A 57,671-nucleotide genomic window follows, 5' to 3' on the forward strand; every position below is an offset into this window, starting at 1 on the left:
CGCGAAATGTGCGCGCCTGCATATAGGAAATGCTTTTGCTCCCCGAAGCTTGGGCGGGCATCACGATGGCGAGATTGAGATCCAGCTTGCCCACATAGGATGCCGCGGCCCAACACCTGAAACCCATTCCTGTGAGAGATCATCCGATGAAAACAGACTTCACCCGTACCGGCGAACTCAAGAACATTGCGAGCTATCCGCAATGGCTCCAAGACGTAGTCAAGGATTGCGAAGAAGCGAAGCGAAAGGTTGTCTATCACCCGTTGTGCAAGGCCATGAAGGACGCGACGCTCGATATTGAAAGCACGCATCGTTTCCTGATTGGTTTCTTTCCTGTCATCGAGCAGTTTCCGCAGTTCATGGCGTCGAACCTCATGAAGGCACGGTTCGGCCATTCGCATGGTGAAGGGATGGCACGGTCCTACCTCATCCAGAATATCCGGGTCGAGAACATGCACGCCAAGCACTGGCTGCAGTGGGCAGGGGCGAGCGGTCTGGGGCTTGATGACTTGTTGTTGCAAGAGGTGCCGAGCGAGATGCATGCGCTCGCGCACTGGTGCGGACATGTCAGCCTCACCGATGAGCTGGCGGTCGCGGTGGCGGCAACGAACTACGCAGTGGAAGGCGCAACGGGTGACTTCTCGTGCTTTGTCTGCTCCGAAGAAACGTATGCGCTGACCTTTCCAGAACCGATTCGCAAGTCGGCAATGCGTTGGCTCAAAGTACACGCCCATTACGATGACGAGCACCCGTGGATGGCGTTGGAAATCGTGGCCACGTTGCTGGGTACCAATCCGCCGGTGGAGTCCATCAACAAGATCCGCACGGCCATTCGCAAGAGCTACGACTATATGCGCATGACGCTCGATTACGCGTACGGAACGCCCTCGGAGCCGTTGGCGGTACGTGCAGTGGAGGAAGAGCCGGTGGCGGCCTGAGCGAGCCTGGTTTGGGTCATTGAATAACGGCGCCTGTTATTGGATAACAGGCGCCGTTATTTTTGTCCGCGCTGAAATTTGTCACGATTTTTATGGGCGACAAACCGGTATGTTTGCCGGCGTCTGCAGGACGTGTGTTGCTCTTGAAGGCGAGCGCCTGCAATGCTTAAGCGCCTTTCCGCTCGCGTGATTCGGTGCCTGACGTTAGCGGCGCCGGTCCCTTGCTGAACAGCGCTGTCAGCAGCCCGGCCAGCGGCACGCAGAAAACGAGTGCTGTTGTCATCAGGCTGTTTGCCGAGCCCTGCGTGAAGAGCGGCATGATGATCGCGACCGCCGGCCCCAAGGGCAGTATGACAAGGAGATACGCACTCCAGCTCAGACCCCTCTTGCCGGCAATCGCGGCGACTATTGCTGCGCAGATGCCGTATAGCACGAAGCCCGTTATGGGTTGCATCTTCTTCCCCGGTTTTACGATTTAGCCAAAGTGTATCGGCGCCGAATACGGGGACCAACGAGAAAACCTCCGGCTGTGTGCGCTACATCACAACCATAAGCAGCTAATGAAACGGGGCGCGTCAGCACACATAAAACGGCACCCCAATGGGGCTTGAAAGGCTGTCACGGTCATGTTTCTTTAACGGAACGCTGTCGGGTTCTTACTTGCCCTCATGGGCGCTTATGCTCTTTCTTACCGATTGCGCGTGGGTGTCGAATTGGCTCAGGAACATGTCCGAGCGCCGGTAGCAACCAGTTGCCACATGACCAGCGTCTTGGGCCCCGCATGCGCCTCGGCCGTACGTTGCGCAACCTGCAAGCCGATGCCTTGGGCGAAGCGGGTCAGCAAGAACGCGTTCGCGTGTGTCGTCAATCCCGCGATCGTGTTTCCAGGCGAACTGGCCAGAGGCATCAAGTGTTCAAACCACAGCATGCCTATGTCGTTTCCTAGCGGCACAATGCGTGCGCCCGTCGTGCGCGATCTAACGGCAAAAGCGCGGCTGTCCGCCAGGTGTTCGTCGAAGACGATGGTGAGCGTGTGGCCAAGCGCCACTTGCTCGCTTGGTAGCATCCGCGACCGCAACATCGCCTGCGTGGGCCATGACACGCGCATGCATGCGGCCGCCATCGAAGCGGTTGCAAGGAACCCGCGCCGGCCAGTTTTCATCAGTCGCGCTCCTTGATCTTCCTGGGCCAGATACCTTGTTTTCCTGGCGATAGAATGCCGTTCGGATCGAGCGCTTCCTTGATGCTCTCGCTCATGCGCATCAATGCATGATTGTTGAAATCATACTGGGATGCGGCAAGATCCATGAAGGCGAGATGGGTCCTGTATTGACCATAACCCGCCGCGCCGAAGTCGTTGATCAACGTCTTCAGCAGCTCACCTGCGGCGCGTGCTTGCATCGGATCGTCACGATTGAAAATGGCGGCAAAGATGTGATGCATGCTGCGCGGGCCAGCTGTAAAACCGCCGTAGTAGTCGAAGCCATAATGCGCCGCCCGGTCCGTGATCATTCGATATTGCCGGACCGCGTCGCGGCCGAGCGGCGCACAGACAGGCGAGAAATCGATGTGCGCGCCGGCGCCGCCGGGCCAGTTCAGCAAGTTGAATGCGTCGAGATTGGGAATGCCGACCTGGCTGCGATCGCCGCCGCCTTTGGGTTCAACGTCGGCATGGGTATAGGGCGACTCGATCAACTCCGCGTCGGCGATGGATGAGAAACGCCGGTGTATCACATCGCGACGCGCCTTCACCAGCGCTTCGGGGCCATACAGGCAGAAGCGAAGATTCCAGCGGCCTATGCCGAGCTTGCGCGCCATGGTCTCTATGGCCGCATCGGGCATGGCGCCCGGACCGTCATACCACTGCTTGCGCGTCGACACGCCGGCGGCCCATCGCACCGCGCTTTCGATGACGGCGTTGCTTTGTATCGTGTCGTCGAGTTTCAACGGGCGCAGCGTCTCGACAATGCTCTCGAGATCGGCGTCGTGCCGGAACGTATAACGGCACAGCATGTAGCCTTCGGGCTTCGGCATCAACCAGATGCCGAGCTTGGTGACAATGCCAAAATTCGACTGCATGAACATGGCATCGTAGGAGGGACCGAAACCCGCCTTGAATACTTGCCAGTCCTGATTATTGTTCATTGCGCCCATGCCGGTGCGTACGATCTCGCCGTTCGCCAGCATCACTTCCATCCCGCATTGCATGGCCGCGTGATCCCCGTATGGGGTCGTGCCGAAGCCGCGCTCCAGTGTATTGCCGACCACGCTGCCCCATCCGGCGGCCGGCGGATCGAGCCATAACCTGACGCTTCGCGCTTGAAGTGCCTGATAAAGATCGTAGTAGCTGACACCCGGTTCGACCAGCGCGTAACCGAGCGTCTCATTGATCTCGATGATGCGGTTCATGCGCTGCAAGTCCAGCACGACGGAGCCTTTAAGCCTGGGTGCCGCGCCGCCATAAGCGAAGTTGCGTCCGGTCGAGACGCTCCACAACGGTACACCGTAGCGGTTCGCCACGCCGAGCACGGCGCGAAGCTGCTCGACATCCGAGACCATCACAACGGCTGACGCTTCATAAACGTGTGCGTCACCCGGCGCGAACGGATCCAGATATGGCTGCGCCTCACCGTCTCCCGCAAGAACGGCGTTCTGACCCGCAATCGCCCTGAATGCAGTCAACGCCTGCTGGAAATCAGACTCCTGCATCCCCGGGGGACGCGGCGGACCCTTCACGGTCCCAGCATCCGGAACACGTTTATCAACGCGATCGTTTTAATCGGTTTCAATCGAGTCAACTCAATACCCGCCGCTGCTGCTCCCGCCCGAGCTCGATCCCGAGGCTGAACCATCGGTTTGGCATCCGGCAAGGGAGACTGCAAGCGAGACGGTCAGGACAGCCAGCAACGTCGATGCAATGCGTTTGAAGTTCATTTGTTTTCCCCATGGATTTTGGACGAGCGCGCAGCAACCGCCAGCGCGATGTGCGGCACTCATGAGCTAAACGAACCGACGCGGCAAATTATTCCCCTGTGTTTGATATTGTGCGTTCGCAGGCCGCTTCAATGAGCGGACCCGTCAGGATGGATTCATCGGGAGATCGAGCGTGCGCTGACCGCCGGGATCGTTGGGCGCGAAGGTTGCCGCGCCACGCTTTTGCCCCGTTAGCAGGCCGCTTAATCGGGCCAGCCGCCGGGTAACCGCCCGCGCGGTTTTTTTGCCGCGAAACGCGAGCACGCCCCAGCGCGAACTGGCAATCTGCGCGCTCCACGCTCCGGTAATGTTATTGCGGCTCCAATAGGCTTTGAAGCGTTCGGCGCCCACGCCGAAATCTACATTCAAGCGTTGATCGAATGCCCATTTGACGACGTGTTCAACGACGATCGAACCGGGACCGAACTTGGCAAACCGGGCGTCGAAACTCGCAATCAGGCCGTCGACGCAGGTCGTGCCCACGCCCACCACCGTGGCCGCGACGGGCGCGCCGTCCAGCGTGACCACGAATAGACGGGCCATGGCGCGTCCGTTCGCCGGGCAGAGAAGGTTGACGAGAAAGTCCCGGTAATGCGACGAATCGAGCCACTCGCCTCTCTTACCGACCCGATCGCCCCATGCGCGTTTGCGCGCCAGGATCCAGTCGACCAGCGCCGCGTTTTCGCTGGCGTTGCCGGGCTCCGTGAGGCGCACTTCAAGCTGACCTTCCTTCGACAAGCGGCGTTCGAGCGCACCGGGTTTTTTCCCGCTCATCGTGCCCAGCGTCTTGCAAAACGTGTCCCATTCAGTTTCGTCGCGGAGCTTCGCAAACGCGGCGACGGTGCGTGCAGCGATCATCACATGGCGTTCGCGCGAGGCGATCGCGTGCAGTTCGGAGCCTTCATCCACGTACGGAAGCTTGATGAAATCGGCGCCGCAACGCTTCAGCGCCGTCCGCCATGCGCCCGCAATCAGAGCCGGGGCAGCGGGGCTATTGGTGACGAGCACTCTTGTGTATTCGCCGGCTTCGGGGCTCAGGGGGCACAGATAAGTCCACAGGAGCCGCCGGTACGTCACGAGTGGCCAGACCATAACAAGTCGCCCGTTCTCGCGATGCACGATGCAGCAGAGGCGTCTGCCACGCGGCTTGGCGACATGTTGCCAGGCCAGCCAGCACACGCTGAACGACTGGCCATATTGACCGTGCGCGCTCGACCAGAGGCCGTCCCATTCGGGCTGTAAAGCGCGAAAGCCGTCTTCGTCGCTCACGATCTCAAACTGACAATCAGCCTGGTTCATAGTGTCTCGAGTAATAAACGCCGCTGTCCGGCGGTCGCCCTGCGGGCTCACGCGCTCGGTCTGGCAAGAACAAGTGATCGGAAGTAAAACGAGGGGCAGAGCATCCACGGATACGCTCCATGGTGCCGGTTGCGGGCATGACGCGATGTTCGGTGGCACACAATCGTATGAGGAAATATACGGACAGGTCGGGCCTGGATTCATCGGAGCCCAGGCGCCAGAGAATATTCCGGTGAGAGGGATAGGCTTTCCCCCCCGCCCTCAGCGCTCCAAATGACCCTTCAACGTATCGCGGAATTTCCGGATCAAAGGTTCCTTTGAACGCCCACGCCTCACGATCAACGCGAACGGCGCCTGATAGCCGAACCCTGCCGGTGCGAGCGCACGCAGTCGGCCTTGGTCGACCCAGGCCTGCGCGTAATGCTCCGGCAGGAAGCCAATAAACGCGCCGGACAAGATCAGGATCAGTTGCCCTTCCATACTGTCCACCGTCGCTTCGCTACGCTTGAATCCATGCCGCGCCAGCTCTGTCTGACTCCAGTACGTCCGCCCGACCATCCGCTGCTGACTGATCGTTTCCTGCGGGATGTGACGCTCATTGAAAAGCGGATGGGTATCGCTGCAATACAACCAGTGCTGCTCGCAATAAAGCGAATGGTAGATCAGCCCGTTCATGCGCAACTGAAACGCGCCGATCGCCAGGTCAAGGCGATTTCCCAGCACGCTAAGCTGCAATTCATAAGGGCTTTGCACATGCAAATGCAAATGTAGCGCCGGGTGCTCGCGCGTAAATGCACCAATGATCTCGGCGAGCGGCAACGCTTTATCGCTGACCGTGGAATCGAGTACGCCAAGCTTGATACTGCCGCGTAACTCTCCGCGCAGTCCGGCGGCGTAACGCTCGAAACCGTCAACCTCGCCAAGCAGCCGCAACGCTTCCTGATGGAACTCCTCGCCCTTCGGTGTCAGACTGAAACCGCCGCGCCCGCGATGACACAACACCACGCCCACCAGCGACTCCAACTGACTCATATAGGTGCTGATCGCCGACGTCGACAGGTTGAGTTCCTGTTGCGCCGCGGCAAAACCCTGGTGCTGGATCACACAGATAAAAATGCGCAGCAGGCGTGCTTCAGGCAAAACAGTGGCCACATCAAACTCCATCGAATACGGTAAATGCGGCAAGCAAACTGTCCGGTGGAAACGCGGCCAAGCAATACCCCCGGGCCGGACGTGCCGATACTTTAGAAATAACTGAACTAAATATTTCGCACCAGCACTTTGTCGGTGCGCCGGTTAGCGCCAGAATTCAATGCAGACAGTTCGACGAATGAATGCGAGGACGCGCCATGGAAAAGATCTTTCACCAACCGCTCGGCGGTAATGAAATGCCGCGCTTTGGCGGCATTGCCACCATGATGCGCTTGCCGCATCTCACCTCGGCTGCGGGCCTGGACGCTGCGTTTATCGGCGTGCCGCTGGACATTGGCGCGTCCTTGCGTGCCGGTACCCGGTTCGGCCCGCGCGGAATTCGCGCCGAGTCCGTCTTGATCCGGCCTTACAACATGGCGACCGGCGCCGCTCCGTTCGACTCGCTTTCGGTAGCCGATATTGGCGACGTGGCCATCAACACCTTCAATCTGCTGGACGCGGTGCGGATCATTGAAGAGTCGTATGACCGGATCCTCGAACACGAAGTGGTGCCGTTGACCCTGGGCGGCGATCACACCATTACCCTGCCGATCCTGCGCGCGTTGCATCGCAAGCATGGCAAGATCGGCCTCGTACATGTCGATGCTCATGCCGACGTCAACGACCACATGTTCGGCGAGAAGATCGCCCACGGCACGACCTTCCGGCGCGCGGTGGAGGAGGGCCTGCTCGATTGCGAGCGTGTGGTACAAATCGGATTGCGTGCCCAGGGTTATACCGCCGACGACTTCAACTGGAGCCGCCGCCAAGGCTTTCGCGTGGTGCAGGCGGAAGAGTGCTGGCACAAGTCGCTCGAACCCCTGATGGCCGAAGTCCGGGCCAAGGTGGCGGGCGGTCCGGTGTACCTGAGCTTCGACATCGACGGTATCGATCCAGCGTGGGCACCGGGCACGGGCACGCCCGAGATTGGCGGGCTGACGACGATCCAAGGCATCGAGATCATCCGGGGTTGTCATGGGCTGGATCTGATCGGATGCGATCTGGTCGAAGTGTCGCCGCCCTACGATACAAGCGGGAACACGTCGCTGCTGGGAGCGAACCTGCTTTATGAAATGCTGTGCGTGCTACCGGGCGTAAAACGTCGCTAAGGCGCCATCAAGCTTCGTTGTTCAAGCCTAAAGCTGCGTCATCAGGAGGAAGGAACACATTATGGAAACGACGACTACGACCATTGTGGCGGCGGAACAAAAGGTCCGCGAGGATCTGGCGGCGTTGTATCGGCTGATGGCGCATTTCCGCATGACGGACATGATCGACACGCACATTACCGCGCGTTTGCCGGGTCCGAAACCCGCGTTCCTGATCAACCGTTACGGCGTGTTGTTCCACGAAATGCGCGCTTCAGACCTTGTAAAGATCGACTACGAGGGCAAGGTGATCGACGAGCGTGCACGCGATATGCCCGAGCTTTTTATCGTCAATGAGGCCGGTTTTACCATCCACTCGGCGGTTCACATGGCGCGGGAGGACATCGCTTTCGTCGTGCATACGCATACGGCAGCGGGGACCGCTGTGTCGGCGCAAGAGCAAGGGCTTTTGCCTATCAGCCAGCACGCGCTGAAGTTCTACGGCAAGCTGGGTTACCACGACTATGAAGGCATTGCGCTTGACCTGGACGAGCGTGAACGCCTGGTTGCCGATCTTGGCCCGCACAAGGCGATGATCCTGCGCAACCACGGCCTGCTTGCCGGCGGTGTGACTGCTGCGCACGCGTTTCACGAGATCTACTTTCTCGAGCGCGCTTGCCAGGCGCAGGTGCAGGCGCTGGCCGGAGGCGTGCAATTGCGGATACCGCCAGAGCATGTTCGCGAACTCACCGCGCGGCAGTTCGACTCGGAAAACGCGGACGCCATCATCGAATTGGCGTGGCAAGCGGCGCTGCGCCTGATAACCGGCAACCTTCCCGACTACCGGTCTTGATCCGTCAGCCGGCTGCATGATTATCACGTCGGGCGCCGGTGTCTCTTGATAACCCCGATCGCTCGGACGATAAAGCGCATGGCTATGGCTGGTTCGTCGGCTGGGCGGTAAAGAGGCCTAAGACCTACGTATTCGCGCGCCTCATTCAGCCGAGAAACCGGAGCCGAGTGCAGCGGGGCTGCGAGCCCGCGCTGCATGCATGAAGGAGTTGCCCTCTCTCCTGAACTCATTCTCTAGCTGATACGTTTCCAGCCGCGAACGCCACCATGCCCCGCGTTGCAACTCACTTCCACAACGCGCAACGCGATATGGCTTTGGACCCGAAAGCCTGCTCGCCGGGTATGGTCGCGGTGATCGTATAGAAATCCCACGGCTCCTTCGACTCCGAGGGTTTCTTCACCTGCATCAGGTACATGTCGTGAATCATGGTGCCGTCGGGCCGGATATAACCCTTGGCGTACATGTCGTCGATCTTCATCTTGTGCAGTTGCTCCATCACCTTCGTGCTGTCGGTCGAACCCGCCGCCTGCACCGCCTTCAGGTAGGTGGTCGCGGCCGAATAGTCGGCGGCCTGGAGGCTTGTCGGCATCTTCTTCATCTTGGCGAAGTAGCGCTGCGCCCATTTGCGGGTCTCGGCATCCTTGTTCCAGTACCAGCTATCGGTCGCGAGAAGACCTTGGGCGGTCTCAAGCCCCAGGCTGTGGATGTCGGTAAGAAAGATCAGCAGGGCGGCAATTTTCATCGACTTGGTCAGGCCGAATTCCTTTGCAGCCTTGATCGAGTTGATGGTGTCGCCGCCCGCGTTCGCAAGGCCCAGGACCTGTGCCTTCGACGCTTGCGCCTGCAACAGGAACGACGAGAAATCCGACGCCGATAACGGATGCCGCACGGCGCCCAGCACCTGCCCGCCATTCGCCTTCACGACCTCCGACGTGTTCTTTTCCAGCGCCTTGCCAAACGCATAGTCGGCGGTCAGGAAGTACCAGGTCTTGCCGCCTTGCTTCGTCACGGCCTGGCCGGTGCCGTTGGCGAGCGCGACGGTATCGTAGGCGTAGTGGACCGTGTAGGGCGTGCATTGCTCGTTGGTCAGGGCATCGACACCCGCGCCCACGTTGATGTACGGAATCTTCTTTTCAGCGGCAATCTGGTTGGTCGCGAGCGCGGTGGCCGAATTCGTGCCGCCGATGATCCCGCTGACGCCGTCGCGGTCGATCCACTCGCGCGCTTTCGATGCCGCAATGTCCGCCTTGTTCTGGTGATCGCCATAGAGCAGTTCGATGGGCTTGCCGTTCACCTTGCCGCCGAAGTCGTCGATCGCCATGCGGATGGCTTCGAGACCTCCCTGGCCATCGGAATCGGAGTAGAGCCCTGAAAGGTCTGTAATGAAGCCGAGCTTGACTGAGTCGGCTGCTGCATGCGCCGCGCTCGCGGTGACGCTCAGGATGGCTGCGGTAATGAGGCCGCACGCAGAGCGTCGGGCGAGGGTGTTGTTCATTCCTGTCTCCATCGGTTTTTATGGGCGGCGCAAAGGCCACTGTGTCTTGCTGCGTATCGTTGTGTATTCTCGATATCTCGAAGGGCGGCTCGTGCGAGCAATCCGTCAGGATCGAAAATAGCCGCTTGGGAGGAATTAAGTCAAGACTTACGAGACGGATGTTGCGATGAAGATTGAACCTGCCGCCTGGAATCGTTGCGCATAACGACCGCTGCCCGCGATGTAACCGCGCCCGTCCATGCTTCCTGGCCTCGCTCCGTGACATCCACGACGCGGACGGGTTCATACGAGGCTGGCAGAAAACGACCCGTGCACCATGACCGGCGACAGGTTCCCGATGCTCGGCATAGGTATCCATTCGCAATTGGTTTGGCAATGGTAAATAATCTGGATTCCTGATTAGATCAATATATCCGATTCCTCATGCCAAAAAATGCGCCTTCCCCGCTGATCAGCCTTTATCGAGCTTCCGGCAGGATCTCCAAAAGCAGCTCGGCCGGTCGGCATAAACGCGTGCCAGCAGGCGTGACCACGAACGGGCGATTGATGAGGACGGGGTGCGCCAGCATGGCGTCAAGCAACTGTTCGTCCGTCAGCGTTGCATCGGCGAGACCAAGTTCCGCGAACAGCTTCTCTTTCTCCCTTATCGCTTGCCGGACGCTTAGTCCTGCATCTTCGATCATCCTGGATAGCGTGCCGCGACTGGGCGGCGTCTTGAGGTACTCGATCACTTCCGGTTCAACGCCCGCATTGCGAATTAGCGCCAGGGTAGTGCGCGACGTACCGCAAGCAGGGTTATGGTAAATCGTGATGGTCATGCCATGAGTCTCCATGAATCGTTAAAGAGGGGCTTGCTGTTTTATCGACGCCGCGCTCGCCGAACACGCGCCGCCTTCGCAGCAGTTTTTGGTAAGGAAGCCGATGAGTCCGCTCTTCGGGTCCCGCTACTACCAGCGCCCGAAAGATTGCCAGCCGCGACTCGTGCGCGAGCGCGCTCAGAGCACGAACTACGGTTTCTGATTTCATGAGGTAAAGCGTACAAGAAACATTTCCTCATTTCAATATTTATTGAAATGTAAGCTGATGCAGCTTACGCATCCGCTCAAGTGACGCCGGTGTTTGCCGTTAAAGGGTATGGGCCGGATGACACAGTCGGCCTCGGTGGCGTTCGCAGGCATCAACGCACGCCACCGCTTGGTATCGATGTGAGATATAAAAAAAGTGAGACAAACATGTTTTCGACGATTAAAGGCCGCCTGGGCATTGCCATGGCGCTTCTGGGTCTGTTGCTGATCGTGATCGGAGGACTGGGGCTTTGGGGAATGAGCCGCGGTAACGACACGACTCGTGGCCTCTTCATGAACCAGATGCCTAGCGCTGTCGCGGCCGGCAACGCGGAAATGTTTACCGCCCGCGAGCGGCTCAGCTTCGATCGTGCGGCCTTGCTCGTTGGCAAGCCCGGCGCGGAAACGGCCATTGGACGTGGGGCGTTGATGCGCACACGGGCCGACAAGGAGTGGGCGACCTACGCCGCATTGCCGCAGGGTCCGGGCGAACACAAACTGGCCGAGGACTTCGAAGCCAAGCGCCTTGAACTCCAGAAGCTGGTGGACGACGGTTACGCCAATATCAGGGCGAACGACGCAGACAAGATTATCGCTTCCGCGGAAGCCATGCAGGTTGCGTTCAACCAGTTGGCCGCGTTTGGCGAAGCGCTTCGCAAGTACCAATTCGACTCTGCCAGGACCGACTACGACAACTCTCAGGAAGCATTCGGCGACTTCCGTCTCGTCAGCATCGCTTCCATTCTGGCCGGCCTTGCGGCGGCTATTTTCTCGTGGGTATCGCTGCGTCGTTCGATCGGGCGTCCGCTCGACGAAGCGCTTGCGCAATTCGATGCTATCGCCGCAGGGGACCTGCGCCGTGAGTTGATCGTCACTTCGCGCGACGAGATGGGGCAACTGTTATCAGGTCTGGCGAAGATGCAGGCCAGCCTCGTCAACACGGTGCGTACGGTGCGCTCGGGCAGTGAATCCATTGCATCGGCGACCAAGCAGATTGCGGCGGGCAATATCGATTTGTCATCGCGTACGGAAGAGCAGGCGTCGGCGTTGCAGGAAACGGCTTCGAGCATGGACGAGTTGACCGGCACCGTGAAGCAGAATGCGGAAAACGCGCGTCAGGCGAGTTCGTTGGCCGCCAATGCGTCGGACATTGCGAACAAGGGCAGCACGGTTGTGGCGCAAGTGGTTGTCACCATGGGCGACATCAACCAGAGTTCGACGAAGATCGCCGACATCATCACGATCATCGAAGGCATTGCGTTCCAGACCAACATTCTCGCTCTGAACGCAGCGGTGGAAGCGGCGCGTGCCGGTGAACAGGGACGGGGTTTCGCGGTCGTGGCGGCAGAAGTTCGCAGCCTTGCGCAACGGTCATCGGCGGCAGCGAAGGAGATCAAGGAGTTGATCAACACGTCGGTCTCGCGCGTCCAGACGGGCACGACGCTGGTGGGCGATGCCGGCCGCACGATGTCGGAAATCATCGGCGCGGTGCAGCGTGTGACGGACATCATGGGCGAGATCGCGGCGGCGTCCGAAGAGCAGAGCAGCGGCATTGAACAAGTGGCGCGCGCGGTCACGCAAATGGATGAAGTGACCCAGCAAAATGCGGCGCTGGTGGAGGAAGCCGCGGCCGCGGCGCAATCGCTGGAGGATCAGGCGGGCGCGTTGAAGGCGGCCGTATCGGTGTTCCAGTTGAATGACAGCGGCCTGGACGGCAAGACGGCGCTTAGCGCGAAACCGGCGCGTGGCGCGGGGCATCGCGCGTTGGCGGTACCGAAGAAACGCGCTGTTGCCGTGAGTTCGAACCCGAGGCCGGCTATTGCAGCGGCTACACGTCTCAAGACACCGGCGCTGATCAAGGAGAAGTCGAGGCCCGTTGCATTGGCCGGCGCTGCTGATTGGGAGGCGTTTTAACTAGCGGTGTGTCTTGGCTAGCGGTCAAAGGGAGGCGGTGAAAGTCAGCGCCTCTCTGCTGCATTGTCTTCCGTAAAGTTGCGACTACATTCGTCAAGCACTCGAACGCCTGGCGAACATATTGCCAGTCTCACTTCGCGGGCAAGGGTGCCGAGTTCATTCGCTTGATGCGCCTTCTCTCAAGGAAGGTCCACAACGTCAATCCTCCGTAGGTCGCGTACTGCAGAAGGGTAGAAACGCTGGCAATCCACGCTGCGTCTTCCCATTCGATATTAAGCAACAGCCGCACGGCATTCTCGATCGTCAGACCCAGTCCCCACACAAGTGTCATCTTTCGAATGACCGCTACGAGGCCCGGATTGTCTTGCCACCATTGCTCGAACTGAGCGGTTCCTCCGTCCTGCTCGCGGGCGATGGTGGACCGCCCGAGATAAAACACGAGCGGCCGTGGAAAAGCGAGTGAAATCAAGAACACGACGCCGATCAAACCGGAGATGACGGGCGCTTCAAAAAGGCGCGTACGCGGGTTGTCGATAAAATATGAAACCGCCATTGAGAATAACGTGCCGGCCAGTACGATTGCGCTTAGTGCATCAAAGTGGCGGAAGCGTAAAAGGTCCCAGGTCATCCAGGCTATCAGCGGCAGCGTGGAGGCGGCCAGTGCTCCAAGGTGGCCCCACTGCGGATACGCAAGGTGATAGGCGAGCCACGGGAACAGCACGTTGATGCAGATCGCGGTTAAATAGCGGGCCCGGTTGTTCATACGAATCGCCTGAGTGCTGAAGTTCAGAGCTACCGAATTGCCGAGTACCGAGTTGCCGGCGCGGGACAAACAAAAATACCACGGCGCGTTTCAGGTGTCTCAGGCGTTTCATGGTTCGGATAGCACGCGCCGCAAACACGACGGCGGTTATCGATGAAACGATAAGAACGCCTGCAAACCCTCGGCGCGTGCCGTTCAAGGTTAAAACAAGGAGTACTGCCGAGGTCCTAGCGCTGCTTGAGCTTTGCAGCATCAAAGCATCGAAACGCGAGGCTGATGCGTGGCCCGTCGACACCGCTCATCTTCGGTATGCCGTGGTTGTGCGTAAATTGCGATGCGTAGCTCATCACGATCACACTGCCCGCATGCAGGTCCACATTGAGCGTGCGGCCCTTGCCCGACTTTGCGCGGATGGTCATGCGACGGGTCGCGCCCAGTGAAAGGATTGCTATTGGCGCTTTCTGCACTAACCCTTGCGTCTTGTCGTTATGGGGCGCAACGCTGTCGTTGCCATCGCGATACAGATTCAAGCCGACGCTGTTGAACTGCGCGCCGGCAATCGCGCGCACTTGTACCGCAGCTTCCATCAGAGGCTCCGGCAAATCCGCTGCGTCCAGCGAGAAATGCGCCATCAGCCTGGGCACATCGACCTCGCGTTCGTACATCAGGCGGCGCTGATTGCCCCAAGTCACTTGACCAAGCGTCTGCTCGAACCACGCGTGCGCAGTGGCTTGCGGGACCACGTCGGGCAGGTAACGAATCCCGCTTTCGGCGTCTTCTACAAGGTCGAGCGGCACGGCATTGAACAGATCGCTTTGAAACACGACGATTCCTTTCCTGGCTTTTCCTGGATTTTGCTAATTAATCCGCCGCGAACGGCAATTCACCCTGAACCGCTTGCGGCTCAGCAACATGCGATCCCACCGGCAGCAACGCCGTTACCCGTACCCCGAGCAAACGCAGCCGCCGATCCAGCGGTACGCGTTTCAGGCACTCTGTTGCGGCGCGACGGATCTCCGTTGCATCGGCTGTTGGAAACGGCACGGTCAGGTCACGCGTGACCGTGCTGAAGTCGTTGTAACGCAGCTTGATGCCGACCGTGCGGCCCTCGTATCCCTTGCGCCGCAGGTCGTCGGCCACGCGCGTACACAGGTCGGTAAACGCCGCCGAGAGTTCCGCGCGATCGTGGCGCACATGCAGGTCGCGCTCGAAGGTGGTTTCGCGGCTCATCGATTTCGGCTCGGAGCTGACCACAACGGGCCGGTCGTCGAACCCCTGCGCCACTTCCAGGAGCCATGCCGAGTAAGTCCGGCCAAAGCGGGCCTGCAGTATCTCGGGGTCCGCGCGCGCCAGATCACCGACGGTCTCAATGCCGATAGCCGCCAGTTTTTCATTCGCCTTCGGCCCGATGCCGTTCACCTTGCGTACGGGCAGCGGCCAGATTCGCAAGGGGATGTCGGCGGGGGTGAGGATGGTCAGGCCGTCGGGTTTATCCAGTTCCGAGCCGATCTTCGCCAGCAGCTTGTTCGGCGCGACGCTGATCGAACACGACAGGGCGGTTGCATCGCGCACGGCCTGCTTGATGCGTGCGGCGGTCTCGGCGGGGTCGCCCGGCAGGTCAGTCAGGTCGATGTAGATTTCATCGATACCGCGGTTCTCGATCTGCGTGGTGAACGTGGCCACGGCCTCCTTGAAGAGGCGAGAGTAGTGCCGGTATGAATCGAAGTCGGTGGGCAGCAGGATGGCGTCGGGTGCGAGCTGCGCGGCTTTCATCATGCCCATGGCGGAAAACACACCGAGCGCGCGTGCTTCATAGGTCGAGGTGGTGACAACGCCACGGCCCGCGTAATCGCGCAGCCGTTTAAAGCTCCGGGTGCCATCAGCCAGTGTTTCGGGCGTGGCGTTCCTGCCGCCGCCGATCACCACTGGCTGGCCGCGCAGTTCCGGATAACGCAGCAGTTCCACGGACGCATAAAAGGCGTCCATGTCCAGATGCGCGATATGCCGCGTGGCTGTCACCGCGGCGCTCCAGCACGCGAGAGGCTCAGCGCGATTGATGCGTAAGAACTGGATGTGCCGACATTGCCATTGGGAACGGACATGACCTGAATAACTGTATGGATGTACAGTATTTTACATCAAAAGTGCTGGGCGCAATACCGTGGGGGATAGGAATTGGTTGGATGGGGGCATTAAAAATCAAAGGCTTGCCAACAAATTTGGTCACGCGCCAGATGACGCGGGACCGAATGAATTGGACTTGCTGAATGTGTGACGCGAATTTGCTGGATTTGCTGGAGTGTGAGAGGAGCCCGCATTGCGCTGGTTGCGAAAGGTTGCCGGCGGCCACAACCGGCCCTTCGACACATAGGTGACGATCCATGGGTTCACCGTGGTGCCTGGTCTCGAAAAATGGGGGGAGAATGGACTATAGAAATCATCGCTCGATGTGCGACTTCACTGCCTGCTGACGGACAGATTCGTGACGGGCTCATCTGTGGCGTACGTGCGGAAAGACTCGATAGAGGTGGCCGTCGCGAGCCGCCTCGGGGACTTTGTAATGACAGTCCGTTTAAGCTCAAGCAATGAGCATTTTCCACTCGTCACTGCCGGACGTATTCAGTCTGTACGTCTGAGTCGCTGACGATGATCGCGACGCTCAACCAGCTCCCGGTCCGTGGTTTTGCTGGCAGGAGATGCCTCCATGCTTTCCAGAAAATACCGTCAGAGACCAGAATGTGCCGCTTATGCGCTGGTCGAAAGCAGGCCCGTTGTCTGACCGCTGGCCAACATCAACTGGGCTAGGGCACCTTGCGCGCTCTGCAACTGAGTCGCGATCTGGCTGACCTCGCTGGTATTCGAACTTTGCGCCGCCGCGCTCAACGCGCTTTGCGCACTTTGCAACTGGGCCATGATCTCGTTGATCTGGCTACTGTTAGCGCCACCGGCCGCGCTGCCGGTGCTAGACGATACCTGCGCGAGCTGGCCTTCGAGGGACGCGACCAGTGCATTCATCTCGTCGAGTTCGGTCGTCGAGGAACTGCTGGAAGAGGCTGATGCACCACCGCCACCGCCACCACCACCGCCTGCGGGGCGCGAACCCGAAGTGGAGGTGGAGGGTGTCGAGCCGGACGAAGCTCCGCCCGTCGCTCCGCTCGACGACGTACCGCCGGTCGCCCCTCCAGTCGAGGAGGGCGTGCCGGTGGACGCTCCACTCGTCGCGGACGACGCGCCGGTGCTGCCGGCCTTCGAAACGGACGACCCGCTGGCACCCAAGGCGGTCTCGGTTGCCGTAGCAGCGGTTGCTGACTGGATCTGCATGGAAGGTCTCGGTTGGCTCGAAACGGTACATTTCGGTTTGGGGGCTCGCAGCCAATCGCCAGGAAGTGCCCCATTACCGCCCTATCTTCTCAATAACGGCAGGCTGAATGGTTTCTTGAGCCGATTTTTCAATGTTTCGGTATCGAGATCCGGCGCGGGACAGCTGTTAATGCCGCGACGCTGCGCCGCCGAGCCGCCCTGGACTGCCTTGCTTGCGAACGCATGGTCGGATTCCACCCACGAAGCAGCCGTTCAATTCGCGGTTGTGAACGTTGCTTGTTCCGCCGAAGTGGCCATGCGCGGAGATTGACCACGAGTCACGGCTGACGTCCGCTCCTAAACCGCTATTATCGGTATTCGCCCTAAAGGAGAATAGCCGATGAGCCGACCGGATTTCATCAAACACTGGACTGAACTAGAAGAATCGAATGTGCATTCGTATCGCGGCGATACCGAGCCAATGGCGCTAGACGCGCCGCTTTCCGCAGCACTCGGCATCACACTATTGGCATTCATCATGTGAGGCTTCTGCCCGGCCGGCGGACGTCATATCCGCACGCCGAAAGTACCGAGCAAGAGTTTGTGTACGTGCTCGAGGGCAGGCCCGATGTCTGGATCGACGGAGTGCTGCATCCCATTGGTGAAGGCGATTCCGTCGCGTTTCCGGCAGGCACCGGAATCTGCCATACCTTCATTAACAATACGAAGGACGAAGTCAGGCTGATGGTGATCGGCGAACGTCCGCGCGACGACAACCGTATTCGTTACCCGCTCAACGAAGCGCACGAACTTACCCGCCCTGACCGCTGGGTGGACTGGCCCGCTAGACCGCTTGGGGAGCATAACGGGATGCCGGACTGAGTAAGTGGATGACCGCAATGGCCGATGACAGCGCGCAAACTTCGCCCGACGAACGTCCGCTTCGATCTGCGAAGAGCCGTTGATGCTTCGACATATCGGAATTCCGCTTGGGGTTGTTAAGCGTCTCTCGCTCTCTCTGAACTAAGCCTCATCGGCAAGTTGCCTGGAGCCGACTGCGGCACGCGGTGGTCCTTCGAATTCCGTGCTGGTCCAACGAACTCCGTTTCCCGACAATACCGTAATCGCTTGCGGTGCCGCGTGGCGGTCCGAAGCCTTAGAGATCAAGGCACGCTCCGCCGGAAAGTAACGCAGTTCACACGTCGCCTTGAGAGGCATTTAACGCTCCGGCATTCACCTCAATCAACCGATGCTTCACGAAGCCGCCGGTATCTTCGCCGCGCGCACGAATTCGATGAAACGCGTAACCACCGCGTTATCGCGGCTCGCCTGCCACGCCAGCCCGACTTGCCAACGGGCGGCCGCGTCACGCAAGGCCAACACCCTGGCATCCCGCAAAAGATACTTCGCCCTGGACGGCAAAAATGCAGCGCCGACGCCAGCGGCGACAGCGGCAAGAACTGACTGAATATCGTCAGTCTGCTGAATCACCCGGGGCACGAAATCGTGCTCACTACACCAATGATCTATTTGTGCTGCCAGCCCGGGGCCACGGCTGCGCGCGAGCGCGATCAAGCCAAGTTCGTTGAGATCATTTAGATCAGACGGAAGGCGCTTCCATTTTGCGTGCTGAGGCACGGCCAGTGCCAATGCCTCGCTGAGCAACGGCAAACACGATAACCCGCTATCAGCCGGCATGCGGAGGAAGCCCACATCAAGCTTCCCTGCGAGAAGCTGGCGGGTTTGCTCGGCTGAAGAAAGATCATTGAGCGACACGCCGACGTTCGGATTCAGTCTTCGAAATTCCGCGATCAATTGCGGCGCCAGGGTCAAGGTCGTGAGCCCAAGCCCTACGCGCAGATATCCGCGCTTTCCACTGCTCGCTTCGCGGGCGCGTGCGACGAGTTCGTCCGCATCGCGTACCAGCGTTTGCGCGCCAGCAAGGAACTCGGCGCCGAATGCAGTCAGTTCGGCGCCATGCCTGCCGCGTTCAAAAAGCCGCGCACCCAAGGAGTCTTCCAAAGCAGCCACCTGTTTGCTAAGGGCGGGTTGAGTGACATTGAGCGCTTCGGCGGCGCGGCCGAAATGGTGGAGTTCCGTCACGGTCAGGAAGGTGCGTAGAAGTTTGAGTTCCATTCCATAAAGTAATTGAATGTGTCGAATGATTCATTTTACTTATTGAATGCCGGGCGGTCCAATGGACTCTTCATGAGCTCTTCAGTCAGGCGGAAAACAAATGTCTCTATCCTCGCCCCCTCCATTCAAGGTTGCGACGGTCCCGCTGATCTCCTTGCGCGGAAATGCATCGCACAACGTTGTGAACGCGTCAGCATGGCTCGCCGATGCCGCGCTTCAAGGAATCTCGCTGGTTGTTTTCCCTGAGGCGAGCCTGGCCGGATACGGCGACACCCTGAACCTTCGTCGCCGCGAGCTTGTAACGCTCGCCGAGCCGCTCGACGGTCGCTCGATCGATGAAGTCGCCAATGCGGTGGAGCGCACCGGCGTGGCGGCGGGTGTGGGATTCATCGAGCGTGCGCCGGATGGGAGATTGTTCAACAGCTTTGTGATTTGTATGCCGGGAGGCGTGCGTTGTTGTCATCGAAAACTGCACGTGGTTGAACACCCCGGTATAGAACGGGGCGAGCAGTACACCGTCCTGGATACAACCTGGGGCGTCCGTATCGGCATACTGATTGGCGCAGATAATTATCTGATCGAGAACGTTCGCATGACGGCGCTGATGGGCGCGACGTTGCTCGTTGCGCCGCATCGGACATATGCTTCTGACGGACATGGAGAGGCCGCGTTACAGCGGCTTTCTTCAGCGCAGCGAGCTCGGCCGCATGTCGCGCATCGCACGGTCGCAGCAGAAAGCGCCGGTGCCTCGGACTGGTTGCGGCGGTCGTTGATCGCGCGAGCATCCGATAATGGAATGTTCGTTATCTTTAGCAATGGGTCGGAGAAAGGCGGCAATCAAGGCGGCATGATCATCGACCCTTTGGGGCGAATGCTGGCCGAACACGGATCGTCATCCAGCCCGATGATTTCCGCAGAAGTGAACCCCGACCTGATAGCGGGGAGCGTCGGCCAGCAATGTCTGACAGCCGGTCGCTCTGACAGTGACGGGCCGCTCGTCCGTTCGATGCCACCACGCGATAACGTGTTTGCGCAGCGCAGCGGAGCCACATCAAGAGGCGCAATTGCGCTGAGCTTCGCTCAGGTCAGCCGCATTCGCCAGACCTAGCGTTTCACGCATTCAGTGTTCCCCATTGGCTGCGCCGATCGCATCCAGTTCAGCGAGCACCGCGTCCGATAAACTCAACTGTGCCGCCTGCAAGTTTTCCCGCAGATGCGCGAGCGACGACGTGCCCGGAATCAGCAGAATGTTGGGCGCGCGATGCAGGAGCCAGGCGAGCGCCACCTGCATGGGTGTTGCGCTTATCGTTTCGGCGACCGTGGACAGCACGGACGATTGGATCGGCGTGAACCCGCCAAGCGGGAAGAACGGCACGTACGCAATGCCCTTGCTCGCCAGTTCGTCGATCAGCGTGTCGTCTTCCCGCTGAACCAGGTTGTAATGGTTCTGAACGCAGACAATCTCCGCAATGCCCTGCGCCTCGGCGATCTGGGTCGCGGTCACATTGCTCAGTCCAATATGGCGCACAAGGCCCTCGCGCTGGAGTTCGGCAAGCGCTGTGACCTGCTTTTCGATCGACCCTTCCGCCGGGGAGTGGATGTTCCCCATGATCCGCACGTTGACCACGTCGAGCACGTCCAGACCGAGATTGCGCAGGTTGTCGTGGGCGCCGCGCCTGAGGTCTTCCGGTTCCAGCGCCGGCAGCCACGAGCCGCCTTCACCGCGGACGGCGCCAAGCTTGGTGACGATCACGAGATCATCCCGGTAAGGATGAAGCGCTTCGCGAATGAGCTGGTTGGTGATATGCGGCCCATAGAAGTCGCTCGTATCGATGTGATTGACGCCCGACGCCACCGCTTCGCGCAAAACGGCTATGGCCGCGTCGTGATCCTTCGGCGGCCCGAACACGCCGGGTCCGGCCAGCTGCATCGCGCCATAGCCCAGACGATGCACCGGACGTCGGCCAAGCTCAAAAGTGCTAACGGGCGTGAAATTCGGCATGACGTGCTCCTTGATGAATGTGGAGCCAGTATGGAGGCGATTGCGCTGTTCGATAATCCGGTCTAAATTGCACGGGTTGTTTAAAAATGTGAACAGTGACCATGGAATTGAATGATCTTGCCGCGTTCGTTTCAGTCGCTCGCGCCGGCGGTTTTCGCGATGCAGCCCGGATCAGCGGCGTCTCCGCCTCGAGCCTGAGCATTGCCGTGCGCCGGCTTGAAGCGAAGCTCGGCCTGCGGTTGCTCAACCGGACCACTCGCAGCGTGGCTCCGACCGAACCGGGGTTGCGCCTTATCGAAAAGCTGGCGCCGTTGTTCAGCGAGATGGAAGCCGCGCTGGATGTCCTGAACGGGTTCAGGGACAAGCCAAGCGGTACGCTGAAACTCAACGTGCCGTCGAGCACCGCGCGGATCGTGTTGCCAACCGTCCTCGCGTCGTTCCTGAAGGCTTATCCCGACATCCGCGTGGAAGTCGTGGTCGAGGATGGTTTCGTCGATGTGCTGTCGATCGGCTGCGACGCGGGCATTCGTTACGACGAGCGGCTTGAGCAGGACATGATCGCCATTCCGATCGGACCACGCGTGCAGCGCTTCGCGACCGCTGCGGCACCGGAATATCTCGATACGCACGGCAGACCCGAGCACCCCCGCGAGTTGCTTTCGCATGCGTGCCTGCGCGGCCAATTTGCCGGCGGTGCGAAGCCTACGTGGGATTTCGAGCGGGACGGGGAGGTGGTGCGGCTGGACCCTACGGGGCCGCTCCTGGTCAGGCCCGGCGCCGCAATGGATCTTGCAATCAGTATGGCCGTGGCAGGCGTGGGCGTGATTCACCTGTTCGAGGGAATGCTGCGCCCGTACCTCGATAGCGGCGCGTTGGAGCCGATTCTTGAACCGTGGTGGCCGAGCTTTTCCGGGCCATTTCTCTACTATCCGGGGCGTCGTCACTTGCCTGCGCCGTTGCGGGTTTTTATCGATTTCGTGAAGGCGGGTAATTCGTCATTGGATCCGCTGGCCCTTTGATCTACTGATCTACGCCTCTTCTTGCGTTTGCGGCACGATCGAACTCAACCAGTCCGAGAGCGCGACAAACGGTTCGTCGTGGGCAATTTCATCGGGTGCGACGAGGTAATAACCTGACTTGCCGGACATCGGTTTATTCAGCGGCACGACCAGCCGGCCGGACGACAATTCATCCGCGAGCAAGATCTCCGGCAGCAACGCGACGCCCAAGCCCGCCTGAGCGGCACTGGTGAGCATCGTGAACAATTCATAGCGGGCGCCGCGTACCGCTCGCACATCGTGCTCAAGCCCGTTCAGACGAAACCAGGTGCGCCAGGCGTCAGGCCGTGTCGATAAATGCAGCAGCGGCAAATCAGCAAGCTGTTCGAGCGATATCGGCTCACCGGGCGCAGTCCCGGCGAGCAAGGACGGGCTGCACACCGGCACGACCTTGCCCTCTCGAAACAACAGCTTTCCTTGCGTGCCGGGCCAGACCGAATCGCCGAAATAAAGCGCGGCGTCGAACGGCGAATCGCTGAACAGGAAAGGCTCGGTGCGTATCGACAGATTCACGGTGATATCCGGCCGCAGCGCGCGGAATTGCGGCAGGCGCGGGATCAGCCACTGGCTCGCGAGCGTTGGAACGACCGCTATCTCCAGAATCCGCCCGACACCGCGCTGCGCCATCAATTCGAGCGTATCGCGCTCAATCCGGTCGAGATTCTTGCGCACGAGGGCCGCGTAATCACGGCCGTGCGTGGTCAGCACAATGCGCTTCTTGATGCGCAGGAACAAAGCCACGCCCAACCGGCTTTCCAGTCCCGCCACCTGGCGGCATACCGCGCTTTGCGTGAGCGAAAGCTCATTGGCGGCGCGGGTGAAGCTCTCGTGGCGTGCGGCGGCCTCGAAGATCTGCAACGCGACCAGATTGGGAATACCTTTTCTCATGTTTTACCGGTACTGTTTGACGAGTCGTGTGTCGAGGGATTAGGTGACTTGGTTCTGTTTAAGAATGAACTCATGAGTTTATATCAATTGCGCGGCTTTTTGCCGCCCTCCAGAATCGACTTCCAGTGAATCGCCGAACCGGGCCCGGGCTCGCGCCACGCTAGATCAGCCGGAACAGGACAAATGAACTCAAATCTCGCCGCATTGCTTGCTGTTGCCCTTCCGGAAGCTGATGTAACCGGGTTAGTGCGATTGATGAACTTGCCATCCGTGCTTGCCAATACCTCGCCGGGCACGGTCAGCCGTGCGGAACTGGCCCAGGCGATGAACATGGTGCTGTTCGCCGGCCTGCTCGAGCGCGTCCCAACGGGCCGCGCTTACACCGACGACCTCCAGCACACGCAAACGCGCGTTCAGTTCGACCACGGCGCGCTGCGCACCGTGCGCTGGGCTGAATCCGGCGCGTTGCCGCCGGGCGAAGCCGCGTTCACGCGCATTCTGAAGCCGCTGGGTTTTGTGCTGAACGGTACGTACCCGCTCGATCGCATCAAGATGACGGGGCGCTCGTACATGCACGCCGATGCCCCCGATGAAATCGCGCAGTATTTCGTGAGCGAACTGCATCCCGAGCGTTTCAGTCCCGAATTCCAGCAAGCCGTAACGAACGTGATTGGCGAGAGTGTCGATTCGCTGACGCCGCAAGCGGTTGCGTCGCTGGCCGAGCTGGAGCGCGACCGCTCGCTGCCGCTCACTATTGCCCTCGATTTGCTGCCGGTGCTTGTGCGCTGTTTCGAGCGTCAGCACCCGGTACCGCGCCTGACGGACTATGAAACGCTGCGTGCCGAATCGGCGGAAATGGCGTGGATCGCGACCGAAGGCAATGCGTTCAATCACGCGACCGATCGAGTGGATGACGTTTTCGCCGTCGCCGATGCCCAGCGCGCGCTCGGTCGTCCGATCAAGGACAGTGTTGAAATTTCGAAGTCGGGCCGGGTGCGCCAGACCGCGTTTCGCGCCGACCCCGTGCGCCGGGTTTTCATCGGCGCCGATGGTGCGAGGATCGAACGCGATGTGCCGGGTTCGTTCTACGAATTCATCAGCCGCGACGCCGTCATGGACGAGACCACTGGGCGAGCCAAGCTCGATCTCGGTTTCGATGCCGGCAACGCCACGGGCATCTTCAAGATGACGGCGGCCGCGTGAACTCCGCCGCCGAATCTGCCAATCCTGCCGCCAACCCCGCCGCCAACCTGTACGATTTCACGGAACCGTTCAAGGCGCCGCAAGGCTCGGCGATCCGCGAGCTTTTCAAGTACCTCGGCCGGCCGGGCATGATTTCGTTCGCGGGCGGCTATCCGTCGAAGGATCTCTTTGACCGGGCGGGTATCGGCCAGGCGCTGGAAGATGCCTATTCGTCCGATCCGATTGCGTGCCTGCAATACGGCGACACAGCCGGCTCGCCCGCTCTGCGCCGCGCGATCTTGCGTTTGATGAATGATCGCGGCGTGACGCGCGATGTGGACGACGTGATCGTGACCACGGGCTCGCAACAAGGTCTCGACTTGCTGATCAAGATCCTGGTCGCGCCGGGCGACGCTGTGCTGATCGAGGAGCCGGCATATCCTGCTGCGATCCAGGCGTTGCGGCTCGCGGGCGCGCATCTGATTCCGGTACGCACCGACGCGCAGGGTATCGACGTGGACGCGCTCACCGTTCAACTCGAAGCGCTCGATCCATCCACGCGGCCCAAGCTGCTCTACACGGTGCCGACCTTCGCGAACCCGACCGGCGCAACCTTGCCGGCGGCGCGTCGCGAAGCGCTCGCGCGGCTTGCAATGCGGTTTCGTTTCGTGCTGGTCGAGGACGATCCTTATGGCGAGCTGCGTTTCTCCGGCGAACCGGTCAAACCGATAATCACATTCGCCGATGCCATCCCGGGCGCGAGCGACTGGGTCGTGTATTTCGGCAGCCTATCGAAGATCGTGGCGCCGGGCTTGCGCATCGGCTGGTCGATTGCGCCGCCTGCCATCACTCGACGCATGCTTGTGGCAAAACAGACGAGCGATCTCTGCACTTCGCCGCTCGCGCAGGAAACGGCGCGTCACTATCTGGAGCGTGGGCGTCTGGCCGAACATGTGCAGACCATTGCGCAGGCTTATCGCAAGCGTTGCGAGGCGTTGGCGAGTGCGCTGCGCCAGTTTGTGCCCGATGAGATTGAATACGTGATGCCGGAAGGCGGCATGTTTATCTGGGCGCGATTGAAGGGCGGCCGTCAGTCGGCTGCGTTGCTCAAGCGCGCGATCGAGCAGAACGTGATGTATGTGCCAGGGCCAGCGTTTTACGCACGCGATCCGGATGAATCGAGCATGCGGTTTTCGTTCGCCGCCGCGCCGGGCGAGGCTGAAGTATTCGAGGGCGTGAGGCGGCTCAAGCTCGCACTGGCGAGCCGGTAGGAGTGCGCAAACCAGGACCAGGTTGCCGTATGGCTCTCCCAAGGCTCGCCAGATACGGTGAAACGCGTTCTAATCGCGTAACCTGAACGCAGATGGACGCTCGGCTGGCGTGTGGTTGGTTCCGGTTGGTTCCTCCAGCGCACCAAGTCGTGCCGATTAATCAATTGCAGCGGTTTTTTTAAGCCCTGAAACTCTGTTCCGACGAATGCATGCATTTACTCGCCGGAGCCGGTTCCAGAGCGGTGCTGACGGATCGTGGCCTCGGGCCGCGCCGCAGTGCCCGGCAGCCACCCGACATAGAGAGGAAGTGATGAAACTGAACGATATTCTTGGTGCACTCGGTGTAGACCTCGACCAGTGGAAGGGCGATGCCCTCACGGCGCGTTCGCCGCTCGACGGCGCGACGCTGGCTGGATTGGCCGTTGATACCCCCGCCGATGCCGCTCGCAAGATCGACGCTGCCCACGCCGCTTTCCTCAAATGGCGCACCGTGCCCGCGCCGCAACGCGGCGAACTCGTGCGCGTTTTCGGTAATGTGCTGCGCGAACACAAAGCCGCGCTCGGCAGCCTTGTCACGCTGGAAGCCGGCAAGGTCACGTCCGAAGGCCTGGGCGAAGTGCAGGAAATGATCGACATCTGCGACTTCGCTGTCGGCCTGTCGCGCCAGCTCTACGGCCTGACGATCGCCTCGGAGCGTCCGGGTCATCGAATGATGGAAACGTGGCATCCGCTGGGTGTGGTGGGTGTGATCTCCGCGTTCAACTTCCCCGTCGCGGTGTGGTCGTGGAATGCGGCGCTGGCGTTTGTCTGCGGTGACGCAGTGGTCTGGAAGCCATCGGAGAAAACGCCGTTGACGGCTATCGCCTGTCACGCATTGTTCGAAAAGGCGCTGCGCGAATTCGACAAGACCCATCCGGGTCTCGCGCCCGAAGGCCTGAGCCAGTTGCTGCTGGGCGCACGCGATGTCGGCCAGGTGCTGACCGAGTCGCCGAAGGTGCCGCTGGTCAGCGCGACCGGCAGCGTGCGCATGGGTATTGAAGTGGCGCAAGTGCTGGCGAAGCGGCTGGGCCGCAGCATCCTCGAACTGGGCGGCAACAACGCAATGATCGTTGCGCCCAGCGCCGACCTCGATCTGGTAGTGCGCGGCGTGACGTTCTCGGCAGTCGGGACGGCCGGTCAGCGTTGCACGACGCTGCGTCGCCTGATCGTGCATACCAGCGTGGTCGACCAGTTGCTGCCGCGTCTGGAAAAAGCGTTTGGATCGGTGAAAGTGGGCAGTCCGATCGAGTCGGATACGCTTGTCGGTCCGCTGATCGACCGTGCTGCGTTCGACGGCATGCAGAAGGCATTAGGCGATGCCCGCGAGCAAGGCGGCAATGTCAAGGGCGGCGAGCGCGTGGAAGTAGGCGGTCACGCCGATGCTTACTACGTGCGTCCGGCATTCGTACGTATGCCTGCACAAACGGCTGTGGTCGAACGCGAGACCTTCGCGCCGATCCTCTACGTGATGACCTACGACGACTTCGCTGAAGCGTTGCAACTGCAAAACGGCGTGCCGCAGGGTTTGTCGTCGGCGATCTTCACGAACGACATTCGCGAAGCCGAGCAGTTCATGTCGGCGGCAGGCAGCGATTGCGGCATTGTGAACGTGAACATCGGCACGAGCGGCGCAGAGATTGGCGGCGCGTTCGGCGGTGAAAAAGAAACCGGCGGCGGCCGTGAATCGGGTTCCGATGCGTGGAAGGGTTATATGCGCCGCGCGACCAACACGATCAACTACAGCCGTGAATTGCCGCTTGCGCAAGGCGTGAAGTTCGACGTTTGATCCAGACTTGAAGAAGAATCAAAAAGAGATTTAAACCAGGCGTCCCACCCCGACGCCGACTCCTTTCATCCGCTTGCGCGCGCCAACCGCGGCGCGCCTGAGCGGACGTCAGGCTTCCGTGGTCATCCCCGGTTGTTTCGCTCGAATCCGTCCTATGGCGCGCCTCTGCATGGAGGCACGTTCCGCCTGTCTACGCGTTGCTATTGCGTAAATACCCGCGTCTGTTCAACTGTTTTTCGCTAGACCCTGGAGGCCACCGTGTCGTTTCTCGTGCTGGACAAACTGACCAAAGCCTACGGCGACCTGAACGCCGTGAGCGACGTGAGCCTCTCGGTTGAAAAAGGCGAATTCGTCTCGCTGCTGGGGCCTTCGGGCTGCGGCAAGACGACGACGCTGCAAATGATCGCTGGTTTTATCGATGTAACGCGTGGGCGGATTTCGCTCGATGGCAAGGACATTACGAACGTACGGCCGAACAAGCGCGGCCTGGGCGTGGTGTTCCAGAGCTATGCGCTGTTTCCGCATATGACGGTTGCGCAGAATGTTGGCTTCGGACTCGAAATGCGCGGCGTCGGCAAGGCCGAATGCGCGGAGCGGATTCGCGAGACGTTGGCGCTCGTGCGGCTCGATGCCCTCGCGGCGCGGTATCCGCGTGAACTGTCGGGCGGTCAGCGGCAACGGGTTGCCATTGCGCGTGCGCTGGTGATCAAGCCGCCGGTACTGCTGCTCGATGAACCCATGTCCAATCTCGACGCCAAGCTGCGCGAAGAGATGCAATTCGAGTTGCGCGGCATTCAGCGCAAGGTCGGCACCACCACGGTGATGGTCACGCACGACCAGTCCGAAGCGCTGTCCATCAGTGACCGCGTGGTCGTGATGGAAGCGGGGCGCGTGACGCAGGTCGACTCGCCGTATCGCGCGTATGAGCGGCCGGAGAATCGCTTTGTCTCGCAGTTCATCGGCAAGGCGAACATGCTGGAGGGGACCGTGACCGAGGCGTACCACGACGAAGTCCACGTGGATCTCGGACATCAATTGACCGGTATTGCCTGCATTGAGGCTGGCACGGTGTGGCGCGAAGGCGATACGGTGACCCTTTGCATCCGTCCGGAAAAACTGCACTTGTGCGAGGTCGGAACGGGGCGCTTGTCGGCGACCGTTACCAGCCGCTTTTTCCTCGGCAGCCAATGGCTTTATCGCGTCGATACCGCCATTGGGGAAGTGCTCGTCTGCAGCCAGAACGAAGGCACCGAGCCAGTAGCCGAAGGCGCGATGGTCGGCATCGACTGGCATCGTGACGCCGTGCGCGTGATTCAGGAAGCCAGTCATGGCTAGTACCATCGACTCGACGAATTCGAAAGATCACGGTGCGCTGAAGAATGACCGCGCGCCGTGGCACGCCTTCGTGCCGCCCTGGCTGATGAGCTTGCCTGCGTTCATCCTCTTCGCGGTGCTCGTGCTGACGCCGCTCGCGATGACCGTTGTGCTGACGTTTTATCGCTTCGATCCGGCCAGTGGTCCGATCGCTGCGTTCCAGTTCGGCAACTATGTTGAAGTGCTGACGGACAGCTACTACCAGACCATTTTTGCGCGGACCTTCGGCATCGCGATCCTGACGACTTTGCTGTGCGTTGCGATTGGTGCGCCTGAAGCTTATGTGCTGTACCGCATGCGTGACCCGTGGCGCTCGATGTTCCTGCTCGTGATCCTCGCGCCGTTGCTCGTGTCAGTGGTGGTGCGCGCGTTTGGCTGGAGCATGTTGCTCAACACTGGCGGTATCGTTAATCAGTTCTTCGGCCTCTTCGGGCTGGGTCCGTACAAGCTGGAGTACACCACCTTCGCGATAGTGATTGCGCTCGTTCACGTCATGCTGCCGTTCATGGTGATCCCCGTCTGGACCTCGCTGCAGAAGCTTGATCCGCAGGTTGAAAACGCGGCGCTCTCGCTTATGGCGTCGCCGTTAACCACGTTGCGGCGCATCGTGTTGCCGCAGATCGCGCCGGGCATTTTGTCGGGCAGCTTGATGGTGTTTGGTTTGTCGGCGAGCGCGTTTGCGATTCCCGGCCTGCTCGGCGGGCGTCGTCTGAAAGTAGCGGCCACCGCCGTCTACGATGAATTCCTCGGTTCGCTCAACTGGCCGCTCGGCGCGACCATCGCGATCCTGTTGCTGATCGCGAACCTCGTGATCATGATCACGTACTACCGGGTTCTGGAGCGTCGTTACTCCAGAAGCCTCGGTTAAGGAGAGCGCTGCGATGCGAAAGAACGGCCTCGTTGCCCTGAGTTTCCACACCCTCGTGATCCTGTTCGTGCTGGCGCCGCTCGTGATCATCGTGCTGGTTGCGTTCACGCCGGACCAGACGCTGACGCTGCCCACGCACGGCTTTTCGTTGCGCTGGTTCCGCGCGATTCTCGATTACCCGGATTTCATCTCGGCGTTTTTCAACAGCATCAAGCTGGCGTTTGCATCGGCTACGCTGTCGCTCGCGCTGGCCTTGCCGGCGGCGCTTGCTATCGGACGTGAACGGTTTCCGGGGCGCGAATTCCTCAATGGTTTGTTCCTCTCGCCGCTGGTGATTCCCAGTCTCGTGCTTGGCATTGCGTTCCTGCGTTTCTTCGCGATGATCGGCGCAACCGGCACGTTCACGTGGCTCGTCGCGGCGCACATGATCATCATCACGCCGTTCGTGATGCGGCTGGTGCTGGCCTCGGTGAGCGGCATGGATCGCAGTATCGAGCATGCGGCGCAGTCTTTGGGAGCGGATCGATGGACGTCGTTTCGACGCATCACGCTGCCGATGATCCTGCCCGGCATCACGGGTGGCTGGCTGCTTGCGTTCATCAACAGCTTCGATGAACTAACCATGTCGATCTTCGTAACTTCGCCGCAGACCATTACGTTGCCGGTGCGCATGTACATGTACGCGACCGAATCGATCGACCCGATGATGGCGTCTGTGTCCGCGCTTGTGATCTTCATTACGGCCGGTGCGATGATCGTGCTCGACCGCGCGTATGGACTGAACCGGATCCTGATCGGTTCGCATTGATTCGCACAGGCCCCACGACTTCTATCTACGCGATGACAAATCTCCCCAGCGCAACATCCGCCGGCCAGCCGCACACCGCGGTCGGCGATGCGCCGCAATTCGTGCGTCTGACGGAAGCGCATCGCAAGCAGGTGACGTTGACGCTGGACGGTGTCGCCATCACTGCCCTGACCGGCGATACCGTATTGACCGCCATCTTGCTGCACGTGCGGCGGGTGCGTGACACCGAGTTCAGCGGTGAACCACGCGCAGGATTCTGCCTGATGGGCGCATGTCAGGACTGCTGGGTACAACTGGAAGAGGGCACAAGGATTCGAGCATGCTCGACCTTCGTCAAGGATGGCATGCGTATCGTGACCCGGCCTGCGGGAGTGGTAAGAACGTGAGCGCGGCTATCGATAAAAACAGCATGCGCCGGGTCGTCATTGTCGGTGCGGGACCGGCTGGCGTGCGCGCGGCTGAGACACTGGTGGCAGCGGGCATTGTGCCGGTCGTGATCGACGAAGCGCCGCGCGCCGGCGGGCAGATCTATCGGCAGCCGCCAGCGGATGCGGGTTTTGCCCGCAGCAAACGGTCGCTGTATGGCCTGGAAGCAGGCAAGGCCGACGCGGTGCACTCAACCATGGCTGCCCTGCTTTCAAAGCTCGACTATCGGCCTGACACGCTGGTGTGGGGATGCGGCGCTGCGCAACTCGATACGCTGCATGACGGATGCCAGCGCACGGTGCCTTATTCGCACTTGCTGATTGCGACCGGCGCGACAGATCGCGTGCTGCCGTTTCCGGGCTGGACGCTGCCGGGCGTCTACACACTCGGCGCGGCGCAGATTGCGCTGAAATCGCAGGGCTGCGCGATCGGACGACGCGTGGTGTTCGCGGGAACCGGGCCGCTGCTTTACCTCGTGGCGTATCAATACGCGAAGGCGGGCGCGCAGGTGGAGGCGGTGCTCGACACCAATCCGTTCTCGCGCCAGTTCGCCGCGACGCCGCGTTTGTTGCGGCAGCCGTCCACCTTTGCGAAGGGGCTCTATTACGTCGGCTGGCTGGCGGCGCATGGGGTTCGTATCGAACGGGGCGTGACGCTTGTGCGCGCGACGGGCGATAAAGCGGTGCAGGCCATGACCTATCGCGATGGTGATGGCGAGCAAGAGTTGACCATTCCCTGCGATGCGGTCGGGTTTGGTTATGGCCTGCGATCCGAAACGCAGCTTGCGGACCTGGCAGGTTGCCGCTTCCGCTTCGATCCGCTCAATCGCGCGTGGCTGCCGGAGCGCGATGCGGCCGGTCGCAGTTCGGTGCCGGGCGTTTATCTCGCCGGCGATGGCGCGGGTATTGCGGGCGCGGATGCTGCGGAACTGGCTGGACGTCGTGCGGCGCTGGCGATGCTCGAAGACCTTGGGCATCGGGCTGTGAACGCGAACGTTCAGGCTCAGGTCGCGAAGCTGGACCGGCAACTGGCGAACATCGCCGAATTTCGTATTGGGCTGGAGCAGGCGTTTGCGCCGCCCTCCGATTGCGCGTCGCACTGGCCGGACGACATGACCGTGTGTCGTTGCGAGGAGATCGATGCCGGCACGCTGCGCCGCTGCATTCGTGCGGGCGAAGCGAGCGAGATCAATCGGCTGAAGGCGTTGACGCGCGTGGGCATGGGTCGTTGCCAGGGGCGCATGTGCGGCGCGGCGGCGGCAGAATTGCTGAGCGCGGAGACGGGCAGACCTATCGCTGATGCCGGACGTTTGCGCGGACAGGCGCCGATCAAACCCGTGCCTTTATCAATAGCGATGATGGACGAAGCCCCCGAAGCGAATCATCTGGCCGCCATTGCGGAGCACGCACGCGATGAATGAGACTTTGCGGTTCGACGTGCTGGTGGTGGGCGGGGGTTTGGTGGGGTCATCGACGGCCTTGATGCTTGCAAAGCGCGGGCTGAAGGTGGGGCTGTTCGAACGCCGTTATTGCGGCGCGCAGGCGAGCGGTGTGAACTACGGCGGCGTGCGCCGCCAAGGGCGGCCGGCCGAACAATTGCCGCTGGCGGTGCGTGCGCGCTCGATCTGGGACCGGTTGCCGGAACTTGTGGGCACGGATGGAGAGTTCGTTGTTTCGGGGCATTTGCGGTTGGCTCGCAGCGAAGCGGATCTTGCGGCGCTTGAAGCGTACGCGCAGCTTGCCAACCCGTTTGGTCTCGATTTGCAGTTGATGAGCGGACCTGCGTTCAGGCGTCGTTACCCGTGGCTTGGGGCCGCCGCGGTGGGTGGTTCATTGTGTCCCGGTGACGGTCACGCGAATCCACGCGTGGTGTCGCCCGCATTCGCGCGCGCGGCGCGTGCAGCCGGTGCGGATGTCCGTGAGCAGACTGCGGTGACTAACATCGTGCGTGACGGGGAACGGTTTGTTGTCGAGGCGCGGCATGACTCGGGTGCTGTGATCGAGGTTCAGAGTGACTGGCTGGTCAATGCGGCTGGCGCTTGGGGCAACACGGTGGCTGGGTACTTTGGCGAGACCATTCCGATGGAGCCGATCTATCCGAACATGTGGGTGACTGAGCCGCTGCCGTATTTCATCGATCACAATCTTGGGGTGTATGGCGGCGGCATTTATGCTCGTCAGGTGGCGCGCGGCAATGTGGTGATTGGCGGGGGGCGTGGGTTGGGGGATGGCGAGTACGCGCAGCCGCTCACGGAGACTACGCGGACGGTGATGAGGGCTGCGTGCGCGCTTTTGCCGGCGTTGAAAGATGCGTTGCTGTTGCGGACCTGGACAGGGGTTGAAGGCCGTACGCCGGATGACAATCCGGTGATTGGATTTAGCCGGACTACGCCAAGATTGCTGCATGCGTTTGGATTCTCGGGTGGGGGGTTTTTGCTTGCGCCGGGGGTTGGGGAGGTGCTTTCCGATCTCATTGTTGAGGGGGGATCGGGGACGCCGATTGAGGCGTTTTCTATTGGGCGGTTTGGTCGGGGATAGGTTTTTGGGGGGAGTGGTCAGGGGTTAATGCCGGGTTGGTCGGTTTTGGGGTTAGCGGTCAGGGTTAATGCTGGGTTGGTGGTTTCGGTGTTAGTGGTCAGGGGTCTATGCCGGGGTGGTGCTTTCGGCCGTGGTGGTCTGCGAGAGTCGGATTTTCTCTTTATCACTATTAGCCACTGTGCGTGGCGGCACGTCATTTCTTTGTCCAAAGCGACAAAGAAACGAAGCAAAGAAAGCGCTTTAACCGCTCTACCCTAAGTGTCCACAGCGTGCAGTTTTGATTCATAGGTGCCCCAAAAGCACGGTGCTCGCCAGAGCTACCGATGTTTGAACCCCTCCTTCTCGCGAATCCTGACACGAACACGCTTCGCCCCGTACGCTCTCGGGCAAGCACCATTGCCAAGGGACCACCACGGCCTCACGCGTCTTTTCGGTTTCGTTTTTTGGTGCGTTGGCTACGTGGTCTGAACAGTTGCTTCCGCCGGCAACGGCATCTCGCGTATTGGTACTTCCGTGTTGGTACTTCATCTCTTGGCGGGTTGACTGCGTGGACCATACGCTTATTTTCGCCGACTACGGGCTCACGCATTTTCGCGACCTCGTTTCCAGCAGGGTTGGCGACGTGGTTCGAGGCGCGCACATATTTGGAGGGTGGTCGTCCGCGGATAGCGCGGGGTGCTCTTTGGGCAGGTTCAGTCACTGGTGGCGAAGCGTGTGGGTATCGGTGTTCGGAGAAGGAGGGGTTCACACATCCTCCGCTCTGGCGAGCACCGTGCTTTTGGGGCACCTATGAATGAAAACTGCACGCTGTGGACACTTAGGGTAGCGTGGTTGAAAGCGTTTTCTTTGCTTCGTTTCTTTGTCGCTTTGGACAAAGAAATGACGTGCCGCCACGCACAGTGGCTAATAGTGATAAAGAGAAAATCCGACTCACGCAGACCGCTAACACTGAAAGCAGCAACCCGGCACCAACCCCGACCGCTAACCCCGGAACCGACCACCCCAGCACCAACCCCGACCGCTAACCCCAGAACCGACCACCCCGGCACTGACCCCGAGCACCCCGGCATAGCCCCCGAGCCCCCTAGAATCCAACCCCGTCCCTTGAACAGAATATTTTCAAGAAGTGCGAACGAAATCACCCTCGAAACCACCTTCTAACCACCCTGTCTAAAGGAGATCAATAAATGAAAGCGTTTCATACAGTAGCCAGCGTGAGCATTACCGCCTTGTGCGCAGCAGCCCTCTCCACGTCAGCGCAAGCGGATACGAAAACCATCTACATTGGCATGAACGGCGGCCCGATGGAAAAGGCCTACACGAGCGAAGTCCTACCCGAATTCGAAAAGGCCAACAACGTAAAAGTGGTAGTCGTACCCGGCACGTCCTCCGACATTCTCGCCAAGCTACTGGCGAACAAAGCCAAACCCCAAATCCACGTAGTGTTCCTCGACGATGGCGTGATGGCTCGCGCAGTCAGCATGGGCGTCTGCCAAAAACTCGACGATAGCCCCGAACTCAAGCAACTCTACCCATTCGCGCGCATGAAGGACGACATCGGCGCGGGCGTACAACTCGGCATGACCGGCATCGCCTACAACACGAAACTCTTCACGGCAAACGGCTGGGCGCCCCCCACATCATGGCTCGATTTCGCCGACCCGAAATACAAGGACAAAGTGGTGTTCCAGTCCGCGTCGAGCAGCACGTTCGGCCTGCACGGTTTCCTGATGATCAACCGCCTCGAAGGCGGTTCGGAGAAGAACGTCGAACCCGGCTTCACGAAATGGCAAAGCACCGTGGGCAGGAACGTGATCGAGTACATCCCGAACTCGGCGAAAATCTCGGAGATGGTCCAGACCGGTCAAGCCGGCCTGTTCCCGCTCACGCCGACCGCGGTGGGTGACCTGCAGGCGAAGGGCATTCCCGTTGCCTATGTGAACCCGAAGGAAGGGCCGGTGCTGTTGCTCGTCGATGAATGTGTCGTTGCAAACAACCCCGATCCGGTACTCGCGCAAAAGCTTGCGGCATTCATGATCTCGGCGTCGGCACAAAGCAAGGCAGCAAGCGCCGGCCGCCAGATCCCGACGAACCGCCAGGCGAAGATGCCCGATTCGATGCAGCAGCAACTGGGTAACCTCGACGACCTGGTGAAGAAGGTCAACGTGGTGGACTGGGATGTGATCAACGCAAATCGCCCGCAATGGGACGCGCGCTGGAATCGTCAGGTCGAACGGTAATCTGAAGCGGAATTAGAACGGGCGTTGTCAGGGAGTGCCCTGACAACGCCCGTTTCCGTATACGCGTTCATCAAACGTATAACGGGCGCCTTCTTACCTCTGCGAATTGATGATGACCTTCGACACCGCATGCTCCTGCAAGCCCCATTTCTTCAGGATCTTTGCGTAGGTGCCGTCAGCGATCAGCTTGCCGAATGCCTGGCTCAGTGCATCGTTTAAAGCCGGACTGTTCTTCGCCATGCCAATAGCCGTGTATTGCGACAGGAACGGCTGGCCGATCGGCGCGTACGCATCTTTCTCCAGGGTGTTCTGATACGGCAGCGTTTCACCGCCTTGCACGGCAGCATCAATCCGTCCCTGACGCAACTGCAGGCGGGCATCGGCTGAACCATCCGTACCCACCACCAGTACAGCCGGCTTCCCCGCCTTGACGCAGTGCTCGTCGCTCCACGTCTTGATGTCGTCGGGCCACGACGTGCGGCGGCTCGCGCCCACGTGCTTGCCGCACACTGATTCGATCGATGTGAAGTCGCCACCGCGCGCCCTCAGCGTGTAAAACTGCGGCCCGGACTTGATGTAGTCAAGAAAGTTGATGGCCTCGCGGCGCGTCGGCAAGTCGGTCATGCCCGACAGGATCACGTCCACGCGATGCGTGGTCAGCGCGCTCATCATCTGGTCGAAGTTGGTCTCTTCCCACTTCAGTTTCACCCCCATCTTCGCGGCCAGCGCGACACCGAGATCGACGTCGAAGCCGGTCAGTTCATCGGTTGCCGGGTCCTTGTATTCGAACGGCGGATAGTTCGGCACGATAGCGGCCGTGAGCGTGCCGTTGCCCGCCACGGGCGTCTGGGCGTGAGCCAGCGATGCAACAAGTGAAACCGCGCCAAACGCGAGACTGACAAGGGTTCGCCGGAACAAGGAATCGATCATGAAAAGTGCCTGAACAAAGGTTGACGGAAAATTGAAAAACAGCTTTAAAGGCCGTGACCACGCACGCCGTAACGCTAGGAAAGCACGGCCGAAATGAACTCTTGAGTACGCGGTTGTTGCGGTCGCGACAGCACCTGTTCGGGCGTGCCGCTTTCGACCACCTTTCCCTGGTCCATGAAGACCACGCGGTTCGCCACTTCGCGCGCGAAGCCGAGTTCGTGCGTGACGACGATCATCGTCATGCCGCTCTTGGCCAGGTCGCGCATCACGCTCAGTACTTCGCCAACCAGTTCGGGGTCGAGGGCGGAGGTGGGTTCGTCGAAGAGCATGAGTTGAGGATGCATGGCAAGCGCCCGTGCAATGGCGACACGTTGCTGCTGGCCACCCGACAATTCGACCGGAAACGCATCGCACTTGTGACCAAGCCCGACCCGCGTAAGCAACGCGCGTGCTTCTTCAATGGCCTCGGACTTTTTCTTCTTCAACACCTGTACCGGCCCTTCGATCACATTTTCCAGTGCGGTCATGTGTGGAAAAAGATTGAAGCGCTGGAACACCATGCCGGTCGCAAGACGTTGCCGCGCCATCTGCTTTTCAGACAACGGATAAAGCTTGTTTTCGACGCGCCGGTATCCGACCAGTTCGCCGTTCACCCACAGCGCGCCGCCGGTAATGGTTTCGAGTTGGTTGATACAGCGCAGGAAGGTGCTTTTACCCGAGCCGGATGGCCCGATGATGCACAGCACTTCGCCCTTCGCGACGTCGAGATGGATGCCGTGCAGCGCCTGGAACTCGCCATAGGACTTGCGCAGGTCGACCGCTTTGACTAGTGGGTTCATGGTTGCCTGAGTTCGCGTTCAAGTGGATTTACTGTTTCGCGGAAGGGCGGCCCGCCCCTCGCGCAAAGCGCAGTTCGACCCGCGACTGCAGCAAGGAAAGAACCGTGACGATGACGAGATACCAGACGCCGGCGACCATCAGCAATTCGATCACGCGAGCATTCGCATAGTAGATGTTCTCGGCGTTATGCAGCATTTCCGCGTACTGGATCACGCTTGCCAATGAGGTCAGCTTCACCATGCCGATCAGTTCGTTGCCAATAGGCGGCACGATCACGCGCATGGCCTGCGGCAGGATCACGCGGCGCAGCGCCTGGAGTCTCGGCATGCCGATCGACTTCGCGGCTTCGTACTGGCCGGTGTCCACCGAGAGCAACCCCGCACGCACGACTTCCGATGTGTAGGCGCCCTGATTAATTCCGAGTCCGAGCAGGGCGGCGAGGAATGGCGTCATGATGTCGACCGTGCGAAATTCGAACAGGCCGGGAATGCCCATGACCGGAAACACCAGCGCGAGGTTGAACCATAGCAACAATTGCAGGATCACCGGTGTGCCGCGAAACAGCCACACGTAGCCATGTGCGACCGCGCGCATGACCGGATTGGTCGAGAGCCGCATGATAGCCACGATCACCCCAAGCACGATGCCCAGCGCCATCGCGAGGATCGTCATGACGATGGTATTGCCGAGGCCCTTGAGGATCGACTTGGCCGTGAGGAAACGTCCGACGACGGTCCAGTCGATCTGCCCGCGCGCAAACGCCACGACGATATAGACCACGATCGCGAGGATCACCACCGAGGCGAGATAGCGCCCGTAATAGCGCCGCGGTACGTGCTTGAAGTGCGAGATATCGGTGAAGGTGTCGGCGTTGCCGGACGCCGATGCACGGTCGTTCGATGCGCTCAGCATGAAGGTCCTTTGTAGTAAGCCGCCCATGCGACCTGTTCTTCAATAGCGCTGCGCAGGCGCGCGATCTGTTCGGCCACGCGTGCCGGCGCCGTGCCGCCATAACCGCTGCGCGCCGCGACGGCGGCGTCCAGCGTGACGTGATCGAGGACGCCGGGTTCAAGTCTCGCATCCACAGCTGCGAGCATTGCCACCGACACGTCGCCCAGTTCGATGCCCTGCTGTTCGCAGGCCCGCACCAGCGCGCCGGTGATCTCGTGCGCTTCGCTGAACGGCACGCCGCGCAGCGCGAGCCAGTCGGCGACTTCGGTGGCGAGCGTAAACCCGAGCGGCGCCTGACGCCGCATTTCATCCACGTTCACATGCATGGTGCGGATCATACCGGCCATTGCAGGCAGTACAAGTTCGAGCGTGTCGATACTATCGAACGCGGCGATCTTGTCTTCCGCGAGATCACGGTTATAGGCAAGCGGCAGCGACTTGAGCGTGGCGAGCAAACCGCTCAGGTTGCCGATCAATCGGCCCGCCTTGCCACGTGTCAGCTCCGCTATATCCGAGTTTTTCTTCTGCGGCATGATCGAGCTGCCGGTTGCATAAGCATCGTCGAGTTCGACCCAGCGAAACTGCCGCGAGGTCCACAGGATCACTTCTTCCGAAAGCCGCGACAGGTTGACCGCCAGCATGCTCGTGATGAACGTGAACTCTGCAACGTGGTCGCGGGAAGCGACGGCGTCGATGGAGTTCTCGCACGGGCCGTCGTAGCCGAGTTCCTGCGCGGACAGATCGGCCCGCAAGCAGATCGCGGAACCCGCCAGCGCCGCCGCGCCCAGCGGTGAACGTGCGCTGCGCCGGTCCCAGTCCACGAGCCTGTCGACATCGCGATAAATCGACTGCGCGTGCGCAAGCAACTGATGCGCGAACACGATCGGCTGTGCCGGTTGCAAATGCGTGAAGCCGGCGGTGACGGTTTGTACGTGCGCCTCGGCCTGTTCAACCAGCGCGTGCTGCAATTCGATCACGGCCAGCGCCAGCTTGCGAGCCTTGTCACGCAGATATAAACGCAAGTCGTTCGCCGCCTGATCGTTGCGCGAGCGGCCCGCGCGGAGCTTCCCACCGATCGCTTTGAGCCGCTGCGTCAGTTCGCGTTCGAGGAAGGTGTGGACGTCTTCGTCGGCAAGGATAGGGGCGAGGTCGCCCGCAACGAACGCGGTCTCTATTTGCTGCATCGCGTCGAGCAGTTGTTGAAGCTCGTCGGCGCTCAGGATTCCGGCTCGCTTCAGTTCGTTTGCATGGGCGCGCGAACCGGCGAGATCGTAGGGCGCAAGACGGAAGAAGCTGGGGTCCGAACGGGACAGATTTTCCAGCGCCAGCGAGGGCCCTGATTTGAAGCGGCCGCCCCAGAGGCGTTCGGTTGTGTCGGTAGTGTTCATGCGTTTGCCCGGAAGTGTTTCAGAACGAACCTTAGCTTACGCAAAGAAATTTTTTGCTTGTAGAGAGAATTAAATTCGCCTTAAATCAAATTTTTCTCAGCATCTTTCGTTTTTCCACGTTCATAAGACTTGCCCATGCGCCATCGACTGCCCCCACTCAATCCCCTGCGTGCGTTCGAAGCCACCGCGCGCCATGGGACGGTTGCAAGCGCGGCCGAGGAACTCAACGTCACGGCAAGCGCGGTCAGCCATCAGGTGCGTGTGCTGGAGAGCACCCTTGGCGTGGCGTTGTTTATTCGCTCGAAGGCACGGGTGAAACTGACGCCTGCCGGCGAAGCGCTGCTGCAGCCGGTCAAGAACGCGTTCGACATGATCGCGACAGCAGTCGTCAGGCTGGATTCGCCCGTCATTGCGGGAGACCTGGTGGTATCGGCGCCGATGTTGTTCACTTCGCGGTGGCTCGCACGGCACATTGGCGACTTCCTCGGGCAATTCCCCGCAGTCAACTTAAAACTGATCCCGTCCAACGACGACAAGGAAATCTATTCATCCGACGTCGATCTCTGTGTTCGATACGGCGAGGGCCGCTGGCGTGATCGCGATGTCAAGCTGATCATGCATCCGGTGTTGTTCCCCGTCGTGAGTCCAGCGCTCATGAACGGGCCACGTGCCCTTCGCACCGTGCAGGACCTGGCCAACCGGACCTTGTTCTGCGAGCACGCCGGGTCGTGGATGCGATGGCTGGCAGAGGCGTCGGCGGACAAGCTTGAAGGTTTGCGCATTCTAGAAATTGGCATTGCGCATGTGGGTATCGAAGCCGCGGTGCGGGGACAAGGCGTAGCATTGGGCGATAGCTTTTCCGTGCGCGACGATCTCGCCGATGGCACGCTCGTTCGTCCCTTTCGTATCACCGTGCCGGGCAAGCATGCGTATTACTGGGTGCGTCGGCACGAGTTGAAGGAGGCGCCGCTGGTGGCGGCGTTTGTGTCATGGGTGGACTCGAAATTAGCGTGAAGCGTTCTATTTTTATCGGGTATGAAAAGCAGCCCGATTGCGCGAAAACGTTTGCCGCTGGAAAATCTGCGACAGCTTCCGCTTCCTGACATTTCTGCCATTTTGGCGCCATGTAGGCGTTGGTACCCTCCCGTTAAGATCGGGGCGTGAGTTGCCTATCAGCTATTAGTTGTCTGAAAGGCTGCACGGCTTCGGGCCGCAATCAATCCGGCTCGCTGTGTGCAAACAAACCTATGCTGAACGGCGTCGTTGCATTCCAGCGGTTCATTTTTCTTTCCTGCTTTTTTCGAGCGCGTCTCAATGTGGATTGTCAACGTTGCGCTGAAGCGGCCCTACACGTTTATCGTGATGGCCATCCTGATCCTGTTGGCGACGCCGTTTGCGCTCCTGACAACCCCGGTCGACGTCCTGCCGGAAATCAACATTCCTGTCGTCAGCATTATCTGGACGTACACGGGCCTGTCAGCCGAGGACGTGGCCGACCGAATAACGCAGGTCAATGAGCGCAGCCTGACCACCACTGTCAACGACATCGAACACATCGAGTCGCAGTCGCTGCCGGGCATCGCCATCCTGAAGGTGTTCCTGCAACCTACCGCGAACATCCAGACCGCCATTGCTCAAACGGTGGCCGTGGAACAGGCGCAGTTGAAGCAGATGCCGCCGGGCGCCACGCCGCCGCTCGTGATCAGTTATTCGGCCTCCAGTATCCCGGTGATCCAGTTGGGCTTGTCCAGCCCCACGCTCTCCGAGCAGGACCTGAACGACACCGCCCTGAACTTCCTGCGGCCGCAACTGGTGACCATTCCCGGTGCGGCCGTGCCGTATCCGTATGGCGGTAAAAGCCGCCTGGTGTCGGTCGACCTGGATACCCGCGCGCTGCTGGCGAAAGGCCTGACGCCGTCGGACGTGGTGAACGCCTTCAATACGCAGAACCTGATCTTGCCCACCGGCACGGCCAAGATCGGGATGAAGGAGTACACGATCAACATGAATGGTTCGCCGGCCACTATCGCCGCGCTGAACGACATTCCGGTACGCACGCTCAATGGTGCAACCACTTACCTGAGAGAGGTCGCCCATGTGCGTGACGGCTTCTCTCCGCAAACGAATATCGTGCGCCAGGACGGACACCGCGGTGTGCTGATCTCGGTGCTCAAGAACGGTAGTGCGTCGACGCTGTCCATTGTCAATTCCCTCTATGCGCTGTTACCGGACGCCCGGGCTTCGCTGCCGCAGGATCTGAAAATCACGCCGCTTTTCGATCAATCGGTGTTCGTCAAGGCGGCCGTGCAGGGCGTGATTCGCGAAGCGCTGATCGCCGCCGCACTGACCGCCGCGATGATCCTGCTGTTCCTCGGCAACTGGCGCAGCACCTGCATCATCGCGGTCTCCATTCCGCTGTCGATCCTCTCGTCCTTGCTGGTGCTGCACGCGCTCGGCCAGACCATCAACATCATGACGCTGGGCGGGCTCGCACTCGCAGTGGGTATCCTGGTTGACGATGCAACGGTGACCATCGAGAACATCGAGCGGCACTTGCACATGGGCACGGACCTGCACGAGGCAATCCTGGAAGGGGCGGGCGAAATCGCGGTTCCCGCACTGGTTTCCACGCTGTGTATTTGTATCGTTTTCGTGCCGATGTTCTTCCTGACGGGCGTGGCGAAATTCCTGTTCGTGCCGCTCGCCGAAGCCGTGGTGTTCGCGATGCTCGCGTCGTACATCTTGTCGCGTACGCTCGTGCCAACACTCGCGATGCTGCTGATGGGCCACGCGCACAAGCCGAAGAGCGGATCGAAGCCGAATGTGTTCATGCGGCTGTATCACCGTTTCGACGCCGGGTTCGAGCGCATGCGCGCCACTTACATCGTGATCCTGAGTACGTTGCTTGTGCGGCGCCGGGTGTTCGCTGCGGCGTTCCTGGGCTTTTGCGTGCTGTCGGTAGGATTGGTATTCGCGCTGGGAGAGGACTTCTTCCCCACCGTCGACTCCGGCGACATTCGCCTGCATATGCGTGCGCCGACCGGCACGCGGATCGAGGAAACCGCGCGGCTCGCGGACGATGTGGAAAGAGTGGTGCGGGAGATCGTGCCGGCCGATCAGCTCGTCACGGTCCTCGATAACCTCGGCTTGCCGTATAGCGGCATCAACTTGTCATACAGCAACGCGGGCACGATCGGCACCCTCGACGGTGAGATTCAGGTTGCGCTGACGGCGGATCACGACCCCACGCAGAAATTCGTGGACAAGTTGCGCGCCGAGCTGCCGAAGCGTTTTCCGGGCGTCGAATTTTTCTTCCAGCCCGCGGACATCGTTACGCAGATTCTTAACTTTGGTTTGCCGGCCGCGGTCGACGTACAGATTTCCGGTGCGGATCAGCAAGGTAACTTCCAGGTCGCGGCGAAGCTGATGAAGGCGATCCGCCAGATCCCGGGCACGGTCGACACCCACATCCAGCAGAAGCTGGACGAACCCGCGCTCAACCTGCAAATGGATCGTACCCGGCTTCAGCAGCTCAACCTGACGGCGAACAACGTCGCGCAGAACGTGCTGGTCTCGCTGTCGGGCAGCTCGCAAACCGCCCCGGGTTTCTGGTTCAATAACAAGAATGGCGTGGAGTATTCGGTCGCGGTGCAGACGCCTCAGTATCAGGTTTCATCAATCGACGAACTCTTGCGCACGCCCGTTTCCGGCAGCGCCACGGGACCCACGCAACTGCTCGGCAACCTCGTGCAGGTCACGCCGCAAAACCAGTTCGCGGTGGTGTCGCGCTATAACATCCGCCCGGTCATCGACGTGTTCGTGAGCGTGGAAGGACGCGACCTCGGCAGTATCGCGAGGCAGGTCGACAAGCTCGTGAATCAGGCCCGTGCCACCTTGCCGCGCGGCAGCCAGATCGTCGTGCGCGGCCAGGTCGCGACCATGCGCTCGTCGTTCTTTGGCCTGGGTATCGGCGTGGCGATGGCGATCGTGCTGGTGTACCTGCTGATCGTGGTGAATTTCCAGTCGTGGATCGACCCGCTGATCATTGTCAGCGCGTTGCCGGCGGCGCTGGCCGGCATCGTCTGGATGCTGTTCCTTACCGGCACGCACCTGAGCGTTCCGGCGCTCACCGGCGCCATCATGACAATGGGCGTCGCGACCGCGAACAGTATTTTGATGGTGTCCTTCGCGCGCCAGCGGCTGCAGGCCGGCGCACCGCCGCTGACCGCTGCGCTGGAAGCCGGCGCGAGCCGTATCCGGCCGGTGCTGATGACGGCCTTCGCCATGATCATCGGTATGATTCCGATGGCGCTCGGTCTCGGCGAAGGCGCCGAACAAAACGCGCCACTCGGCCGCGCGGTGATCGGCGGATTGCTCTTCGCTACTGTTTCCACACTCTTTTTCGTGCCGCTCGTGTTTGCGGGTATTCACAGCCGGCTGGCCCGGCGGCATGATCGTTCGGCGGGTGACCAGGACGATCATGGCGGCGGTTCAGGCGGCAACCCAGGCCACGGCGGCCCTGACCATGGCGCCGGCGAGCATGCTCCAAGTTAAATATGGCTGACTGATATGACAGAAAAAACTCATGCTTCGCTAGCGATTCCCGCCAGGGAGACCGAGGACGGGCACGCGTTGCCGCCTCGAGGCCGTGAATGGAAACGGGCGAAGATTGCCATCATCGTGGTGCTGGTCCTGCTCGTGCTGGGCGCCGGCCGCACGGTGGTGTCGGACGTGATGCAAAGCCGCTCGGTGGCCGCGACCTCGCAGCAAAACGCAAAGGTCTACGTGAACGTCGTCTTGCCCAAGCAGGCGGCGGGCGGCGGCAACACCTTGCTGCCGGGCACGTTACGCGGCTACGTGGAGTCGCCTATCTACGCACGCGCCACGGGTTATCTGCTGCACTGGTATGCGGATATTGGCACGCGGGTGAAGCAAGGCCAGTTGCTCGCCGATCTCGATACGCCTGAGATTGACCAGGAACTGAAGCAGGCCGTTGCGCAACGCGACCAGAGCTCGTCCAGTCTCGTGCTCGCTAAAAGTTCGTTCGAGCGCTGGCAGCAACTGCGCCAGCGCGATGCGGTCTCTCAACAGGAACTCGACGAGCGTCAGAGCACATATGACCAGGACGTCGCGAATCTCGCGGCCGCCAATGCGAACGTGCAGCGCCTGATGCAGCTCGAATCGTTCAAGCGCATCGTGGCTCCGTTCACAGGCGTGGTGACGCAGCGCAATGTGGACGTGGGTGACCTGATCGATGCGGGCAGCGGCGCCCCCCGCGCACTCTTCGCGATGGCGCAGTCGGACCCGCTGCGGGTCTATGTGCAGCTTCCGCAGGCTTATGCTCAAAACGTGACGCAAGGGCAGGATGTCATCGTCACGCAGGCGGAGTTGCCGGGCCAGCAGTTCCACGGATCAATTGCCCATATCTCCGGCGCAATCGATGTCCCCACCCGTTCGCTGCAGATCGAAGTGCGCCTGCCTAATCCCGATAACAAGCTGCGCCCGGGTGCGTACGTCCAGGTGGCGCTGCCGGCTACGGTGCGGGCGCCCTTGCTGGTGCCGGGCAATGCGCTGCTGTTCCGCTCCGAAGGGCCGCGGGTTGCGGTGGTCGACCAGAACGGCAATGTCGATCTGCACAAGATCGTGATTGCGCAGGACCTGGGGCAGTCGCTGGAAATTGAAAGCGGCATTGAAGCGACCGACAAGATCATCATCAATCCGAGCGATTCCATTGCGGACGGCGATCATGTCCTGATCGCCCCGCAGCAGCCCGCCAAGAAGAAGGGGACGTCGTGAAGCGCGCGCGCCAGTGGCCGGCTCAGTGGCCGATTCTGCCGGCACGGCTCAAGGCCCTCAAGATCCTGACCCTGATGACCAGCACGACCGTGATGGCATCCGGAGCGGTTCTGCTGTCCGCCTGCACGGTCGGGCCGGACTACAAACAGCCTCACGCCGACACCCCGCCTGCGTGGCACACCGACTCGTACTGGCGTCTCGCCGAGCCGTCGCACGCGCCGCTGGTGCCGGAATGGTGGGCCAGTTTCGGCGATGAATCGCTGAATGGATTCGAGCAGCAAGCGCTCGCGCAGAACCAGACACTCGCCGCCGCGAGCGCGCATTACGCGCAGGCGCGTGCGACTCTCGCGAACAACAAGGCGCAGCTGGTGCCTGAGGTGGACCTTGGCGCCACCGGGTCGCGTGCCCGGATATCGCAGAACCGGCCGCTGACGAACTACGCCACGCCGACCCAGTCGACGGTGCAGAACAACATCAGTGTCGGTCCGACCATTGACTACGACACCGACCTGTTTGGCCGGATTCGCCGCGAAGTCGAGGGCGCGCGGGCGTCCGCCGAACAATCGCGCGACGATCTCGCCAACGCGCGGCTCGTGCTGACCACGGACCTGGCCAGCGATTATTTTTCGATGCGCGAACTCGATGCCGAGATCGACGTGCTGAACCGCTCCGTCATCCTGCAGCAGAAGGCGCTGGATTACGTGACCACCGAGCATGACCTGGGTTCGGTGTCGGGGCTTGACGTGTTGCAGCAGAAATCCGAACTCGACTCCACGCGCGTCCAGGCTCGCCTGCTGCTCAACCAGCGCGCCCAGTTCGAGCATGCAATCGCTGCGCTGATTGGCATTCCCGCACCGCAATTCGCGATTGCGCCGAAGGTGATCAATACGTCCGTCCCCGCGATACCGCTCGGACTGCCAAGTGATTTGCTGCAGCGGCGTCCCGACATTGCGTCGGCGGAACGCGCGATGGCCGCGGCGAATGCGCAGATCGGCGTGGCGAAAGCCGCGTTTTTCCCGAGCCTTTCGCTGATGCCGGGTATCGGCTGGGAAAGCACGCAGTTCGCCAGCCTGCTGAGCGCACCGACGCTGATGTGGACGCTTGGCGCCACACTCGGACAAGTTGTCTTCGATGGCGGTCGACGCGCCGCCAATGTTGATTTTGCGAGCGCCGGTTATCAGGCGGCGGAGGCGAACTATCGCCAGACGGTGCTCAATGCGTTCCAGCAGGTGCAGGACGGCGTGACCGGGTTGTCGGTACTCGATGCGGCATCGAAGGAGTCGCAGGAGGCCGTCACTGACGCGCAGCGTTTGCTTTCGCTCGCCAACGATCGTTATTCGGGCGGCCTGGTCGCCTTCCTCGATGTGATCACCGCGCAGCAGTCACTGCTCACAAGTGAGCGTCAGGATGTGCAGATTCATGGCCAGCAATGGACGACGTCGGTGTCGCTGGTGAAGGCGCTGGGGGGCGGCTGGGACGTCAACGCGGCAGCTCCGGAGAAAACGGCGGCAGCCAGCCCGCCAAACTGACGAATGCGGATTAATGCGCGAGTGACGTGAACGCGCCCGGGCGCTGCCGGCCCGGGTCGTGCAGACCCGGGTTTCGCCACTTGTCGCAGGGGGAGACACAACGGTTTCCTATAATGGGAATACGTACATAAGAAGGCGCGCATGAAACTGCTCATCGTGGAAGACGAACACAAGGTGGTTGACTATCTGCGCTCAGGCTTGACAGAGCAGGGATGGATAGTCGACGTGGCCCTTGACGGCGAGGAAGGTACGCATCTCGCGATCGAATTCGACTACGACGTGATCGTGCTCGACGTGATGCTGCCCAAACGCGATGGCTTCAGCGTGCTGAAGGCGCTGCGCGCGCATAAGGCGACCCCCGTCATCATGCTGACCGCGCGCGACCAGATCAACGACCGCGTGCGGGGCCTGCGCGAAGGCGCCGACGATTACCTGACCAAGCCGTTCTCCTTTCTGGAGCTGGTTGAGCGGCTGCACGCACTGGCGCGGCGCACCCGCGTGCAGGAGTCGACGCTGATCTCGCTGGGCGACCTGTATGTCGATCTGATCGGCCGGCGCGCCACGCGCGATGGCATACGGCTGGACCTGACCGCCAAGGAATTTCAGTTACTGAGCGTGCTGGCGCGCCGGCAAGGCGATATTCTGTCGAAGACAGCGATCACCGAACTGGTCTGGGACGTGAATTTCGACAGCCATACCAATGTGGTGGAAACCGCGATCAAGCGCCTGCGGGCCAAGCTGGACGGCCCATTCCCAACCAAGCTGCTGCACACGGTGCGCGGCATGGGCTATGTGCTGGAGGTCCGCGAAGAAGCGGGAACATCATGAATCGATCTATCGCCCGGCGTCTGGCCTTCATGTTCGCGGCCGTCGCGCTGTTTGTCTTCACGCTGGTCGGAACCGGGCTGTTCCTGGTGTTGCGCACGCAACTCGAAGTGCATCTGCGCGAGTCGCTCGATGACCGCACGCAGATCGCGCGGATCATCGTTTATCACGCCGTCACGCCTGAAAAATGGAAAATGGCGCGTGAAAAGCTCACCGACATGACGCCGCGCGACGGCGTCACGCTGTATTCGGTGCGGAGCGCAGATTCGTCGTACCAGTTCGGCCAGCCGGTCACCGGACAGGTCATGAAAACCTGGGCGGGTGGTTATGCACGGGTGCGAACCGGCTCCGGCAGCGAAAACGACATGCTGACCAGCACGGTCGAACTCCCCGCTTATGCCCAGCGGCCGGCCGTGATGCTGCAGGTCGCGGCCGGTTATTCGGCGAACGCGCGGACCATGCGCGCATTCGGCTTTGCGCTCGCCGCGTTGTCCGCCCTGGGCAGTCTCGGGGTGCTGCTGCTGAGCTATTCGGTTACCCGGATCGGGCTTGCGCCGCTCACCCGGCTGACCCGGGACGCGTCGGCGGTGAGCCCGAACAATCGCTCGCAGCGGCTGAATACGCGCTCGCTGCCGCTGGAACTCAACGATCTCGCCAATTCATTCAACGGGGCGCTTGAGCGTCTTGACGGCGCTTACGGGCGGCTCGAATCGTTCAATGCCGATGTCGCGCACGAGTTGCGCACGCCCGTCACCATCCTGATCGGGCAGACCGAAGTGGCGCTGACCCGTAACCGTTCCGTCGACGACCTGCGTCACACGCTGCAGTCGAATCTGGAAGAGTTCGAGCGCATGCGGGCGATCATCAACGACATGCTGTTCCTCGCGCGAGCCGATCAGGGCGAACGCGCGACGGGGCTGGTCGATACATCGCTTGCCGCTGAAGTTGCCCATACGCTGGAGTTTTTGGAGATTCCGCTGGAGGAAGCGCAGGTGCGGGCGGTCTACACGGGTGATGCGCTCGTGCGCGTGAACAAGTCGCTATTCGGCCGCGCGTGCATCAATCTCCTGATGAACGCGATCCAGCATTGCGCACAAGGATCGACCATCAAGGTTTCGATCACGCGTGAAGGCGACCAGGTCCGCGTGGCCGTCGCCAATCCGGGGGAGCCTATTGAGCCCGCCGTGCTCGATCATTTGTTCGACCGGTTTTATCGCGCCGAGGTCTCGCGAACGAACAGCCGCGAGAACCACGGGCTGGGCCTGGCGATCGTCAAGGCAACGGCGGAAATGCATGGCGGCAAGGTTTCTGTTACCAGCGCCGGGGGCATTAATACCTTTGCGTTCTCGGTCGCCGCGTCGCGCAGCGAGCAGGAGAGTGCGCCTGGAACGCTGGTAGCCAATGCGCCCGCCGATGCGTCGTCCGGTGTCCCGATGCAGCCCGCCTCGGCAAGTCACTGAGACTGGGGCAGGTATCAAAAGCTTGCCCGGCGCCCAGCGCGCCGGGGAGCGGCCCTTTCGGGCAATCATCCCTTCATTCGTTTTTCTGCCTGACCAGACGCGGTGTCTCCTCGCGTATTCAAAAGATAGGTTGTCGTACAACAAGGTCGATGATATTTACCGCCCCTATCCGCTACCACGCTGCTTTCAAATCGATCTGATCCCGCTGCGGTTCAAATCGTGGGAATGATTATCTGTAAGGGTTAGGGCGCTATCCGTTCGACCGTTGCCGGGAGGCCGAAGGCATCGTGATTAGGGGTTTACGGTGATAGAAAGCGCGCCCCGTCACAGTTATGTTCTCATACGACAACATACATCGATAAATGCGCCGCGACGCTGACCTTTGGCTGCGGTCCATTTGTGTCGCGTGGCGGCATCGGCTTTGATCGATCCGCAATAAAATCCATACAAAGAGCGAGGAGACGAAATGACTATGTCCGGCCGTTTGTCGGCGAAGCTGGGGGTGCTGCGCATGGCGTTGAGCGCCGTGGCCGCGGTCACCACAGTCACCGCGGTGTCAATTGTCACCGCACCTGCCGCGCACGCGGCGGACCCGGTGTCGATCAACATCGTGGACGTGGCGGGCAATCTGCAACTGACGCAGAAGGCGTTCGAGGCCTTCAAGGCGAAGTACCCGCAACTCGTCTCCAACATCACGTTCACCAATGCACCCGCGCCGCAGTTGCCCGGCAAGATCAAGGCGATGCAGGCAGCCGGCCGCTCGGACATCGACCTCGTGCTGACCGGCACGGACGCGCTTGCCGCGGGTATCGAACAAAAGCTCTGGATGAAACTGCTGCCGGATCAGGCCACGGCGTTCCCCGGCGTACTCGATAAATACGCGCCCGGTCCGCGCAAGATGCAGGACCTCGCGCAAGGCTACGGGATTGAAGTGACGTACATGCCTGCGGGTCCGCTGATCGAATACAACCCCGCCAAGGTGACCGATCCGCCGAAAACGCCTGCCCAATTGCTCGCATGGTGCAAGGCGCATCCGGACAAGCTGATCTATGCACGCCCGGCCAATTCCGGTCCCGGCCGTACCTTCCTGATGGGCTTGCCGTATGTGCTCGGCGACAAGAACCCGCAAGACCCGATCAACGGCTGGGACAAGACCTGGGCCTTTCTCAAGCAACTGAACGATTGCATTCCTTACTACCCGGGCGGTACGTCGGCGGTAATGAAGGAACTCGGCGAAGGCTCGCGCGACATGACGGTGACGGTAACCGGCTGGGACATCAACCCGCGCGCGCTTGGCCTCGTGCCGGCTGAATACAAGGTCCAGGCCTTCGACAACATGACATGGGTCGACGACGCCCATTACATGGTGATCCCGAACGGCGTGCCGAAGGAAAAGCTCGACGTGCTCTACAAGATGATGAACTTCATGCTTGAACCCGCACAGCAGGCAATGACCTTCGACGACGGTTATTTCTATCCGGGTCCGGCAGTGAAGGGCGTGACGATCGATCAAGCCCCGGCGAAGAGCCAGGACGTGATCAAGAAGTACGGCCGGCCGGAATACGCGAAGCTGCTCGCCGATCGTCCGCATGTGGTGCCGCTGAGCGCCACCGCGATGGTCGCCGCGTTCCAGAAGTGGGACCGCGAGATCGGGTCGCAGAAGTCGAAGTAACGGAGTAGTTTTTACGGCCGTGCGGCGGCTTGATGATTGCTTTAGGCGATTAAGTCAAGTTCGTCGCACGGTGTCGTTCTTAGCCTCAGGAACCTGCCATGAAGCATCAGTTTGATGAGTTGCGTCTTGATTCGGTCAGCCGCAGTTTCATGAACGCCGAAGGTCAGGCGGTCGCGGCGCTCCGTGGTCTTGCCTTGAACATCCAGCGCGGTGAATTCATCGCGTTGCTCGGGCCGTCGGGATGCGGCAAGTCCACCGCGCTCAATTGCATCGCCGGCTTGCAACCGCTGACCGGCGGACGGATCTGGCTCGATGACCAGCGTATCGACGTCCTGCCGCCGGAAAAACGCGGCTTCGGCATGGTGTTCCAGAACTACGCGCTGTTCCCGCATATGTCCGTGCTCGATAACGTCGGTTTCGGCCTCAAGATGCGCGGCGTCGCGAAGAGCGAAGCCGCCCGTCGCGCGTATGAAGCGCTGCAGATGGTGCAGCTTGTCGGCCAGGAGAAGAAGTTGCCGGGGCAGTTGTCCGGCGGCCAGCAGCAGCGTGTTGCCATCGCTCGCGCGATCGTGATCGAACCGGCGCTCGTGCTGATGGACGAACCGCTGTCGAATCTCGATACCAAGTTGCGCATTGAAATGCGTGCGGAGATCCGGCGCATTCACAGCCAGCTCGGCCGCGCAACGATCTACGTGACGCACGATCAGGACGAAGCGCTATCGATGGCCGACCGCATTGTCGTGATGCGGGAAGGCACTGTGCAGCAGGTCGCGTCGCCAAAGGAAATCTACGAACGGCCCGGCAACCTGCATGTCGCGCGCTTCATGGGGTATCGGAACGTGGCGCAATTTACGCTCGAAGGCATGCAGGGTGAAGGCGTGGCCGTAAGCTCGGACGGCGTGCGGCTGATCGGCATGCCGATGGCCGGTTTCGACAGCAAGCGCGTGAGTGTCGCGATGCGTCCCGAAGACCTGCAGCGCGCCGCGCCCGGTGCCGAGAATGCGTTCAATGCAGAGGTGCTGACGGTGGAATACGGCGGCCACGATTCGCTGATTCGCGTGAAGGCCGCGTTCGGCAGTCTGTGGGCGCGCGTGACGGGTGACGTGGCGGTAGGTGAACCCATTTGCCTGCGCGTTCCACCAGCACGCACACTGGTGTACGACGGGGAAACGCCATGAGCTCGCCAACCGTTCCGCTCCCTTCAGCAGTCCCACGCGACGCGAAGGCGTGGCTGGTTTCTCCCGCGCTGATCTTCATCCTCGCGCTGTTCGTTTATCCGTTCGTGTACGGCCTCGTGCTGTCGTTCCAGCCGATGAACGGCGGCTCCGCGTTCGCCAACTACATCGCCTTTTTCACCGATACCGCGATGTGGCCCACCATCATCGTGACCTTGAAGCTCGCGGTACCGGCGACGATCATCAACGTGGGTCTTTCGGTTCCAGTCGCCTTCGCTTTGCGCCGGAATTCGCCGTATCAGAAGTTCGTGACCACCTTGCTGGTGATTCCGGTGACATTGGGCACGGTGCTGATCGCCGACGGCATGCTGACCTACTTCGGTCCGAACGGCTGGTTCTCGCAGGCGGTGCATGGACTGCATTTATATAGCGATGAAGTGCGTCTCACGCATAACTATTGGGGCGTGTTGATATCGCTGATCGTGTCGGGCTTTCCGTTTGCCTTTCTGCTGACGCTCTCATATGTGACCGGCATCGACCCGACGCTTGCGCGCGCTGCGGCAACCCTGGGGGCAAGTCCCTGGGAGCAGTTTCGACAGATCTACCTGCCGCTGCTGATGCCCGGGCTGACCATGGCTGCGTGTTTGTCGTTCGTGCAGGCGTTCTCGGTGTTTCCATCGGCAGTGCTGCTCGGTGCTCCGGCCGGACCCACGCGGGTGATCTCGATCGCCGCCGCCGAAGCCGCATTCGAAAGCTACGATTATTCCCTCGCTTCCGCGATAGCGATGGTGATGGGCTTTGTGCAGTTGCTGGTGGTGGCAGGCATGCTGAGCGCGCGCCGCTTCTTCTACACGGGACCGGTGACCGGAGGTAAAGGCTGATGGCAACCGATAATCATGCACCTGCCTGGACCGCTTCCACTCATGCCTCGGCGCCTCGCGACAGCCGCAACGACGGTGCACAACCGGCCAAGCCGATGAAACCGCGCTTAAGCCTTGGGGACCGGCTCTGGAAGATGTTCGTCTGGGGCGCGATGGCGTTCTTCCTGTTCAACGTCCTGTTGCTGATTGCAACCGTTGCCGTCAACTCCGTCGCGACGCGCTGGTTCGGCACGTTGTTGCCGCCGGGATTCACGCTGCACTGGTACGCGCAGGCATGGAGCGACTTCCAGCTTGCGAGCGTATTGTGGGTGACGATCGAGGTGGTTGGCGCAGTGGTGATCCTGTCGATCGCACTGGGCGTGCCGGCCGCCTATGCGCTCGCCCGTGTGCAATTTCGAGGCAAGCGTTTCGCGATGCTGGTGTTCCTGCTGCCGCTGATGGTTCCGCCCGTCACCTACGGCATTCCGATGGCAACCGTCATGTACAAGGTCGGTCTTGCCGGAACATTGAGCGGCGTGATCCTGGCGAACATGGTGCCCGCGCTGCCGTTCGTCATTCTCGTGATGACGCCGTTCATCGAACAGATCGATCCGAATCTCGAAGCAGCCGCACGTATCTTTGGTGCGAACACGGCGAAGTATTTCCGCTATGTACTGCTGCCGTTACTGATGCCGGGCATGTTGGCTGCGGGCTTGCTGGTGCTCGTTCGCACTATCGGCATGTTCGAACTGACGTTCTTTACCGCCGGGCCGACCACGCAGACGCTGGTGGTCGCGCTGTACTACGCGGTCTTTTCGACGGGTGTGCGTGCGCCTCAATCCATCGATGCAATGGCGATGATCTACATGGCGATCACCCTGGTATGGGTACTGATCGCGCTGCAGTTCGTGAGCCCGACGCAACTCGTTTCACGCGTCAAGGAACAGCGGCAGTGATGGGCGAGTAGTCGCGAGTAGTCACCTTAAGGTTCGATTGAAATGGAACAGTCTCCTCTCTACATTCGGGTTCATCGTCAGGACAATGTGGCGATCGTCGTCAACGACGGCGGCCTGCCTGAAGGCGCCATGTTCGCCGATGGTCTCGTGTTGCGCGAGCGTGTACCGCAAGGCCATAAAGTGGCGCTCGCCGATCTGGCCGAGAACGAAGCCGTGGTGCGCTATAACGTGGTGATCGGCTACGCATTGAAGGACTTGCCCAAAGGAAGCTGGATCAACGAACACGTGATCCGGATGCCGGAGCCGCCGGGTCTGGAGGACCTTCCGATCGCCACGCGCGCGGCGCCCGAGATGCCGGCGCTGGAAGGGTTCACGTTCGAGGGGTATCGAAACACCGACGGGTCGGTGGGGTCGCGCAACATCCTCGCGATCACCACGACCGTGCAATGTGTGTCGGGCGTGGTCGAGCATGCGGTCGCGCGGATCAAGGCTGAGTTGCTGCCGCGATATCCGAACGTCGATGATGTTGTCGGGCTCGAACATACCTACGGTTGCGGTGTTGCTATCGATGCCCCCGATGCCATGGTTCCTATTCGCACCGTGCGCAACATCAGCCTGAATCCGAACTTTGGCGGCGAAGTGATGATCGTGAGCCTCGGGTGCGAAAAGCTGCAGCCCGAGCGCTTGATGCCCGTCGGCACAATTCCTATTGCGACGGCAGGGGACGATTCGAATGGCGATGTTGTCGTGCTGCAGGACAACGCGCACGTTGGTTTCCAGTCGATGATCGACTCCATCATGCGTACTGCTACGCGTCATCTCGAACGGCTGAACCAGCGGCGGCGCGAAACGTGTCCTGCCTCTGACCTCGTGATCGGCGTGCAGTGCGGCGGCAGCGATGCGTTCTCCGGACTCACGGCGAATCCCGCGGTAGGCTTCGCCACCGATCTGCTGGTGCGTGCGGGCGCAACGGTGATGTTTTCTGAAGTGACCGAAGTCCGCGATGGCGTTGACCAATTGACGAGCCGTGCCGCCAACGCCGAGGTTGCGCAGGCGATCATCCGCGAGATGCAGTGGTACGACACATATCTGAAGCGCGGCGGTGCGGACCGCAGCGCGAACACGACGCCCGGAAACAAGAAAGGCGGGTTGTCGAATATTGTCGAGAAGGCGATGGGTTCGATCATCAAGTCCGGCAACTCGGCTATCTCGGGTGTGCTATCGCCCGGCGAGAAGGTGAAGCAGAAGGGCCTGATCTTTGCGGCAACGCCCGCGAGCGATTTCATCTGCGGTACGCTGCAGGTCGCCGCCGGTATCAATCTGCATGTGTTCACCACGGGGCGAGGCACGCCGTATAGCCTGGCGGAGGTACCTGTCATCAAGGTCGCGACACGCTCCGATCTGGCACGCCGCTGGCATGACTTGATGGATGTCGATGCGGGTCGCATTGCAACCGGCGACGCGACGATTGAAGACGTAGGTTGGGAGCTGTTCCGCTTGATGCTGGACGTGGCGAGCGGACGCAAGGAGACATGTGCCGAGCATTTGAAACTGCATAACGCGCTTACTTTGTTTAATCCGGCGCCGGTGACGTGATCGGCTGGTTGTTGAAGATACTTGTGCAGTCGATTACATGACTGCTGTCCAGCCGATGAATATATCGGCTGGCAGCGGTGGTCTCTTTCCCCCTTGCTTTACCCATTCTTCGTTTCATTTCCTCAGAAGCAATCACACTGGTGTTTCGATACCCGTTGCATCGGCCTTTGAACTACAACTGTTTCGTATAACTGATAAATTCACGTACAGCAGGCGCACGCTCATGCTGGCGAAATGCCATAGCGACTTCCGATACGATCGGTTTTCCAGTAATCGCCTTATAAACCACGCCTGGAAGTGAAACACAATCGCTGAGCGTGCGCGGCACTACCGCGACATTTCCCCCTAGCGAGACACAAGCCAGTACTGCGGCCAACGGTCCTGGCCTCTGGCCCAACTGCGGTTGAAAACGCCCCCTGCGCCCGACCTCAAACGTCCCGAAGTCCTGCTCAGGCAACGCAAAAACACAGTCACGCAATTGGGCGGGAGAAACGCTTGCCGATTCCGCCAGCAGCGAGTCCTCAGGAATGGCCAGAATAAAATGATCGCGATACAGCGTGATCGCCTGGATTCCCTCTGGATAATGCATGGGCGGCCTGACATACGCGACGTCGATAAGACCTTCAGCAAGCATGGCCGGCACCCGGTCCATCGCAAGTTCGCTAAGGACTATCTCTATGCGGGGGTTGTCACGGCGAAATCCCCTAATGGTGTTTTGAAGCACACCCGCAAATGCCGCCGACGCGACGTATCCCACCTCGATCCGGCCCAGCTCTCCGCGCTCGGCTAGTGCGGCAAGTTCCTGCCCGCGTGACAAGTGGGTAAGGGCGGCCAGCGCTTCGGGCAAGTAAGCTTCGCCTGCCGCGGTCAACGCAACGCTGCGTTTGGTCCGATGAAACAGACGCACGTTCAATAGCCGCTCGGTTTCCTGAATCTGCTTGGTGAGCGAGGGCGGTGCAATGTCCAGTTCCTCAGCCGCGCGGGCGAAGCGGAGGTGCCTGGCAACACAAACAAAGCATCGGATATGACGAAGTTCGAGTTTCACTGTATTAACATTTTCGTGAATAATTCTGTGATCTTACGTTAGTGACGGTTAATACGGTTATAGATAGTATGACCACCATCAATTTCCTCCCGATGGTGGTTTCCATGTTTCGAAGAAGTCCGCTCATAAATCATGAGCAGCCGCCAGATGGTCCTTCGCCTGCGGACAACGAGCGCTCGCAGGACAAGGATTCCAACCCGGCGTCGAGCAGGCGGGCAGCGCGATTCGTTTTGGGCACCGCCTCGGCAACCTGCGCGCTGATCGTTCTCGATACCAACGTGGTCGCCGTTTCCCTGCCCTCGATCGCGCGATCGTTCCACGTGGGTTTTGCTGACGTCGAATGGGTCGTGAGTGCATACATGGTCGCCTTTGCATCGTGCTTGCTGGCCGCCGGCGGTATAGCCGATCGGTTCGGGCGAAAAAAATTGATGATGATCGGCCTGGGTGTCTTCTGTCTGGCATCGCTCGGATGCGGGCTTGCACCTACCGCGCTTTTCCTGAATCTCGCTCGTGCGGTAAAAGGCGTGGGCGCGTCGATGTTGCTGACCGCCGCGCTCGCCGTGATAGCCAATACCTTCCAGGACGGACCCGATCGCGCGCGCGCCTGGGCCGTATGGGGCATGTGCATGGGGCTGGCGACCACGGTCGCGCCGTTAGTCGGCGGCGTGATTACGCAGTGGTTCGGGTGGCGGTGGATCTTCCTCCTGAACTTGCCTGTCTGCTCGGTGCTCGCCTGGTGCGTGCACCGCTCTATCCGCGAGTCACGCAACCCCCAAGCCGGGGCAATCGACGTAATGGGGAGCCTGTTGTTCGGCGCCTCTTTGGCACTTGGCATCTGGGCGCTGATCGGAACACAAACAGACGGTTGGCAAAGTCTGCCCACAATAGCCCGGTTCTCAGGATGCGCAGGATTACTTATCGCATTTCTGAAGCTGGAAAAGAACCGCCCTCACGCGATGATCGACTTGTCGCTGTTTCGTCAGGCGCGTTTTGTTGCCGCTGTGCTTAGCATGTTCGGCTATGCAGCCTGCGCTCAGGTCATGATGACGTTCCTGCCGCTGTATCTGCAGAACGCATTCGGATGGCCGGCCGTTAGCGCGGGCATCGGCATGCTTCCATTTGCCACTGCCATGATCGCGGGTCCCTACATAGGGG

48 protein-coding genes and 2 pseudogenes (1 of these 50 running past the window's edge) are annotated in these 57,671 nt (G+C 60.6%); 29 read left to right on the forward strand and 21 right to left on the reverse strand.

What is annotated here, in order from left to right; all coding sequences use genetic code 11:
- Positions 1-146 precede the first annotated feature (146 nt).
- A complete protein-coding gene (locus ACSQ8V_RS21745; protein WP_213762012.1) occupies positions 147-938 on the forward strand; it encodes a TenA family transcriptional regulator in 792 nt (263 codons plus the stop codon).
- Positions 939-1,104: 166 nt separating this feature from the next.
- On the opposite strand, the gene ACSQ8V_RS21750 is transcribed toward ACSQ8V_RS21745, so the two are convergent.
- The 6 genes from ACSQ8V_RS21750 to ACSQ8V_RS21775 form a co-directional block, all read right to left on the reverse strand.
- Complete coding sequence (locus ACSQ8V_RS21750) at positions 1,105-1,392, reverse strand: hypothetical protein (RefSeq protein ID WP_436207114.1); 288 nt, start codon at positions 1,390-1,392, stop codon at positions 1,105-1,107.
- Positions 1,393-1,656: 264 nt separating this feature from the next.
- On the reverse strand, positions 1,657-2,100 hold the full coding sequence (locus ACSQ8V_RS21755; RefSeq protein WP_436207115.1) for a hypothetical protein: 444 nt from the start codon (positions 2,098-2,100) through the stop codon (positions 1,657-1,659).
- Positions 2,100-3,647, reverse strand: a complete 1,548-nt coding sequence (locus ACSQ8V_RS21760; protein ID WP_436207982.1) for an FAD-binding oxidoreductase — start codon at positions 3,645-3,647, stop codon at positions 2,100-2,102. The genes ACSQ8V_RS21755 and ACSQ8V_RS21760 overlap by 1 nt, the downstream gene beginning before the upstream one ends.
- Before the next feature lie 90 nt (positions 3,648-3,737).
- Positions 3,738-3,872, reverse strand: a complete 135-nt coding sequence (locus ACSQ8V_RS21765; protein ID WP_436207116.1) for a hypothetical protein — start codon at positions 3,870-3,872, stop codon at positions 3,738-3,740.
- A gap of 144 nt (positions 3,873-4,016) precedes the next feature.
- A complete protein-coding gene (locus tag ACSQ8V_RS21770) occupies positions 4,017-5,210 on the reverse strand; it encodes a GNAT family N-acetyltransferase (RefSeq protein ID WP_436207117.1) in 1,194 nt (397 codons plus the stop codon).
- 261 nt (positions 5,211-5,471) lie between these two features.
- The gene (locus tag ACSQ8V_RS21775; protein ID WP_436207118.1) at positions 5,472-6,362 is read right to left on the reverse strand and encodes a LysR family transcriptional regulator; all 891 of its coding nucleotides are present in this window, start codon (positions 6,360-6,362) and stop codon (positions 5,472-5,474) included.
- A 197-nt stretch (positions 6,363-6,559) separates the two neighbouring features.
- Between ACSQ8V_RS21775 and speB the strand changes: the two genes are divergently transcribed.
- Together speB and ACSQ8V_RS21785 are read left to right on the forward strand one after the other, a co-directional pair.
- The gene (gene speB, locus ACSQ8V_RS21780; RefSeq protein WP_436207119.1) at positions 6,560-7,510 is read left to right on the forward strand and encodes an agmatinase; all 951 of its coding nucleotides are present in this window, start codon (positions 6,560-6,562) and stop codon (positions 7,508-7,510) included.
- A 61-nt stretch (positions 7,511-7,571) separates the two neighbouring features.
- Positions 7,572-8,342, forward strand: a complete 771-nt coding sequence (locus tag ACSQ8V_RS21785; protein WP_436207120.1) for a class II aldolase/adducin family protein — start codon at positions 7,572-7,574, stop codon at positions 8,340-8,342.
- A gap of 283 nt (positions 8,343-8,625) precedes the next feature.
- Here the strand turns inward: ACSQ8V_RS21785 and ACSQ8V_RS21790 are convergent, their stop codons facing one another.
- The 3 genes and pseudogenes from ACSQ8V_RS21790 to ACSQ8V_RS21800 form a co-directional block, all read right to left on the reverse strand.
- The gene (locus tag ACSQ8V_RS21790) at positions 8,626-9,837 is read right to left on the reverse strand and encodes an ABC transporter substrate-binding protein (protein WP_213762018.1); all 1,212 of its coding nucleotides are present in this window, start codon (positions 9,835-9,837) and stop codon (positions 8,626-8,628) included.
- Positions 9,838-10,295: 458 nt separating this feature from the next.
- The gene (gene arsC / locus ACSQ8V_RS21795; RefSeq protein ID WP_436207121.1) at positions 10,296-10,655 is read right to left on the reverse strand and encodes an arsenate reductase (glutaredoxin); all 360 of its coding nucleotides are present in this window, start codon (positions 10,653-10,655) and stop codon (positions 10,296-10,298) included.
- Between the two features lie 21 nt (positions 10,656-10,676).
- A pseudogene (locus ACSQ8V_RS21800) lies at positions 10,677-10,863 on the reverse strand (hypothetical protein).
- Between the two features lie 206 nt (positions 10,864-11,069).
- Here ACSQ8V_RS21800 and ACSQ8V_RS21805 point away from each other — a divergent pair.
- Positions 11,070-12,815, forward strand: coding sequence for a methyl-accepting chemotaxis protein (locus ACSQ8V_RS21805; protein WP_436207122.1), 1,746 nt, complete (start codon positions 11,070-11,072; stop codon positions 12,813-12,815).
- Positions 12,816-12,945: 130 nt separating this feature from the next.
- Here ACSQ8V_RS21805 and ACSQ8V_RS21810 read toward each other — a convergent pair whose 3' ends face one another.
- The 4 genes from ACSQ8V_RS21810 to ACSQ8V_RS21825 all read right to left on the reverse strand — a co-directional run bounded on the left by ACSQ8V_RS21810 (position 12,946) and on the right by ACSQ8V_RS21825 (position 16,899).
- Positions 12,946-13,578 carry a VC0807 family protein gene (locus ACSQ8V_RS21810; protein WP_436207123.1) on the reverse strand — a complete coding sequence of 211 codons (633 nt, stop codon included), beginning with the start codon at positions 13,576-13,578 and terminating at the stop codon, positions 12,946-12,948.
- A gap of 227 nt (positions 13,579-13,805) precedes the next feature.
- A complete protein-coding gene (locus ACSQ8V_RS21815; RefSeq protein WP_213762021.1) occupies positions 13,806-14,402 on the reverse strand; it encodes an alpha-ketoglutarate-dependent dioxygenase AlkB family protein in 597 nt (198 codons plus the stop codon).
- Positions 14,403-14,439: 37 nt separating this feature from the next.
- Positions 14,440-15,597: a DNA polymerase IV gene (gene dinB, locus ACSQ8V_RS21820; protein ID WP_436207124.1), complete on the reverse strand. Its 1,158-nt coding sequence runs from the start codon at positions 15,595-15,597 to the stop codon at positions 14,440-14,442.
- A 726-nt stretch (positions 15,598-16,323) separates the two neighbouring features.
- Entirely contained in the window at positions 16,324-16,899 is a 576-nt protein-coding gene (locus ACSQ8V_RS21825; RefSeq protein ID WP_436207125.1) for a hypothetical protein, read from the reverse strand.
- A 379-nt stretch (positions 16,900-17,278) separates the two neighbouring features.
- Between ACSQ8V_RS21825 and ACSQ8V_RS21830 the strand changes: the two are divergent.
- Positions 17,279-17,760: pseudogene (locus ACSQ8V_RS21830) on the forward strand (cupin domain-containing protein).
- Positions 17,761-18,132: 372 nt separating this feature from the next.
- Here the strand turns inward: ACSQ8V_RS21830 and ACSQ8V_RS21835 are convergent.
- Positions 18,133-19,014 (reverse strand): LysR family transcriptional regulator, encoded by an 882-nt coding sequence (locus ACSQ8V_RS21835; protein WP_436207126.1) that lies wholly within the window; start codon positions 19,012-19,014, stop codon positions 18,133-18,135.
- A 100-nt stretch (positions 19,015-19,114) separates the two neighbouring features.
- On the opposite strand from ACSQ8V_RS21835, the gene ACSQ8V_RS21840 reads away from it, so the two are divergent.
- Positions 19,115-20,122 (forward strand): nitrilase-related carbon-nitrogen hydrolase, encoded by a 1,008-nt coding sequence (locus ACSQ8V_RS21840; RefSeq protein ID WP_436207127.1) that lies wholly within the window; start codon positions 19,115-19,117, stop codon positions 20,120-20,122.
- A gap of 12 nt (positions 20,123-20,134) precedes the next feature.
- On the opposite strand, the gene ACSQ8V_RS21845 is transcribed toward ACSQ8V_RS21840, so the two are convergent.
- Complete coding sequence (locus ACSQ8V_RS21845) at positions 20,135-21,016, reverse strand: aldo/keto reductase family oxidoreductase (RefSeq protein ID WP_436207128.1); 882 nt, start codon at positions 21,014-21,016, stop codon at positions 20,135-20,137.
- Positions 21,017-21,117: 101 nt separating this feature from the next.
- Here ACSQ8V_RS21845 and ACSQ8V_RS21850 point away from each other — a divergent pair, with 101 nt between their 5' ends.
- Entirely contained in the window at positions 21,118-22,035 is a 918-nt protein-coding gene (locus ACSQ8V_RS21850; protein ID WP_436207129.1) for a LysR family transcriptional regulator, read from the forward strand.
- A gap of 9 nt (positions 22,036-22,044) precedes the next feature.
- Here the strand turns inward: ACSQ8V_RS21850 and ACSQ8V_RS21855 are convergent, their stop codons facing one another.
- Positions 22,045-22,962 (reverse strand): LysR substrate-binding domain-containing protein, encoded by a 918-nt coding sequence (locus ACSQ8V_RS21855; RefSeq protein ID WP_436207130.1) that lies wholly within the window; start codon positions 22,960-22,962, stop codon positions 22,045-22,047.
- Positions 22,963-23,217: 255 nt separating this feature from the next.
- Between ACSQ8V_RS21855 and ACSQ8V_RS21860 the strand changes: the two genes are divergently transcribed.
- The 10 genes from ACSQ8V_RS21860 (at position 23,218) to ACSQ8V_RS21905 (ending at position 35,493) form a co-directional block, all read left to right on the forward strand.
- Complete coding sequence (locus ACSQ8V_RS21860; protein WP_436207983.1) at positions 23,218-24,165, forward strand: DUF1338 domain-containing protein; 948 nt, start codon at positions 23,218-23,220, stop codon at positions 24,163-24,165.
- Positions 24,162-25,415 (forward strand): PLP-dependent aminotransferase family protein, encoded by a 1,254-nt coding sequence (locus ACSQ8V_RS21865; protein ID WP_436207131.1) that lies wholly within the window; start codon positions 24,162-24,164, stop codon positions 25,413-25,415. The genes ACSQ8V_RS21860 and ACSQ8V_RS21865 overlap by 4 nt, the downstream gene beginning before the upstream one ends.
- Positions 25,416-25,725: 310 nt before the next feature.
- Entirely contained in the window at positions 25,726-27,240 is a 1,515-nt protein-coding gene (gene amaB, locus ACSQ8V_RS21870) for an L-piperidine-6-carboxylate dehydrogenase (protein WP_213762032.1), read from the forward strand.
- 258 nt (positions 27,241-27,498) lie between these two features.
- A complete protein-coding gene (locus ACSQ8V_RS21875; protein ID WP_436207132.1) occupies positions 27,499-28,575 on the forward strand; it encodes an ABC transporter ATP-binding protein in 1,077 nt (358 codons plus the stop codon).
- Positions 28,568-29,482 carry an ABC transporter permease gene (locus ACSQ8V_RS21880; protein WP_436207133.1) on the forward strand — a complete coding sequence of 305 codons (915 nt, stop codon included), beginning with the start codon at positions 28,568-28,570 and terminating at the stop codon, positions 29,480-29,482. Before ACSQ8V_RS21875 ends, ACSQ8V_RS21880 begins: the two co-directional genes overlap by 8 nt.
- 13 nt (positions 29,483-29,495) lie before the next feature.
- Entirely contained in the window at positions 29,496-30,290 is a 795-nt protein-coding gene (locus ACSQ8V_RS21885; RefSeq protein WP_213762035.1) for an ABC transporter permease, read from the forward strand.
- A gap of 32 nt (positions 30,291-30,322) precedes the next feature.
- Complete coding sequence (locus ACSQ8V_RS21890; RefSeq protein ID WP_436207134.1) at positions 30,323-30,676, forward strand: (2Fe-2S)-binding protein; 354 nt, start codon at positions 30,323-30,325, stop codon at positions 30,674-30,676.
- Positions 30,677-30,699: 23 nt separating this feature from the next.
- On the forward strand, positions 30,700-32,136 hold the full coding sequence (locus ACSQ8V_RS21895; RefSeq protein WP_436207984.1) for an FAD-dependent oxidoreductase: 1,437 nt from the start codon (positions 30,700-30,702) through the stop codon (positions 32,134-32,136).
- Positions 32,129-33,253, forward strand: a complete 1,125-nt coding sequence (locus ACSQ8V_RS21900; RefSeq protein WP_436207135.1) for an NAD(P)/FAD-dependent oxidoreductase — start codon at positions 32,129-32,131, stop codon at positions 33,251-33,253. The genes ACSQ8V_RS21895 and ACSQ8V_RS21900 overlap by 8 nt, the downstream gene beginning before the upstream one ends.
- A 1,187-nt stretch (positions 33,254-34,440) precedes the next feature.
- A complete protein-coding gene (locus ACSQ8V_RS21905) occupies positions 34,441-35,493 on the forward strand; it encodes an ABC transporter substrate-binding protein (protein ID WP_213762039.1) in 1,053 nt (350 codons plus the stop codon).
- Positions 35,494-35,586: 93 nt separating this feature from the next.
- Here the strand turns inward: ACSQ8V_RS21905 and ACSQ8V_RS21910 are convergent, their stop codons facing one another.
- The 4 genes from ACSQ8V_RS21910 to argH all read right to left on the reverse strand — a co-directional run bounded on the left by ACSQ8V_RS21910 (position 35,587) and on the right by argH (position 39,602).
- Positions 35,587-36,423, reverse strand: a complete 837-nt coding sequence (locus ACSQ8V_RS21910; RefSeq protein WP_436207136.1) for an ABC transporter substrate-binding protein — start codon at positions 36,421-36,423, stop codon at positions 35,587-35,589.
- 74 nt (positions 36,424-36,497) lie between these two features.
- Positions 36,498-37,262 (reverse strand): amino acid ABC transporter ATP-binding protein, encoded by a 765-nt coding sequence (locus ACSQ8V_RS21915; protein ID WP_436207137.1) that lies wholly within the window; start codon positions 37,260-37,262, stop codon positions 36,498-36,500.
- A 28-nt stretch (positions 37,263-37,290) separates the two neighbouring features.
- Entirely contained in the window at positions 37,291-38,175 is an 885-nt protein-coding gene (locus ACSQ8V_RS21920; RefSeq protein WP_213762042.1) for an amino acid ABC transporter permease, read from the reverse strand.
- Entirely contained in the window at positions 38,169-39,602 is a 1,434-nt protein-coding gene (gene argH / locus ACSQ8V_RS21925) for an argininosuccinate lyase (RefSeq protein ID WP_436207138.1), read from the reverse strand. Before argH ends, ACSQ8V_RS21920 begins: the two co-directional genes overlap by 7 nt.
- Before the next feature lie 135 nt (positions 39,603-39,737).
- On the opposite strand from argH, the gene ACSQ8V_RS21930 reads away from it, so the two are divergent.
- The 11 genes from ACSQ8V_RS21930 (at position 39,738) to garD (ending at position 55,471) form a co-directional block, all read left to right on the forward strand.
- Positions 39,738-40,616 carry a LysR substrate-binding domain-containing protein gene (locus tag ACSQ8V_RS21930; protein WP_436207139.1) on the forward strand — a complete coding sequence of 293 codons (879 nt, stop codon included), beginning with the start codon at positions 39,738-39,740 and terminating at the stop codon, positions 40,614-40,616.
- A gap of 300 nt (positions 40,617-40,916) precedes the next feature.
- A complete protein-coding gene (locus tag ACSQ8V_RS21935; RefSeq protein ID WP_436183684.1) occupies positions 40,917-44,156 on the forward strand; it encodes an efflux RND transporter permease subunit in 3,240 nt (1,079 codons plus the stop codon).
- A 15-nt stretch (positions 44,157-44,171) separates the two neighbouring features.
- Complete coding sequence (locus tag ACSQ8V_RS21940; RefSeq protein ID WP_436207140.1) at positions 44,172-45,398, forward strand: efflux RND transporter periplasmic adaptor subunit; 1,227 nt, start codon at positions 44,172-44,174, stop codon at positions 45,396-45,398.
- Between the two features lie 74 nt (positions 45,399-45,472).
- Positions 45,473-46,927 carry an efflux transporter outer membrane subunit gene (locus tag ACSQ8V_RS21945; RefSeq protein ID WP_436207985.1) on the forward strand — a complete coding sequence of 485 codons (1,455 nt, stop codon included), beginning with the start codon at positions 45,473-45,475 and terminating at the stop codon, positions 46,925-46,927.
- A 141-nt stretch (positions 46,928-47,068) separates the two neighbouring features.
- Positions 47,069-47,755, forward strand: a complete 687-nt coding sequence (locus ACSQ8V_RS21950) for a heavy metal response regulator transcription factor (protein WP_213762047.1) — start codon at positions 47,069-47,071, stop codon at positions 47,753-47,755.
- On the forward strand, positions 47,752-49,212 hold the full coding sequence (locus ACSQ8V_RS21955) for a heavy metal sensor histidine kinase (protein ID WP_213762048.1): 1,461 nt from the start codon (positions 47,752-47,754) through the stop codon (positions 49,210-49,212). Before ACSQ8V_RS21950 ends, ACSQ8V_RS21955 begins: the two co-directional genes overlap by 4 nt.
- A 466-nt stretch (positions 49,213-49,678) precedes the next feature.
- Complete coding sequence (locus tag ACSQ8V_RS21960) at positions 49,679-50,884, forward strand: extracellular solute-binding protein (RefSeq protein WP_436207141.1); 1,206 nt, start codon at positions 49,679-49,681, stop codon at positions 50,882-50,884.
- 98 nt (positions 50,885-50,982) lie between these two features.
- Positions 50,983-52,062 (forward strand): ABC transporter ATP-binding protein, encoded by a 1,080-nt coding sequence (locus ACSQ8V_RS21965; protein ID WP_436207142.1) that lies wholly within the window; start codon positions 50,983-50,985, stop codon positions 52,060-52,062.
- Positions 52,059-52,940 (forward strand): ABC transporter permease, encoded by an 882-nt coding sequence (locus ACSQ8V_RS21970; RefSeq protein WP_436207143.1) that lies wholly within the window; start codon positions 52,059-52,061, stop codon positions 52,938-52,940. Before ACSQ8V_RS21965 ends, ACSQ8V_RS21970 begins: the two co-directional genes overlap by 4 nt.
- Positions 52,940-53,875 carry an ABC transporter permease gene (locus tag ACSQ8V_RS21975; RefSeq protein WP_213762052.1) on the forward strand — a complete coding sequence of 312 codons (936 nt, stop codon included), beginning with the start codon at positions 52,940-52,942 and terminating at the stop codon, positions 53,873-53,875. Before ACSQ8V_RS21970 ends, ACSQ8V_RS21975 begins: the two co-directional genes overlap by 1 nt.
- A gap of 42 nt (positions 53,876-53,917) precedes the next feature.
- Complete coding sequence (gene garD, locus ACSQ8V_RS21980) at positions 53,918-55,471, forward strand: galactarate dehydratase (protein ID WP_436207144.1); 1,554 nt, start codon at positions 53,918-53,920, stop codon at positions 55,469-55,471.
- A 172-nt stretch (positions 55,472-55,643) separates the two neighbouring features.
- Here garD and ACSQ8V_RS21985 read toward each other — a convergent pair whose 3' ends face one another.
- Positions 55,644-56,516, reverse strand: a complete 873-nt coding sequence (locus ACSQ8V_RS21985) for a LysR family transcriptional regulator (protein ID WP_436207145.1) — start codon at positions 56,514-56,516, stop codon at positions 55,644-55,646.
- A gap of 104 nt (positions 56,517-56,620) precedes the next feature.
- On the opposite strand from ACSQ8V_RS21985, the gene ACSQ8V_RS21990 reads away from it, so the two are divergent.
- A protein-coding gene (locus ACSQ8V_RS21990; RefSeq protein ID WP_436207146.1) for an MFS transporter crosses the window boundary here: on the forward strand, positions 56,621-57,671 show its 5' portion. 584 nt of this gene lie beyond the right edge of the window; 1,051 of the gene's 1,635 nt are visible here — the first part of the coding sequence; its start codon is at positions 56,621-56,623; the stop codon falls past the right edge of the window.

This window comes from Caballeronia sp. LjRoot31, assembly GCF_964253885.1.
In the GTDB taxonomy this organism is placed as follows: Bacteria; Pseudomonadota; Gammaproteobacteria; order Burkholderiales; family Burkholderiaceae; genus Caballeronia.

What these genes read in the sequence shown, in the direction of transcription:
- ACSQ8V_RS21955 (WP_213762048.1), top strand. Translation starts at nt 47,752, where the DNA reads ATGAATCGATCTATCGCCCGGCGTCTGGCCTTCATGTTCGCGGCCGTC.
- ACSQ8V_RS21940 (WP_436207140.1), top strand. Translation starts at nt 44,172, where the DNA reads ATGACAGAAAAAACTCATGCTTCGCTAGCGATTCCCGCCAGGGAGACC.
- ACSQ8V_RS21975 (WP_213762052.1), top strand. Translation starts at nt 52,940, where the DNA reads ATGGCAACCGATAATCATGCACCTGCCTGGACCGCTTCCACTCATGCC.
- ACSQ8V_RS21840 (WP_436207127.1), top strand. Translation starts at nt 19,115, where the DNA reads ATGTCTCTATCCTCGCCCCCTCCATTCAAGGTTGCGACGGTCCCGCTG.
- garD (WP_436207144.1), top strand. Translation starts at nt 53,918, where the DNA reads ATGGAACAGTCTCCTCTCTACATTCGGGTTCATCGTCAGGACAATGTG.
- ACSQ8V_RS21790 (WP_213762018.1), bottom strand. Translation starts at nt 9,837, where the DNA reads ATGAACAACACCCTCGCCCGACGCTCTGCGTGCGGCCTCATTACCGCA.
- ACSQ8V_RS21890 (WP_436207134.1), top strand. Translation starts at nt 30,323, where the DNA reads ATGACAAATCTCCCCAGCGCAACATCCGCCGGCCAGCCGCACACCGCG.
- ACSQ8V_RS21785 (WP_436207120.1), top strand. Translation starts at nt 7,572, where the DNA reads ATGGAAACGACGACTACGACCATTGTGGCGGCGGAACAAAAGGTCCGC.
- ACSQ8V_RS21960 (WP_436207141.1), top strand. Translation starts at nt 49,679, where the DNA reads ATGACTATGTCCGGCCGTTTGTCGGCGAAGCTGGGGGTGCTGCGCATG.
- arsC (WP_436207121.1), bottom strand. Translation starts at nt 10,655, where the DNA reads ATGACCATCACGATTTACCATAACCCTGCTTGCGGTACGTCGCGCACT.
- amaB (WP_213762032.1), top strand. Translation starts at nt 25,726, where the DNA reads ATGAAACTGAACGATATTCTTGGTGCACTCGGTGTAGACCTCGACCAG.
- speB (WP_436207119.1), top strand. Translation starts at nt 6,560, where the DNA reads ATGGAAAAGATCTTTCACCAACCGCTCGGCGGTAATGAAATGCCGCGC.
- ACSQ8V_RS21910 (WP_436207136.1), bottom strand. Translation starts at nt 36,423, where the DNA reads ATGATCGATTCCTTGTTCCGGCGAACCCTTGTCAGTCTCGCGTTTGGC.
- ACSQ8V_RS21905 (WP_213762039.1), top strand. Translation starts at nt 34,441, where the DNA reads ATGAAAGCGTTTCATACAGTAGCCAGCGTGAGCATTACCGCCTTGTGC.
- ACSQ8V_RS21825 (WP_436207125.1), bottom strand. Translation starts at nt 16,899, where the DNA reads ATGCAGATCCAGTCAGCAACCGCTGCTACGGCAACCGAGACCGCCTTG.
- ACSQ8V_RS21760 (WP_436207982.1), bottom strand. Translation starts at nt 3,647, where the DNA reads ATGCAGGAGTCTGATTTCCAGCAGGCGTTGACTGCATTCAGGGCGATT.
- ACSQ8V_RS21855 (WP_436207130.1), bottom strand. Translation starts at nt 22,962, where the DNA reads ATGAGAAAAGGTATTCCCAATCTGGTCGCGTTGCAGATCTTCGAGGCC.
- ACSQ8V_RS21860 (WP_436207983.1), top strand. Translation starts at nt 23,218, where the DNA reads ATGAACTTGCCATCCGTGCTTGCCAATACCTCGCCGGGCACGGTCAGC.
- ACSQ8V_RS21935 (WP_436183684.1), top strand. Translation starts at nt 40,917, where the DNA reads ATGTGGATTGTCAACGTTGCGCTGAAGCGGCCCTACACGTTTATCGTG.
- ACSQ8V_RS21745 (WP_213762012.1), top strand. Translation starts at nt 147, where the DNA reads ATGAAAACAGACTTCACCCGTACCGGCGAACTCAAGAACATTGCGAGC.
- ACSQ8V_RS21945 (WP_436207985.1), top strand. Translation starts at nt 45,473, where the DNA reads ATGACCAGCACGACCGTGATGGCATCCGGAGCGGTTCTGCTGTCCGCC.
- ACSQ8V_RS21885 (WP_213762035.1), top strand. Translation starts at nt 29,496, where the DNA reads ATGCGAAAGAACGGCCTCGTTGCCCTGAGTTTCCACACCCTCGTGATC.
- ACSQ8V_RS21805 (WP_436207122.1), top strand. Translation starts at nt 11,070, where the DNA reads ATGTTTTCGACGATTAAAGGCCGCCTGGGCATTGCCATGGCGCTTCTG.
- ACSQ8V_RS21770 (WP_436207117.1), bottom strand. Translation starts at nt 5,210, where the DNA reads ATGAACCAGGCTGATTGTCAGTTTGAGATCGTGAGCGACGAAGACGGC.
- ACSQ8V_RS21835 (WP_436207126.1), bottom strand. Translation starts at nt 19,014, where the DNA reads ATGGAACTCAAACTTCTACGCACCTTCCTGACCGTGACGGAACTCCAC.
- argH (WP_436207138.1), bottom strand. Translation starts at nt 39,602, where the DNA reads ATGAACACTACCGACACAACCGAACGCCTCTGGGGCGGCCGCTTCAAA.
- ACSQ8V_RS21915 (WP_436207137.1), bottom strand. Translation starts at nt 37,262, where the DNA reads ATGAACCCACTAGTCAAAGCGGTCGACCTGCGCAAGTCCTATGGCGAG.
- ACSQ8V_RS21950 (WP_213762047.1), top strand. Translation starts at nt 47,069, where the DNA reads ATGAAACTGCTCATCGTGGAAGACGAACACAAGGTGGTTGACTATCTG.
- ACSQ8V_RS21965 (WP_436207142.1), top strand. Translation starts at nt 50,983, where the DNA reads ATGAAGCATCAGTTTGATGAGTTGCGTCTTGATTCGGTCAGCCGCAGT.
- ACSQ8V_RS21900 (WP_436207135.1), top strand. Translation starts at nt 32,129, where the DNA reads ATGAATGAGACTTTGCGGTTCGACGTGCTGGTGGTGGGCGGGGGTTTG.
- ACSQ8V_RS21810 (WP_436207123.1), bottom strand. Translation starts at nt 13,578, where the DNA reads ATGAACAACCGGGCCCGCTATTTAACCGCGATCTGCATCAACGTGCTG.
- ACSQ8V_RS21750 (WP_436207114.1), bottom strand. Translation starts at nt 1,392, where the DNA reads ATGCAACCCATAACGGGCTTCGTGCTATACGGCATCTGCGCAGCAATA.
- ACSQ8V_RS21970 (WP_436207143.1), top strand. Translation starts at nt 52,059, where the DNA reads ATGAGCTCGCCAACCGTTCCGCTCCCTTCAGCAGTCCCACGCGACGCG.
- ACSQ8V_RS21845 (WP_436207128.1), bottom strand. Translation starts at nt 21,016, where the DNA reads ATGCCGAATTTCACGCCCGTTAGCACTTTTGAGCTTGGCCGACGTCCG.
- ACSQ8V_RS21880 (WP_436207133.1), top strand. Translation starts at nt 28,568, where the DNA reads ATGGCTAGTACCATCGACTCGACGAATTCGAAAGATCACGGTGCGCTG.
- ACSQ8V_RS21895 (WP_436207984.1), top strand. Translation starts at nt 30,700, where the DNA reads ATGCGCCGGGTCGTCATTGTCGGTGCGGGACCGGCTGGCGTGCGCGCG.
- ACSQ8V_RS21755 (WP_436207115.1), bottom strand. Translation starts at nt 2,100, where the DNA reads ATGAAAACTGGCCGGCGCGGGTTCCTTGCAACCGCTTCGATGGCGGCC.
- ACSQ8V_RS21920 (WP_213762042.1), bottom strand. Translation starts at nt 38,175, where the DNA reads ATGCTGAGCGCATCGAACGACCGTGCATCGGCGTCCGGCAACGCCGAC.
- ACSQ8V_RS21930 (WP_436207139.1), top strand. Translation starts at nt 39,738, where the DNA reads ATGCGCCATCGACTGCCCCCACTCAATCCCCTGCGTGCGTTCGAAGCC.
- ACSQ8V_RS21765 (WP_436207116.1), bottom strand. Translation starts at nt 3,872, where the DNA reads ATGAACTTCAAACGCATTGCATCGACGTTGCTGGCTGTCCTGACCGTC.
- ACSQ8V_RS21850 (WP_436207129.1), top strand. Translation starts at nt 21,118, where the DNA reads ATGGAATTGAATGATCTTGCCGCGTTCGTTTCAGTCGCTCGCGCCGGC.